Raw genomic sequence first — 57,671 nt, forward strand, 5'->3', positions numbered from 1 at the left:
CAGGGCGTCCTCTGCGGCGCATGATCCAAATTAATTACGTCACCCAGACGGTCAAACCATTTTTAGAAAAAATGTAAGAATTTATACGCGTTTTTGAATTTTTTAAACAGGGATTTCGGGCAAAAATTCTCGTTTTTAATCAACGGAACCGCAAATCCGAAAGGATATAGGGCCTCAATTCTTTCTTGAAAATAAAAAGAGAGGAAATAATTAAATGACAAACAATATATTATAAAAATGGAATACAGATAAAATCGTATTCCTTTCATCATTTCCTTTTTATGCGAAAATCGATTTTCGTTTTCACGCTCAAATAATATCCGCGACGAGAGCGAGTCCCTGAAAACGAATCATACGTTCCGATCAAAGTTTTTTTATTCGAACAAAATTCTACACTTAGGAAGCGAAGTCGCGATGATTCTTTTTTCCTCGTAGGAAATCGGATTGTGATACGAATTCAATTCTTTCAGATTCTACAAAGGCCTCAATTCGACCGAGAGCCTGGTCAATTTATTAAACGATAAATCTAATGTTTTTAAATTTTTCAAATCGCCGATGCTTTTTGGCAGCGTTTCCAGTGCGTTAAAACTCAAATCGATCTCCTCCAACTTTTCCAAGCGCGAGATTTCCGAAGGCAAAGAGACCAGATTCGTTTGTGTAATTCTCATCTTTTTAAGCTCTTTTAATCCGCTTATTTCTTTCGGGAGCGTTTGAAACGAATATCCTTCGATATCCAGGGTTCGTAAATTTTTCAATCCCCCGATCGTGTTCGGTATTTTTTCCGAGCTAAGATATGGAATTTCGATATGAGTACAAATTCCTAATATACATAAAATGGTCTCCGCGAATTCGAACGGATTGATCCGCGTATTTCGCAAACGTAACGATTCTAAATCTTGAAGCGGGCTTATTTGTTCGATCATATCCCCGACCTCTTCGGAACTTACATACAACTCCTTGAGATTTTTGAGTTGCCCGATTTCGCGCGGAAACGTTTTGAATCGTAGATTCCCTTCCAAACGTAGTTCCCTTAAATTCTGTAAACTCCCTATTTCTTTCGGAAGAGTGAGAAGTTTATTGTTTTCTAAATTTATTTTTTCCAAATTCCGCATCCGCTCGACTTCTTTCGGAAGAACCGCGATCCCTTGGGAACTTAAATCCAATCGAAACACATCCAGCGGATTTTTAAGCGCGCGATTTAAATCGGAATACACCGCCTGCGAGAACAAATCGGTAACGTAAAACAAAAGAATCGACAAAGTATACTTCCATCGAAATGAACACGCAACTTTCATTTTAGATTCTCCCGGTCAGCTTGTTAAGCCGAGAAGATTAGGGTAAAAAACTCATTCCCTTCCAAAATCGATTTCACAGTTGGGAAGAAGTTTGCGAATTTTCTCTCTTTCTTCGTATGAAAAGTTGTTATAATCCAAATTCAAATTTTGTAAATTCACGAGCCGTCCGATTTCTTCCGGAAGTTTTGTGAGTTTATTTCTGCGAGAATTCAACCATCTTAAATTATTGAGATGTCCGATTTCGATCGGAAACGCGGCTAATTGATTGGAATCCAACTCCAGTCGTTCCAACTTTTGAAGTTGTGCAATTTCCTCGGGAAGCGTTGTGAATCGATTCGAATTCAATTCCAGTTGTTCGAGATTCCGCAACTTTGCGATTCCTTGCGGAAAATCGGCAAACTGATTGTTGCTCAAGTTTAAAACTTTTAATTTCTTGAGCCGTTCGATCCCTTTAGGAAGAATAATAAGATCGTTCGCATTCAATTGAAGCGCTTGTAAATTCACGAGCTGTCCGATTTCCTCCGGAAGAACTTTTAATTCTTGCAAACTCAAATCCAAAACCCGAACCTCGGACGGCTTTTTCAAAGCCGACCTTAAACTTGTATATTCCGATTCTGTGTCTTCCGACCTTTCCATGAAACCACAATTGAAAATAAAAAAGAACGTTGCGATTTCTGTTAAACGAATCAAAGTTAAACGAAGTTTCATAAAAGCATGATAAACAAAAAAAACGTTATCTGCCTTTCACCCTATAATTTGAATTTTCAGGAATAGGAAAAATAACCTCGGCCGGATCAAAATCCAAAGAAAGGATTTTAGGCGAGAGAACCTAAATCTTGCGACGAGCTCCGGATTAAGATAATACCTCTTTCAAAAATTCACCGAAAGCCCCAAATACAAGCCGTGCAAACGATCGAAATTTCCGGAGCGTATCGGATGAGAAATTCGTAATATATTGTCGATTCGAGAAACTTCGTTCGTTTCTGTTTGAAACGGAGAATTCTGAGAATTCCCAAAACTCAGATCGGTTTGATTGAACCCGTAATAACTAAAATAGGAATCGATATAACTATAACCCAAGTAGAATTTAAGGGCTTCCGATATTTGATAAGCGACGGAAACGTCGATTTCACTTCCACGATAAATTCCCCGAACTCCCGAACTTCCGCTGGAGACCACGATCGAATCGAAGGTCGTCGTTGTCGGTTTGTAAAAACGGTTTCCTTGGGTGTAAAAAAGATCGAGTGCAAAACTCAAAAAAAACCGTTCCGAGATCCTATAATCGCCTCGAAACACCGCCTGCGGCCCGTAGGTGTAAAAATACTCCTGATAAGCGCCTTCTCGAAGAAAATATCCGTATTTGTATTTATTAATATTCCGAATTCCTAAACCGAAAAATAATTTCCAACTTTCCGTCGCCTCTACGATTCGAAACAGATTGAATTCCGCCTCGGAGCGGATCATAGGATTAAAATATTGCCTTCTCGTTTCGTAACCCGCAGTCCCCGATTGAGTTACGATCGTATTCGCGTTGGCTAATTCGATTTCATATGCGGAAATTTCGATCCTGAATTTTCTTTCAGGGTGATCGTATCGAAAGACGAACGGAACGATGACTTTTTGATTCTGTTTGACGGAATCCGTTTTCATCGAGGTCTCTGTCCAAGGACGTTCCGTATAAGAGGTGTAATCGTACGGAGTCCATTGATACGTCTGCCGCTTGAGAAGTAGCTCGAAGTTTCGCTTATTAAGACCGTTCTCCCGATTTTCCGATTCTTGTTCTGCCTGGATCGAATTTGATAGGAAGATAAGGGCAAGTCCTGTCAAAATCCCCCAGAATCGGATCCTGTTCTGTCGTTTCTCGTTTCCCATAAACACAAGTAGAAACGACTCTCTCCCGTCTTCCCTCTGAAAACCTTCCGCTCTAATTCTTCCCATTTTATAACCGACACTCCGAACTATCATTCTATCCGTACTGATTTCGTCGAATTCGCCATATTATAACTTTTTTCGGAAAGAAATCACATTCTATTTTTTTGATGAAAAGAAAATTCAAACGTTATTCGCGGTTGATGAATTCATAGTCGAAAAAAATCCTGAAACCATGAGCTCATATTTTACTCCCGGAAAACCGGGCGCTCCGGGTGAAAATCATCTCTTGCCGAAACCCGGTAAGAAATCCACCGCCTTAATCGTTGCGGGCGGGGGAATGAAAGGCTCGTTTGCGGGAGGAGTTCTCGCGGCACTACATCAATACATTCCGTCTACTCATTTCGATCTTATCGTGGGGGTTTCCTCCGGTTCTTGTTCGGCGGCGTATTACGCGACCGGTTACGAACAAAGTTACGAAGAGTCGATCCGAATCCTGGATATCTGGAAGAAAGAATTGATCGGGAATAAATTTATTTCCTTCCTTCATCCGTTCAAGGGTAAAACCGTCTTGGATCAGGAATATCTAATTGATTTTTTGTTCGGAGAAAAATACAGGCTTCCTTCGGAGAATTTTGATAGAAAAGAAAGCCCTCCTCTTTACGTAGCCGTCACCAATCTCGCCAAACTCCAAGCGGAATACATCAAGGCATCCGCTTCGAACGCATTACATCTTTTGAAAGCGGCGACATCACTTCCGATCGCTACGAGAGGCAAATGGAAATTAAACGACCAATTTTACGGCGACGGCGGAATCGCCGATCCGATCCCCGTAGAAAAAGTAATCGAAGCGGGATACAAGGACATCACCGTCGTATTAAATACGAATCATAACGAATTTTCTGATCCCGTTTCCAAATTTTCGGGATGGCTCGCTTATCCCACCGATAAAAAACTCGAACATATGATTACCAAAGTGCATCATACGATGTACAATCGCGCCGTTCAAATTCTGAAACATCCCCCGAAAGACGTAAGGATCAAGGTCATATCCCCGTCTCACCAGGAGCTTTCAATGGTGACAACGAGCGCCGAAAAATTGACTCGTTCCATCAATCGAGGAATCGAAGCCGGATTCAAGGCCGTCACCTCGATCAAGGACGAATTTTCTCATTTCAAAACCAAACTCAAGGACAAGGGTTGGAAAATACTCTGATTTCGTAAGTTTCGCCTTAGACATCTCCCCGGGTCGCAATGGAACCCGGCGGAATCAGCGACGAAGAAGTTAAAAGAAAACTAAATTAGATATTTCTAATTCAATGAGGCCGGAGCCGGTTCGATGCCGATCTGAGAAAAAGGAACGGGCTTCCGTTTATTGATATCCAAAAAAAACCAATGTGCAACGCAGACGGCGACGAGTTTTCCGTCGGAAAGGCGATACGCATATTGATCGTGAAAGGCTTTGATCTTTCCTTCGATCCGTATCGTAGAATCGATTCGTATCTTTTCGGGATATGTCAGCTCGCTCTTATAATCCAATTCGATTCTTGTGACGACTGGACTGACTCCGAACTCCTTAAGCAAACGGTTCATATCCACTCCGGATTGAACCATCGCCCGAAATCTCGCTTCGTCGAAATAACCCAAAAAAACGATATTATTGACGTGTTTGTTCTGGTCGATTTCCTGCCAGCGGACTTCGGTAAAGTATTCCTGGGTTTGATATAATTTTGATTCTACGTTCGAATTCGAATTCAAGTTCTGCATGAGATCGCTCCTTACTTAGGGATCTTCTTTTTTTTCCTTAACTACAACCAACATCGAAAGGCCGCCTTGCTCGCGATTCGGTCCTCCTTTCATATTACATTCCCCGAAAATAAATTTTCATTCCCTATATAATAATTTTCATTCCACAAAAATTCCGGCGCTGTTTTTTTCCGGAAACGAATTCGACCGCAATATATGACCGATTCTGACCGGGATTTTAAAAGGAGAGTATATTCGATTATTTTAAAATTCTATATCGACGAAATTCGATTTTACCGCGCAAACCCGAACGAAACCATAAATGAAAAAGGAGCTTTTATATGGGTATACGTCTAATTCGAATCAGGAACGCTGCGATCATAGGCTCGATTGTAGCCGCTCTGGAAGGAATTTTGATAGGGGTGGCCGATCCCGACGCGGGAGTGTTCGTTCTCATTCAGTCGATGTTGTTCTGGTTTTCTTGCGGAGCGATCGTTAGCATCGCCGAAATCGGAGTTCCAAAATTTTTCTCTTCGATCCTTCTGACGGAACTGATGAATCTTCCTTGGTATATTACGTTAGTCGTAATCCCGGAAAACTACCAACACTTATTGCCTTTGGTCGTTGCAAGTTTATTGTTCGGATCGATCATAGGAGGACTCAACGTCCTTTTCAAAACGCCTAACATGGAAATATGATAAACTCACCTGGGTCCGAAACTTTTTCTGGCCCAATAAAGGTGATTGGTGATCATTGCTCGCAACTGGGACAAAATCCTTTTTTTTTCTTTCTCATCCATCATCGAAGTCATACGAAGCGCGCTACCGATCGAGTCACAAAGTAAAACACACAAAGTAGCGAGTTTTGTTCTCTGCATCCTGGGAACGAAACATTCCAGAGCGTCCGCGACGATCTCCGCGTTTTTTCTGGTGTCATCCAAATCCAATTCCCTCAACGAAGGATAGGCCTGGGATCCGCTCCATACGGTTTGGAACGCCGGATCGGCTTCATAGAATTTTTCGAATAGATTCAGGATTTTGCGTACGATCCTGTAAAAACGAACCTCCTCCGAACCGCTTTTACCGAGATCCGTCAATTGAACTTTCAACTCGGATCGTAATAGATCCAGATGAATCTGAGCGATGGCGCGCAAAATCGCCGGTTTTCCCGAATAATAACGATAAATCGTACCGATCGGAGAATCGATGTCTTCCGCGATCTCCTGTAACGTGAATTTATCCGGGCCTTTTTTAAGAATGAGCTTCTTGGCCGAATTCAGAATGATCTCCCGTTTTTCCCGTGCCCGCTTTTGAATCGGATTGGTCCTCAGACCTAAAACTGTTTCCTCTTCCATAAAGTCATCGTTTTATCTTTTCCGAAACCTTCAACAAAATCATTCTTGACAAAAAATGAGGAATGCTCATTATTAAAACTTATAAAAATGAGTATTCCTCATTTTTAAAGAAGGTGAATTTGAAACGTATCCTTTTGTATTTTATAACATCCATTTTGGCCTTGGTGGGTTTGACTCTTTCTTTAACGTTTCGAACGCCGGCGCCCACTTCGAAGCCCGACACGGACTTTGTGTTGAAAGGTATTCTTGTTTTCGATCCTAAGACAAACAGATTCGACAGATTGGATCTTCGGTTTGAAAATTCTAAAATCGCGGAAGTATCGGATTCCAGTAGTTCGACGAATTCAGAATTTTCGAATATGACCGCAACGCCGGGGTTAGCGGATATGCACGCCCATTTACCTCCTAATAATCTACTCGATCTGATTCCTTATTTTTCCCTCCTCTATTTGAGCCACGGAGTCACAGTTCTGAGAGTGGCGGGCGATATAGACGGAACTTCCGTTCCTTACGCTAAGGACGGAATTTCTAAGAATCTTTTTTTCGGTCCGAAAATTTTTTCCTGTGATGCCTTCGTCACCGCCGGAATTCCGAGATGGAAAAATTCAATCGTCGTCGAATCCCCGGAACAAGCCGCTCAAGCCGTCCGAACCCTGGAAGCGAAAGGAGCTGATTGTATCAAATCCTACGAAAACCTGACCGTACCGATGATCCGGGCTTTGGTAAAATCCGCGCAGGAACGGAATCTAACGGTACTCGGGCACGTTCCTTTCGGACTCACCTACGAAGAAGCCTCGATTCCTGACGTTCAACATTTTTTCGGAGTTCCAAGACCCGACTCAATCGAAAAAAACACGGTGGTCCACAGAGGTTCCGATTGGGAGAACGTGGACGAAAAATTGTTAAACGACATCGTGATTTTTTCTAAACTCAATCGTATCGCAAACACTCCTACGTTAGTCGCTTCCGAACGATTACTTTCCTTTCTCGATTACGATTCCGCGCTCCTCCAACCTTCCGTTTTATTTATGCCTCGTTTTTTCCGCGAAATCGTATGGAATCCGATACACGGAATTCCCGCGTATCGAAATTTGGATCCGGCGTATTTGAGGGAAAACGTCGAAAAGGCTCTGCGGAAGAAGATGCGTTTGGTATATAAATTGTTTCAGGCGGGAGCGGAACTTCGTTTAGGTTCAGACACGCAACAGCCTTTCGTAGTTCCGGGAGATTCCCTACAACGCGAAATGAAACTCTTCCAGAAAGCTGGTATTCCTTCCGAAGAAGTATGGAATCTCGCCACGATCAAGGCACATGAGTCTTTGAAGAACTTCGATTCGTTTCGGATTCGACCGGGAACTTCCCCCGATCTTTTATTGTTCCGGAAAAATCCCGTGTCTAATTTGGAAAATCTTTCCTCATTGTACGCGGTCGTCGCCCAAGGCAGATTGTACCGCAAAAAGGATCTGGATCTTTTGCTAGAGGAACACAAAAGACGTTTCGAAAATCCGATCTATGAAACGATTTCGTTTTGGCTCGGAAAAATCGTTTTAGAAAAACAAACGAAGGAATTTCAAAACTAACCGTGAAAAAAATTATTTATAAGGCGATACTTCTTTTTTGCGTTCTAATCTGTATATTCGTATTCAACGTGATACGCAAACCTTCCCTACAAACGGAAGTCGAACCCGGAGAAAAAGAATCCGTTCCGATAGACGGCGCCGTTAATCGTCTTTCGAAAGCAGTGCGTTTTAAAACGGTCTCTTCGTTTTCCGATAAAGACTCGAATTCGGATCAGTTCCAAGGCATCAATCGGCACATAGAAACGAATTATCCGCTTTTAAACGCAAAACTGAAACGTACGAAAGCGGGCGCTTTTTCTTTTTTTTACGAATGGAAAGGTATCGACGAAACGTTGCGCCCGATCCTTCTCAGCGTACATTCCGACGTTGTGGACGCGGATTCTTCGACCGAAACGTCCTGGTCCGTTCCACCTTTTTCCGGAGAAGTCAAGGAAGGTTTCATCTGGGGAAGAGGGGTTTTGGACGACAAGGCGAGTCTTTTCGCAATATTAGAATCGGTTGAAATACTTCTCGCACGCGGATTCCGTCCGAAAAGGACCGTTTTTATCGCCGTCGGTGCGGACGAAGAACTCGTTTACGGAACGTCCGGCGCTAAAAGCATCTCCGAAATATTCAGAAAATTGAATATACATTTCGAATTCGTTCTCGACGAAGGACAACTTATAACCGAAGGAATGATTCCTGGAATCGAAAAACCGGTCGCGTTAGTCGGCATTGCTGGCAAGGGTTATCTCACTCTGCGTCTCGTAGTCAACTTACGGGAAGGCGGACACTCGTCCCTGCCGCCCGAAAACACCGCGATCGGCGTTCTTGTTTCGGCGTTGAACAAACTTGAAGGTTCCCCCTTCCCTTATTCCTTAACTCCGGTTTCGGAATCCATGTTTCGTTGGTTGGCGCCGGAATCGGATTTCGTATCGCGACTTCTTTTTTCCAACCTTTGGCTATTTAGGCCGTTTTTAGAAAGCAAACTGAGCGGTAAAAGTTCCACACGCGCGCAACTTCATACCACGACCGCGATCACACAAATTTCGGGCGGATTTAAGGACAACGTACTTCCTGCCCGTGCGGAGGCGGTGGTCAATATTCGGATTCTTCAAGGCGACACACATCGTTCCGTTTTGCGTAGAATCTCCGAAATCATCGACGACGACAGGGTGAGTCTAATCGTTCCGGAAACGATCATCGATCCTTCCCCCGTATCCGCTACGGATTCCAAAGGTTTCGAGACGATTCGGCGTTCGATCGTTCGGGTGATCCCGGACGCGATCGTCGCGCCCGCGTTAGTCGCCGCTTATACCGATTCCATGCATTATTTTCCCCTCGCGGACAATGTTTACCGGTTTTTTCCGATTCGCGCAACGACGGACGATCTAAAACGGTTTCACGGAATCGACGAACGGATAAAAATCTCCAATTACGAGGAGATGATACGTTTTTATGCGGAAATATTCAAAAATTTGAATATTCAATAATTCGGATCAGGTTTTGAAGAATTCGACTTCGGATTTGAGTTTGGCCGCCTGTCCGTTCAACCTCGCCGCCAGTTCGTCGATTTCGGATACGACCTGATTCAAAAATTCGGTGGTTTCGGAGATGGAGGAGATCGTCTTAGAAAATTCCCCGGAGGTCTCCGCCTGTTCTTTCGTATGATTTCGGATTTCCTCCGAAGAAGAGGACAATTCCTGAAACGCGGTTTTGACCTGTTCGCTTGCGGCCAACTGCGAATCCGACAAAGTCGCCACTTCTCCGACGCGATGCAAAGTGACCGCCGCAGTATCTCCGATCCGCTTGAATACTGTCTGAGTCGATTCGATCACATCCCTTCCGCTTTTGGTGGCGCCTAACGCTTCGGCGATCGCCGCAGTAATTCGTTTCGCGTTGTCTTGAGTCTGCTCCCCTAGTTTGGAAATCTCCTGGGCAACGACCGCGAATCCTTTTCCCGCCTCCCCCGCCCGAGCCGCTTCGATCGCGGCGTTCAAGGACAAAAGCCCGATCCGATCCGTGATTTCCTTGATCACGTTTACGGTTGCCCCCATTTTCGCGGTACTTTCTTCGATCGCTTCCATGGCCCTTTGTGTTCCGGCTAACGCGTCCTCTCCGTTTTTGGTTTCGCTTTTCATACGGTTCGCATCCGTCTTCGTATCCAAAAGAGCCGCGTGCACCTTGCGGATTCGCTCCTCCAGTTCCTCCAGGGATCGCCTCGCCTTATGCGCGGTCTCCGCCTGTCCGTCCGCTCTCGATGCGGTGGATTGGATCGAAGCGGCGATCTCTTCCACTCCGGAACTCATCTGTTCCGTGGAAGCCGCCTGATCCTGCATCTTCCGGGAAAGTTCTCTCGTATTTTCGGACAACGACTTGGAACTTTCGGAAAGTTTTTCCGCTTCGCGTATCACGCTTTTTACGATAATACGAAGTCGTTTAATAAATTCGTTCAAGGCGCGGCTGTTGGATCCCAACTCGTCGCTGGAAACCATCGGCAAAACCTGGGTAAGACTTCCTTCGGACATGTCCCCGAATATACGGATCATATTTTCGGAATTCCTCCGTATCGTGGACGACAACTGGCGAGACGCGATTGCCACCGCGATCAACATAAACACGAGCGTCAAAATGAGCGGAATCGTCACGTCCCCCAATTTGATCCAGCCGGAAGTCTCCTCGAACAACAGATATCCGAGGATCACGACGGGAAGGATCGCGATTGCGGTTATGGTGCTGAAAATTCGCAGACCGACTCCGATACGGATCACCTTAGAAGAATCGGTCGGTATCTCCTTCAACCGATCGGATTCGAGGACATCGACAAACGACGATTCGGCGAGAAAGAAATGCGAAACTCCTAATATAGGATAAATGATTCCCGGCAAAAACGCGAAAGGTAGCGACTCGAGCGTCGTCGGAATAAAAAAGAGGTGGATGAATCTCCAAGCGAAAAAAATTCCCCCGCTCCACTGAACGATGTAGAAGAAGGTGTTATAGACGGGGAAGTTGAGAATTCTCGTTTTGACGGCGGACTTTTCCTGCGAGTTGGCACCGAACCAGAGATCGTCCTCCAGCTCCCGCAGAATTTTACCTAAGTAATAAAATCGAAACGTAGGAACCACATACGACGAGAAAAGGGAAATACAAGCCGCCATGATCAGCGCGAGCGATTGATCGAAGTCGTAACCTCCCGCGGTAATGATGAATAACACCGCCAAAGGAACGGCAAGAACCGCGGTCAATAGTTCCAGACCGACGGTCAATTTCCATCTGAGTTTACGGGATTCCGATCGATTCATATACAACTCTTTCAAATAAGATTTTACTACCACGAAGCGGAGAAAATTGAAACGGACTTTCTCTCATTCGACGAGGACTTTTTTCCGGTTCCTTTCGTTTCCGTATCGGGAAACACGTTCCAAGGATCGGAAAAATCCGGGGCGGCTTTTGACAAAAAGTCCGATTCTGACACAGGAAAACAAAGATTCCCACAATTTGCGATTCGGATCAGGCGGCCTCTTTTTGTTCCGCTATCGTGTTCGAAGATTCGTTCTCCGACCAGACGTTTTTTACTCGTTTCCTCATTTGACGATACAATTTTTTGATCACCGAATCCTTCCAACCGAACCAAAACGAAATTTCCCGATACGTGTAGATCGAATCTGCTTTTAACAATTTCTTTCTCCAATTCCGTTTTATTTTGGAGGAAACAAGACGAGCATCCTTTTGTGGACCGAATAACAACTGGTGCGAACGTTCCAATTTCTCGCAAAGAGTCAATTCCCGGTTTCGAATCCGATAACGTTTTTGTTTTCTCTGTTCCAGGAAAGATTTCGGAGAATTTCCCGAAACCAGAAGAATACTTTTTAAAAGGAAAAGATCCCTTCGATTCAGATAAAGATTGTGTTTTAATTTAAAAATCAACGCGGCCCGAGGATCGGAATTCCGGAAAACCTCCTCCCAAAAACGCTCGGAGAAAGAACTTTCCTCGGTATGAATTTCCTCCGATTTCGGATCGAGAAACCGTTCCACGTTCAAAGATAAACAATCCTTTTTTAGAAAGCGGTTTTCCTTTTTCCATTGGTTGCGAATGAGATTGCCGACGAACGTATTCGCGAAGGCGGGAAGATTTTCGACGTTACGTTCCTTCTTCAGCTTGGAGAAGTTATCCAACTTTTGTAGGAACGCAAGAAGGACTTCGGCTCTTCCGTCCTCGTCCAATCGATATTTGTACGAGGATATTCTGCGGATACGAAGTTCGATCTGCACGAGCAAGGATTCGCAGTTTCCGGACCGCTCGTATTCTAAATAAGTTTTTTTGAATGTGATGTCGTTTTCTTCGTTTTCTTTCATAAGTCGGAAAGGAAAAATGAAAGGGCGAGTTGTCGATTTTTTTCGCGCTATCGAAAGTATCCGTTTGATTAAAATCAAGATTCTAAGACCTAAATTTCCGGTTTTTTTGATTGGAAATCGGTTCCGAAGGGATACACTTTTTGCAGAGAGAAACATCATGCAAAAATTCATCAAAAAAATACTGGTCCCTGTGGACGGTTCCGAAAGTTCCAAAAAGGCTTTAGAAATGGCGATCGCGATCGCAAAAGCGGCGAACGCGAGTCTTACGATTTTGGAGGTAATCGAAGAGTTCGGCCCTTTGCCCGGTTACTACGAGAAAGCCCCCGAAGGAAAGGATCGGGTAAAGTGGATCGCCGAACAACGATTCGAAAAGATCCATTCTCCTTTGGACGAATCGCCCGATACCATCAAATGGGATCGTCTCGTTTTGGAAGGATATCCCGCGGATACGATCGTGGAAACCGCGGCGAAAGGAAAGTATGATATGATCGTGATCGGTTCCAGGGGATTGTCCGCGGTCGGTCGTTTTTTGGTGGGTTCGGTTTCCGATCGGATCGTCCATCATTCCCCCTGTTCCGTGACGGTGGTTCGGTGAAGTCCCGTATTACGTTTCGCTCGTTTCCCGCGATTCGATTTGAAAGGATCGTTACGACCTAACTCGACAAACGGACGTTCGGTGAAGTCCCGCGCGGATCGTAAGACCGGAAAATCCCCTGCATTTCACCAAATCATTGTTAGGCGGGCTGGACTCCGGGTACGAACTCCCCGTTCGTCAACAAAGTTACCCCGGGTATGTTTTTCCAATCCGGATGATCTCCGATATGTCTGTATCGATGTTCCCAAACGATTCTGTCGCGGACCGTCAAAAATACTCCGGGCATTCTCAGAGAATTACTTCCCGGAATTCCGTAAAAATGTCCTTTGAGAACGGCCCGCGCAGTTCCGAAGAAAACCTCGGGACCGATCAATTGGGAAAACGTTCCGGTCGAAAGTTCCATGTCTTCGTAAAACGAAACCTCCGGATCGAAGACTACACACGCGTCGTCCCAGATTCCCGAAAACAAAGCGGCCGCTTCCGTTTCCGAGCCCGGGAAAAAAAACAGTACCGGAGGAAACGAAAGACAAGACTCCGAAATTTCCCGAAGATCGGAAACCGCTTCCCGACTGAAGATACAACCTCCGTGTCTTAGAAAAACGAGAAGACAAAGTCCGGAAGGTAGACAAGACAAGACCGTGTTCCCGCGCAACTTCGTGCCGGTTATTTTTCCGGTCTTAAATCTTTCGGGAAGAAATTCCATACCTTCTCAGTATGCCCCTCTTACTTCCCCTTGTAAATCGATTGATTTTTGGGTTTTCGAAAATTTAACTGCAAATCCATGGAACTTTTCACCTTCGATAAAATCGTCGCAGTTTTGACCCTCACTCTGATGGAAATAGTTCTCGGCATCGACAATATCGTTTTTCTTTCGATCGTCGCCGGAAAACTACCGAAAGACAAACAAACCGCCGCTAGAAATACGGGTTTGGTTCTGGCGTTGGGATTTAGAATCGGTCTTTTGTTTGCGGTGAGTTGGATCGCGTCCTTGACTTCTCCGTTGATCACACTCTTGGAATTCACGGTCACCGGTAGGGATCTGATCATGCTCGGGGGAGGTTTGTTTTTGATCGCCAAAAGTACGAGCGAGATTCACGGAAAAATCGAAGGCGGCGAGGACGGACATTCCGGCTCGTCCAAGAAAAAAATTTCTTTTTGGGGGGTAATCGTCCAACTCATTCTGTTGGACATCATCTTCTCCGTCGATTCGATCGTGACCGCGGTCGGTCTATCGGGCAACTTCCACGTTATGGTGACCGCCGTCGTGCTTTCTATGATCGTCATGTTGATCTTTTCGGGAACGGTAAGCGATTTCATCAACGAACATCCGACGATGAAAATCCTCGCACTTTCCTTTTTGATCATGATCGGCGCGATGTTGTTCGCCGACGGACTTCACTTCCACATCCCGAAAGGATACATCTACTTTTCTATGGCTTTTTCCTTGGGGGTGGAATTGATCAACATGAGGATCAGAAAATCGATTTCTAAGAAACGTTGACCTTTGCCCTTGAATTCCAAACGGACCATTGTAAACCGTAAAACGGCGCAAAGGTCCGTTTTGGATCCTTCCTTTTGAGTTCGTTTAACAAAGAAGCGTTCCAAAAACGGTATTCCTGAAGTGTTTTTTTCAGCGCGGTTTCGCTCAACGCGTCCAAGGTATTCGGATCGTTCCCTTTTTTTAGGATGTGATTCGATTCCTCAAACCACTCGTTCTCCAAATCGACGATCCTACGATGTACCGCGTTTTTTGCCTCCGGATAAAATCTCTGCACTTCTCTGTAGAATTTTTCGTGAGTCCACCAAAGTGAATCGTCGAGATGTGGTCCCGGAGTTTGGAAATTTTTTTCCAAAAAACTAGTTCCCGGAAACCCGGCCGGAATAAACAACGAAATCGAAGGGATGGAAGTCCCGGTAAACCAGAATCTATTTTTAGAAACTTCAGGACGCAACTCGGCGACGAAAGAAGCCGTGGTTCCGTTAGGAGTAATCGGTCCGGTCGCGTGAAGACAAACCGATGCCATATTCGATCCGGAAGGAAAAAACGGTTTTGAATCCCCCGGTTTTCCTTCCTGCCTGAGAATTTCCATCGCTTCTCGAGGTCCGAAATCTCCCCGTTGCTCCTCGCCTAAGTCGGAGGTGATTTTTCTTCGCACCTTACACCTGCTGAAAAACGTAAAGAAGGAATCCGAAAATGCGGATCGAAACGAGAACGATTTTCCTTTAGTAACCCATCCTTTTTGATAAGCGAAGTCGATCGCTTTCGGATGAATCGCGTCGTAATTATCTTCCAAAGTAAGTCCGTTTGAGATCGAATAAAAGCCCTCGATCCGTTTCCAAGCCCAAAATTTTCCCGCGGTCTCAAGGACATACGCGTTTTTTGCATCGGCGATCAGAAAACTGTTATGATAGTAAAAGGAGGAATTGGTATATCCTCCGCAGGCATCCGGGCCGAAACGCTCCAAAAATTCGAGAATGATTTCGCGGGCGGTTTCCGCGTTCGTGCCTCTTTCTAAAGCCAAACGTAGTAAATCCATTCCGGTCAATCCGGTGTTTTTTTTCTCGAAAGGAATTTTTGTAAACACGGCCTCGTTTCCGATGACGACCCCTGCCGCGTTCGCCCCCATTTCCGCACCCCACATCTCGAACGGTTTGGAAAGAAGTATTTCCTGCGTTCTCTCCGCACCGGGGACGCTGATATACGTACATTTCGTTTCGGTCTCTCTCGGTCGAGAAGGCACCCGAAGCAAGGCCTGTGCCTCGTTTGGTTCTCGATCCGAATTTTTGCCGAAAATCAAAGATCCGTTTCCGGTAAAAGAGGAAGTTGCTAAAAAAGTATCACACATTCACGGGAAACAAAACCCGTTCAGAACCTCTTAGCAAGTCGTTTTTCGGATTCGTTCTGGGATTGAGGATGGGAATTCGTGGGAACTCACACACACCGCGGTTCCACAGAGATTTCGTTGTGACTACAAACCGGTGTGGGAACTCACACACACCGCGGTTCCACAGAGATTTCGTTGTGACTACAAATCGGTGTGGGAACTCACACACACCGCGGTTCCACGGAGATTTCGTTGTGACTACAAACCGGTGTGGGAACTCACACACACCGCGGTTCCACGGAGATTTCGTTGTGACTACAAATCGGTGTGGGAACTCACACACACCGCAGATCCACGGAGAATCCGTTGTGACTACAAACCGGTGTGGGAACTCACACCGATCTCACGGACCAACCTCTCACAAAAACAAAAAACGCACCAACGTTTGCAAAAACCCCTTGACCAAATACTTCATATTTAAACCATTTAATAATAAAGCAAGAGACCCGAATGTCGATCTCGGGATCAAAAGGAGAAAAAATGTTTGAAACGCTATTTGCGAACACCGGAGACCTCAATTCCCTGATACTCAGGGTCGTTTTGGGATTAGTGATATTCCCTCATGGAGCACAAAAACTTTTCGGATGGTTCGGAGGTTATGGATTCAAGGGAACGATGGGATTTTTTACCGGGACCATGAAATTGCCCGCGGTAGTCGCATTTTTGGTGATTATCGGGGAATCGTTCGGTTCCTTAGCATTGATCTTAGGACTTTTCACACGATTTACGGCAGTCAGCATCGCAATCATCCTGTTAGGTGCAGCTTTACTTGTCCATAAAGAGAACGGATTTTTCATGAACTGGTACGGAGCACAAAAAGGAGAAGGTTACGAATTCCACATTTTAGCGATCGGAGCCGCGCTATTATTGACGATCACCGGAGCAGGATCGTATTCTCTGGATCAATTGATCTTTTCCCTCTGAAGAAAACGTTTCTTCGTTTTCCAAAATAGTAGGTTCGGGGGAAGAACGTCGAACCGAACTGACTTTCAAAGCGGCTACATTCCTTTCGGAATGTAGCCGCTTTATTCCCCGTTACAACCGACCATTGATCGAAAAGTTCTTATTGTTCGCGAATAAATTCCGAAACGACTCGGGAACCAGCATCGGTTTTTGAGTAGCAAAGTTAAACCAAATAAACTCCCCCGAAGCAGTGGAAACACATTCATCCGAATCGTTCCACATCGTACAGGAAATTTTGAAAGAGCGGGATGAAACGGAATCCACCTGCATCGTAATCGCCAGAGATTCCGGATAACGCACCTGCTTTCGATAACCAACCTCGATATGAGTGATCACCGGTCCGCCTTCGGAAGGTCGATCCGGACTTTCCCAAAGTTTGAGATCGGTAAAATAATCGGCTCTCGCATTTTCGAAATACTTCGCATAAACGACGTGATTCACATGTCCGAAAGCGTCCATATCTCCCCAAGAAACTTTTTGATTATAACTGTACGGATATCGGATCGGCTTTGCCATAACTTCAAACCTTAAGAATTAAATTATCATAATATACGACGCATTCCGCTATAATCGCGCAGCGATTCTACGCGGAACCTCACTGCTCAAACAAAATCAGGACAACGCATTCCGCCTATAAGCCGGATTCTGTCCTCTCCGAAGAGATGGATGACCATTTATCTTGCTCCGGAAGTTGCCGACCGGAGTCCTTGCTCCCTACCCGCAGCCCCGCGGAAACGACGAAAGACTGCCTACTTGAGATTGCACCCGGGAGGGTTTACCGTTCCCGAATCCTCTCGAATTCGGAGGTGGGCTCTTACCCCACCGTTTCACCCTTACCGACCGGAGAATCCTCCGAACGGCGGTATACTTTCTGTTGCACTTTCCATCTTCTTCACAAAGAAATTTCTTTCCCGAGAAGAATTCCGGGAATTACCCGGTCCCGTGTTTCCTGGTGTCCGGACTTTCCTCACCCTTTTCGTTTTCAAAAAGCGGCGCGGTCATCCGGCGGAATGCAATTTCGATCTTGCCAACCCCGCTCTACAAAACCAGAAAAAAAAGAACCGAATCTCGATCGAAACCAGAATTTTTGGCACGCCACTTGCATATATCTAAACAGAACAAAGGATTTGGGGTGATAATATGAACAAGTTTGCTGCAGTTGCTCTGTTTTTAAGCATTTCTACCGGACTTTACGCCATGCCAGAGGCTCAAAGAGTAGAGGAAGAGCTGAATAAGTTTACACCAGAGAACGAAATCCAGCTGGCCAACAAACTGAGCGCCTTAGGAAGCCTGAAACAAAAAGTCAGAGAGTACGATTCCGCGATCCAACTCTACAATCAATCCTTGACGGTTCGCGAAAAAATGGGAGAAAAAGTTTCCTCCGGATATGCTCTCGTGCTTTATTTAAAATCCATCTCCGAATTTCGCCAAGGCAAATCCTGCCAGGCCCTGGAGAATATAAAAAACGTAATTTCCATCTATCAAAAAATCGGCGACATCGATTCCGCTTTGAATGCCGAAGAAGAAGCCCTTAAGAAATATCAGGAAGCCTGCTCCATTCACATGGAGAACGTAGCTGCGCAATAAGAAACTCGATCGGAACCCATTCATTCATCCCATCTCTAGTTCTAACTGACTTGGCCCGCCCGCAAGGGCGGGATTTTTTTTGATTTGACTCTTCCCCTTTTCAGACTAACCTGAAATTCCCGAATCCTGACGGCCTACTTCATCCTCTTCGTCAATGTCGATTCGGCGAAAAAAAAATTCGGAGCAGCCTATGAAAATAAATTACAATTGGAAGAATGTAGATCATTCGAAAGCAGCCGAAGAATACGCAGACAACAAACTAGAACGCGTTTCCAAATACCTTCACTCGATTCAATCGTTCGAAATTTCCTTCGAAATGATTCACGGTGAGGTCACAGCGAATTTGAACCTGCACGGAGACGGAAATAAATTCAACGCGCAAAACTCCCATAAAGATATCTACGCTTGTATCGACGGATTGGAGGATAAAATCGTAAAACAAGTCAGCAAACATCACGACAAAAAAGCGACCCATTGAAAGGATCGTAATTCAAATTCGTCCGGCGGTTCTTCCGCCGGATATCGCGTCATCCAACATTCCCCATGTCCTTTTCCAGAAAACTCGAAGAAGCCAATCAATTCCTTTCGGACGGAGATTTCGAAAAAGCGAAGAAGTCCTTCGATTCCCTTTTGAGCGAATATCCGGAGGATCCGGAAGCGGTCGCCGGTTTTTTTACGGCGTCGTATTGGGACAATCGTTTGGATCGGATTCACAATTCCCGGGAAGGAAGGGAGAGAAGCCATCTTTTGGTACAGTCTTTTTCCGAATTCCAGAACGCGTTCGAACTTCGAAAATTCTCCGGAACGACCTCGTATCGTAGTATTTCCGAGGCGATTCTTTCCGAGGCGGTAGAACAACTCAAACTTTCGGTCCAGCGGGAAGGACTTCACTTTCAGGATCCTTCCGCTCTTTTGGGTCTGATCCGAGAACTCATTCGATTTCGGGATTATCGAAACGCTTTAGAAATTCTTAATTATTCATCTTCGGTGGAAAGAAATTCTCCCGAGTTTTTGTATCTTCGCGCGGAATCCTTGTTTCAAACCGGCGAAGAAAGAAGGGCTCTGATTCTGTTTCGGGAAGCCTTTCTCAAGGATCCGACTTCCGCCCCTCTTTCGGTGATCAAAGCCGATCCGATTTTTGTTTGGAGGGAACGTTTGTTTTCTTCGTATCCGGAAGAATCGGATCTGAAGGAAATTTTACCCGTGGTTTTGGCGGAGCGCGGCATTTTCGAGGAAACCCGCAATTATTCGGAAAAAGAAACGCAAGCCTTGTTTCAGAATTTGATTCGTCTGAAAGACACTCTGAATTCGAGAAAGGATTCGTTCGATTTTAAAATTCGGTGTAGGATTTTGCAACACGCTTGTCTTCTGTTGGATCTCTTTCGGGGTATGCAATACAGTGAAATGTATCAAGAATCCAGACGTATTTTGGACAGCGTCGATCCTGAGTTTTTTCAAAGAAGACAACAAAAGATTGGTAAGTAATCGAAGTCCTGCGCGCAAAGTTTACCGGCCAACACAAATCTGTGTGGGAACTCTCACAAAACCAAACTCAAACCACGCACAAAGTTTACCGGCCAACACAAATCTGTGTGGGAACTCTCACAAAACCACACTCAAACCACGCACAAAGTTTGCTCGGCAACACAAATCTGTGTGGGAACTCTCACAAAAAAGCCTGCAACCCCTTACGAGGCGGCAGGCTTTTCCAACTAAAAATTCCGTTTCGAAAAATTATTTGCCCGAAGAAATCCCTTGGGTCAGCTCGAAAATTTTTCCCAATTCTTCCGCAGTTCGCAAATCCCCTTTTTCCGAGAAATAACGTTGGAGAGAATCGATCGTTTTCTTCGCTTCGGGTCCGGAAGGAATTTCCCGTAAAAACACGTTGTCACCGTCCGAAACGAATTTTCCGGAAGAAGGAATATCCTGAAACGACCCCGTTTCGTTCTGACCGAAAACGGTTCCGGAACGCTCGGATTGAATGGGCAGATAAGAAGATTGAACACGATTATAAACCGCAAAAACGAGAGCAAGGGCCAATGCCGCCGATAAAGAAAGTTGCAAGCCGCGACTTCCAAAAACCAATTCCCGTATTTTGAACCAGCCGTCTTCCGGTTCGGGACGAATTTGAGTCAGTTGATTTTTCAATCGGACAGAAAAATCATCACTCATTCTAAGAGAACGAAGTTCTTGATTCCGCAATTCGGACATCGTCTTAATCAGAGAATGTTCTATTTTCAGAAGATCCCCGTCTTCCCGTTTGAGAAACAGAGGCACCTTAAATTTAGAGTCTAAACGTTTCATTTTTATTACCTGAAGTATCCTTCGCCCTTGCCGTCTTGTAATATCAAATGTTTCAGGAATTCTTTCGCCTTAAAGAGTCTGCTCTTTACGGTTCCTACGTTGGTTCCGAGAACTTCCGCAATCTCGGCGTAGGACATTTCCTCGAAATATCTGAGTTCGATCACCTCTTTGTAGAGATCTTCCAACTCGTTGATTTTGCTAATTAGATAGTTGGACTCGTCGCTAAGTTCAATTTTTTTTTCGAACCCGACCCGATCGTCCGTAACCTGATATTCCTTATCGTCCATGGAATTCTCTTTAGCTCGTTTCCGTTTCGCTAACAAGTCCTTGGATTTATTGACCACGATCCGATACAACCAGGTATAAACCCCCGATTCAGCACGAAAATTACGAATCGATCTATAACCGGAGATCAACGCATCCTGCACGATGTCTTCCGCGTCGTCTCCGTCTTTCACCATGGAAACGGCCTTACGATACAATCTTTCCCGGAACGGATTTACGAGTTGAATATACGCCTCGTCGTCCCCTTCCTTAATTCGTTTTAACAACGCGATTTCCAGTTCGCGCAGGGTCGGTTTTTTAGGGATGATTTGTTTTTGGTCCATGCTTGTAGAAGGTGAATTCCTAATTCAAGAATCCCCAACGAAGCGGAAATGGCAATCCGGAAATTGGAACCTTCGACCCGCTCAAAGATCCTGCAAAGAGAGATTGATTAAAACTAAGGTTTCCGTAAGAACCAAAGGGGCTCGAAATCTAAGTCCGTAAACGAATTTAAGTTTATGATCGATCGTTTCCGGACCGGCCCAAACGATATCTCCTTCGAATTCGAGACGTTTCTCCGATTGTTTCTCGATGACACAACCGCAAACCGGCTGCATCGGATCCAAATCCTCTCCGTTGAAGATGAGACAGATTCCTGTTTCCGAAATGTTTCCCAACTTTGCGTGAAGCGTTATCAAACCGAATTCGATTTGTATGATATAGTCCGCGAAGGAATTCGGATGATATCTTTGACTTCTCGGTTGTTGGTCGGGGTTTCCGGACATCAAAATCAGGGTTACAGCGGAATACGGGTTTGTCGAGAAGGTTTTTACCCGAAGAAAGTCGCCTAACAACGCTTCTCGTTTTCCGAAATACGTTTCATTCCCTAATAGGAAGCGGACCTACCGTTTATCCGTTGTTAGCCGAAAAAGAACCTTAAAACTGAAAGTAAATGAAAGGAAGTTCCAAATCGGGAGTCAAAAGGGCTAGTCCTACGGCGACGATCGGATAGAACGCGAACTCGAGCCAAACGGGAGGTTCCCAACTTTTTTTCTTCTCAAAGATAAGAAAACCGAGCCATTGCCCCAAAGCGATACATAATAAAACCGGAATACCGGTTTTCAGCATATACGGCCTCAAACCTCCTTCCGTATAAACGAACATACGTTTCAGCATGATCCATTCCTTGGTCAGGGATTCCGCACGAAAACTAGTCCCTACGGTAACCACCAAAAAGTTAGTGATCAAAATCTGGATCGGAGCGAGAATCTTATCGGGCAATAAACGGAATTCGGGAAAGTATTTGTCCTTTAGATTTCCGTAAATCGATTCGATCAAGAGAAGTGTTCCCTGACAAGCTCCCCAAAGGACGAAAGTCCAGTTGGCTCCGTGCCAAAAACCGGCCACGAACATCGTAAACCAAAGATTAAATCGATGCCTGAGAATACCTGCCCGATTTCCACCTAACGAGATATAGACGTAATCGCGCAACCACGTGGACAAGGTCATATGCCAGCGTCTCCAGTGTTCGGTGATACTTCTCGCCACGTAGGGCATACGGAAGTTTTCGGGAAGTTCATAACCGAGAAGAAGCGCGCTTCCATACGCCATATCCGTATAACCGCTGAAATCGCAGTACACCTGCACCGCAAATAACGTCGCCGCCAACCACAAAGCGGCGGTTCCGTAGTCTTGGGGATTGGCGTAGATCAACTGCGTGATCGGGGAAATATTATCCGACAAGACCACCTTCTTGAAATAGCCCATGATAAAATAGCGGATCGCTTTTCTGAACTGGATCTCGGTGAGATTTTTCACCGTATCCATCTGAGGAAGAAACGTCTTCGCCGTGACGATCGGTCCTGCGACGAGCTGCGGAAAAAAAGAAACGAACAACGCGAATCTTAAAAAACTTTTTTCCGGTTGAATCTGCCCTCGATACACGTCGATGGTATAACTCAAGGATTGAAACGTATAAAACGAAATCCCCACGGGTAGAATGATGTTGAGAATGGGAAGCGAGTTCTTGATACCGAACGTCCCGAGGAAAAGGTTAAGCGAGTCCGCAAAAAAATTATAATATTTGAAAAAACCCAAAATAAAAACGAGGTTGAGAACGAGACTGATCGTGATCAAAGCGAACTTGGCGTTTTTATTCGACGACGAATGGATTTTAGCCGCCAAGACGAAATCGATCACGGTGGAAAGAAGAATCAGCCCGCCGAATCTCCAATCCCAACTCATGTAAAAATAGTAACTGACGATCAGAAGAAAATAATGAGTGACGGAAAGAGCGCGCGCGTCTTTGCCGAAAAGGAATGGAATAACGTACCAATAGATCAGAAAGACGAAAACGAAAAATACGAAAAATTCTAAAGTTGGAAAAAGCAAATTCCGCTCCTTAGGTTCCTCTCATGTTTTTCGACATAGACCTCCGGTCAAGGAAATATGGTCTCTCTTCTCCGGTCGCAAAAGCCGAAATTCTCTCTTAAAAAAAGAAAAACCTTGCATATTTTCAGCCGAAGGTTTCAATTCTCAAAAATCTGATCCAAGGAGTTGATTTTCATGCAACAAAATAAGTTTCGTAAAGCCCTCGTAGCCTTACTCATTCCGATGATAACGTTGATATCCTTTTCCAATTGTTTCGGCAAGTTCGCTGTTCTGAGAAAATTTTACAACGCAAACGACGATTTGAATATCGGAAGCGGGATGCTTGCGAAAATCATCAAGACCGTTCTATTCTATATCCCATTCGGTTTTTTGATGTTGATCGGAGGACTTTTCGACTTCTTCCTTTTCAATCTGATCGAATTCTGGTCCGGGAGCAATCCGATCGGCTTGAACGAATACGATCAGGACGGAAAATTCGTCAAAACCCTGGAGGAGAACGGAGAAAAACTGACTCTGACCTACTCCAACTTCGGAAGTCGTTTGGATCTGGCACATGAAAAGGACGGTAAAACGCAGACCTTAACCGCGCTTCGTTCCGAGAAAGGAAAGTTTTATACCGAGAAAAACGGAAAACTCGAGGAGATCGTTGTGACTTCCGAAACCGTCGGTTCCAAAATGATCTTGAAGATGGCTGAACAGGGAAAACTTAAGTCCAGCAAAGTCATCGACGCTAAAACCGTCTCCGATCTGGAAGCTAAATTCGTTTCGGAATCCCTCTGATTTTCCGATTACGTTAGACGCCCTTGTCCGTCCGGCGACGTTCTTCTGTTCGTTACCGCGGCGGACCTTCGAAGCAATCGCGACTAACGCGCATTCTTGATTCGATCCGGCAGCTTTAACACTCCGTATTTTCCGATATTCCTCTTTGCAAACCAACCCTGATTCACTTCCAAAGCATAAAGTACCTTTTCGCTCGAATGATATAATTCCGAGGTCTGATTGGGCTTCATGTCGTGCAAATCGGTGATTCTGCGGTCCGCGTTAAAATACGCGATACTGAGCGGAATCCAAGTGTTTTTCATCCAGAAACTCAGGTAATCCGGTTCCGGAAAAACGAACAGCATACCCTCGTTTTCGGGGAGTCGTTTGCGATACATCAATCCTTTGGCGCGATCCGCGGGAGTATTGACGACTTCGACGAGCAACGGATGATCGTCCACGTAAACGGTGATTTTTTCCGGTTCTCCCGGTTGCACGTTATGCGAAATCGAAAGAAGAAAAAACAAAAACAAGAATTGGAAACGTTTCGAGAACATGTTGATTCGCCTTGTAGAAGGGGATTTTTTATTCGTAATCGTATCGGTTAAAAGGACCCAATGGAATTGGAATTTTTTTTCCGGGACATCTCGTAGCTCCGGTCGAATTTACCGTCGTAGTTCCTACCAACATCGAGGAAAAATTCCGATTGTATAAAGTCGAATTTCGTGATAGGGAAAATCCGCCGCAAAGGTTTTCCCGCCTCCACTCCTCCTCCACCCAATTCAGGGTGGGGCGGCGTTTAACGAAAAACGGCGGAACAACGACAAATCAAAAAAGAGAGCCGCTTCGATCGTCGCTCCGCAATCGGTTTCGCTTTTCCCTAAAATTGGGCGGGACGTTTTTCCAAAAACGCGCTCATTCCTTCCTTGGATTGACCTCCGTCGAAACAGGATCCGAACGCCTTTTCTTCGATCGAAATCCCGGCATGCAAAGATACGTCCAAACCTTCCTGAATCGTCTTTTTTACGAGTGCGATCGCTCGCGGACCTTTTTTGAGGATCGAGCCGGCAATCGTTTTACAAAATTCTAATAGATCGTCGCCTTCCTTCACCAACTTGTTCAGAATACCGATCCGATAACCTTCCTCTGCGCCGATCATTTCGCCGGTCGTTACGAGTTCGATCGCTCTTCCGTATCCGATCAAACGCGCCAATCTCTGCGTTCCACCGAAGCCGGGAACCAATCCCAGCGAAACCTCCGGCAAACCGAGTTTCGCTTTTTCGGAACCGACACGGATATCACACGCGAGCGCAAGTTCCATTCCTCCGCCCAACGAAAAACCGTTGATCGCGGCTATGGAAACGATTCTTGATGTATGCAATTTTTGGAATACGCGATTACCCAAAGCGGAGAATTCCTGCCCCTGCGCGACGTTTAAATCCTTCATCTCGGCGATGTCGGCTCCGGCAACGAAGGCTTTCCCTTCTCCGGTAACGATCAATACACGGACGTCCTTATCCGTTTCGAGCGAATCCACCGCGTTTCCGATCTGCGTCAAAACCTCGCGATTGAGAGCGTTGAGAGCGGACGGTCTTTGGATCGTAAGAATCCCAATTTGTCCTTCCTTGGTTACGTTAATCAACTTTTCACTCATTTTCTTTTTTACTCCACTTCCACGATAAGAAAGAGGGTGTCGTCCTCCAGTGTTACGTTTCCGAAAAATTTTTCCACGGCCCTTTGAACCTTCGCCTTAAAAACACCGAGGTCCGTTTCGGATCGATTTTCGTTTAATATTTCTAAAATCCCTTCCGTTCCAAGCTGTTTTCCATCCTCGTTTTCGTTTTCTATCAAACCGTCAGTGTATAAAAAGTATCGATCCTTGGATACGAGGGGAAGTTTGATCTGTTCCGCGATCGGTTTTTTGATTCCGAAACCGAGAATCGCGCCTACCGTTTCTATCTCGTTGAATTCTCGTGTGAACGATCCGTGAATCACATACGGATGTCCTGCGTTCGCAAACGTGATCTCCTTGGAAATAAAATCCAAAAACATATAAACCGCGGAAGCGTGATACGACTCGAACTGTTGTTGTAGGGAATCGTCGATGTAATCCATCAAACGCGAAGGATGAACCTTCAGGATATAAGGCATCGTTGAAACCATGATCTTCACCATAGACGCGACGAGCGCAGAGGCGATTCCGTGTCCGGCGACGTCCGTCAGAAAAATTCCCGTGTTGCCTTCCCGCAGTTGGACGAAGTCGAAGAAGTCGCCTCCGATATGATTCGGGGTAATCCGCATAACCTCGTATTTGATTCCCTTGATACTAAGACGTCCTGGAAAAAGATTTTCCTGAACCTGCTTAGCCACGATAAGATCCTGCTGGATGAACTTGTATTCCAGATCGAGTTCGGAGGAGATCGAAATCAGACGTTTTACGATGATAACGGAAGACGTTCCGAGGACGATACAAAGCGCATACACGACGTCAGGCACAAAAAGAAGACGCGGAAAATCGTCCAAACCGAGTTCGATCCGTTTTAAGGAAATGAAAAAAATATGCAGAAGAATCGCCAACGATCCCGTAAAAAAACAGGATCCTTTTTTAAGACGAAACATCTGAAAGATCACGATCAAGGAGATCAAAAGGAAGAAATTGTTATAAATCTGAAGGCTTTCCGGATCGCGGGAATTGAAAAAGGATTCGTGGAACAGATTCATCATCAGAAAGATGATCGCGAAGTTGGAGATATGAATGACCCAGGAAAGAAATTTCTCCTGAAAGGAAAGAACGAGGCCCATAACGTTTATGAGAAAGATGATTCCCAGATAAAACACGCCGCGTTCCGAGTTTCTCACTTCCGGAATTGCCAACGTAGGATACATCGTGAAATGAAGCAGAAAGGCGAGACGGATAAAGGATTGATCGATGCGTGTCTGATCCTTCCAGGCTTGGGCTTCCCTGTAATTGAATTCCCTGTCGAAAAAAGTGAAGGGATTCAGAAAACCGGATCGCAATCTATTGAATCGTTTTATCCAAGTCATACCGGGTGATTTCCGATCCGGAAAGATAAAGTTTCATGTTCCAGCCGGATTCCAAATAACGATCCAGTTTTTCCGAAACGTCCATCGCTTCTTTTTCGTTTCGTACGCGTATAAATAAGGAGGCCGCCGTCGATTTATAGTTATACGGAAACCGTTCGTTTAACAAAAGTGTTACTCGAAAATGATCGGTTCTGGATTCGATCACGATATGCGACACGTGTTTACGGTTCACGATCCTTTCCCCTAAAGGTAGACTCCAAGGGTTGGTTTCCGCAAAAACGGGCAAAACGGAAAAAAATACTACGGGAAGTAGGAGATAAAACATCGCGTTTCTTCGGTTTCCCGCCGGGGATTCGAATCCAAAGTTATAACTCTCCCGGAATAGCGCAAACCATTCCGATCCGCTTCCTTATTTTTTTAGGAGATTCCCGATTTACGAATGAGGTTTACTTTTTGGGCCGAATCTGGAAAAATATTTCCTATGAAATTATTGTCCCGGTATGTCCCGGAAAAACGTTTTCGTACGTTTTGGATCGTATCCGTCTTTTCCGTATTCTTAGTGTGTAAACCGTCCCCAATGGGAAATAATCCGTACGCGAATTTATTTTCGGAACACCGAATCACGAAGGCCGAACGATATTCCACAACGGGAACTTGGGATACTAGAATTTCCCAACTGGATTCCGTAGAACGGGATTTCATACGCGAGCTCAATCAAATCGACGGCTTCGAGGATTCTCCCGAACCGGAAACCGAACCGGAACTTTGGAAAGACCGCCTTCGCGCCGTTAGAAGTCGTCTCCCGGAATCGGTGAATTCCGTACTGGATCGATCCCTTTTGAAAGTGATTCTTTGCAGAAACTTAGGCGGCACAGGTGTGACCGGTTTCGTCTACGACAGGAACGAACCCGTGGGAGGGATCGTCTTTCTGGATTCCGGAATGTTGAATCGAAACGCAAACGACTGGATCACTCGTAAGGAAAATTCGGCCTTCCGTTCCCAAGAAATCGAACTCGCCGTGGAGATAGAAAAACGAACGGACAACGACGTAGAGGCCGCGCTCGAATACATCCTTCTCCACGAGTTGGGTCATATAATCTCCGTTCAACGAAAGATCGTTCCGGACTTTCGAAACAGGGACCGCGATTTTTCCGGGTTCGAATTTTCAGCGGGCATCTGGAACACCGAAACGGAAAGTCTACTCGATTCCGGATTTCCGCAACGCAAACGGATCAAATTTTATACGGACCGTCCTTTGGATCTCGCTTCGAATTGGGAATCGATCTACCCGGCCTTAACCTCGACTCCATTTCCCACATTGTATTCCGCGATGAACGGGGACGATTTTTTCGCGGAATCCTTCGTTTCCTACGTTCATACCGTTCTTCAAAAAAAAATCTGGCGTCTTACGATCCGTCAAAACGGTAAAACGAAATACGTCATGCAAAACGGGATCGTGGAACCTCGCTGCAAAAAACAAAGGGAATTTTTGGATAAGATCTTCAACCGTTAGACCGACCGAGGCGCGAAACTCTAAATTCCTGAAAGGCCAAAAAGGCAACCACGATCTTTTCGGAAACGAAATACGCCGCGCCGTAAAACGTGATCGTATCTCTGTAATAAAACAAAACGAACGCCGTCACCGCACAATACGACAAATTCGCGGTGGCGATCGTTTTCAAAAAAATCCGCCACGATTCCGGTTTGAGCAAATAACAGAACGACGAATATACGGAAAACGAAAAAGCCGCGACGGAAAGCGCGTACGCGACCCGGGACGGGATTCCGAAAAAGTTTTCGAACCCTGCCAACACCACGGCGCAAGCGAATCCGGAAAACGCGGCCCCCGATCCGTCGATCAGAAATAGATTCCTAGGATCCTCGTTTACGAATTTGGACAAAACCGACATACGTTTTTAAATCTAAAAATCTTCCTATAAGAATAAGAGTTTTATAATATTCTCATTTACAATCGTCTAAAACGAATCCCGCGTTTCTTCCAGGACTTTTCCGCCCGCTTTCGTTTTACGGACGATCGCATCATATCTTAAACTTATCGATCAGCCGTAACAAAGCCTGGGATTGGGTGTGCATGTTTCCGGAGAAAGCGGTGAGGTCGTCCGCGCCGCTCGCGATCTCTTGGGTTCCGTCCGAAATGCTTACGATCGTTTTCGTGATTTCGTCCGTGGCGCGTTTTTGTTCGCGCACCGCCTCCTCGATTTGAATGCTGAACGTCATCAGAGAACTCGCGCTTTGATGGATTTTTTCGGTGTTACGCTCCTGCGTGTTCACGGATTCCAAAACGGTCTTTGCGGAAACTCCGAACATATCCACGGAACTTCTGAGTCTGGCGAGAATGTCGGAAGCCTCTTTCACCTTGCTCGTACCGTTCATCACCGCGCGGTTCGTCGAATCCACGAGTTGACCGATTTCCTGCACGCTGTTCGACGTCTGGGAGGCGAGTTTCGAAATCTCCTCTGCCACCACCGCAAAACCTTTTCCCGCTTCCCCGGCCCGGGCCGCTTCGATGGCGGCGTTTAACGCGAGTAAGTTGGTCTTTTCGGAGATATCCGTTATGATCGAAAGGATCTCGTTGATCCGGGAGGCGCTGTCGCCGATCTCGTCCATCGCCTTCGTGGATTGGTTCATCGAACCTTCGCCCGTAGTGGCTTGTTTTTGGGATTCCCCCGCCAACGAGGAAAGCGATTTCATCTCGTCGTTGATCCGTTCTATCTGTTCCTTAAGAAGAACGACGTTGCCGTCGATGTCCTTCATATGGGAAATCGCCGTTTCCATAGACTTGCCCACGTTTTCCGCGGAAGCCGCCAACTCTTCGATCGCGGCGGAGGATTCCTCCGAAGCGGAAGCCTGTTCCTGCGCGACGTCGTAGAAATTTCGCGAGGCGTCCGCCATCTTATCCGACGTTGAATTGAGCGATTCCGAAGAACCTTTGATTTCCAGAATGATACTTTTGAGGTTGTTCTTCATCCGATCGAGGGAAGACAACAATTTTCCGATTTCATCCCCGCGCGCGTACGAATTGTTTACGATCAGATTTCCGGACGCGATCTCCTCGGAAAAGGAAATGGCGGCGTTGATGCCGTTCGTAATCAATTTTTGGAATATTAGATTTAATACGAGTACTATGATTACCATCGTCAACAAGGAGGAAATCATGGTTTCAAGAACGACCTTGGATAGGTTGATCCAAAAAATGGAATTGGGAACGCTCACTTCCAAGATCCATTTTTTATCGTAACTACCGAGGTAAAACGAATGAAAAAAGTGGGTCGCTCCGTTCCTGTGAAGCGTCAGCAGATCCGGATGGACGCTTCCTTCTAAAATATTTTTTTTCCATTCCGGATCTTGAATTTCTTTTCCGACCAGGGACGGATCCTGTCCGTTCGCCGCATAATATCCCCCCGGAGAAATGAGGCTGATATAACCCTCTCCTTGATACGGACGGATCGGGGCCAACATCTTCTGCATGTTTTCCATCGTGACGTCCATTCCCACGACTCCCGCGAATTGTCCCCCGCGTCGTACGGGTTTCACGACGGAAATCATCAGAATTTCCCGGCCCGAAACCGGATACGAAAACGGATCCGCGATATAATCAAGCCCCGACCGTTTCGGCACGTTGTAAAAATATCCGCTCGTATCCTGGTTTTCGTAGTAGATCACCTGCTCCAACACCAAAGGTTTGTCCGCACCCGCCGCCTTGTTGATGTAAGGGATGAATCTTCCGGTGGAATCGTATCCCAATTTGTTTACGTATTGTGCGTCCTTGGAATCGAATTTGCCGGGTTCGAAAACCGACCAAGCTCCGAAATAATTGGGATCGGATTGTGCGAGATCCTTCAGGGTTTCGATCGTCTCCTCACGAGTCGGCCTTGCATGCGTTAGTTGAAACTCCAGTCCTCTCAAACCACCGAGAGCCTTATCGAAAAAATCCTGGACTTCGAAACCGTATCGCGAAGCGACGAGCGAAGAGGAATCCCGTATATCCTTCGAAAGTTTAAAATAAGTCGCGATCGTGTTCACGGTTGTGATCACGATCGATCCGGCCAAAAGCGCGAGTGAGAGAAATAAGGAAATTCTAAACCGTATGCTCATTGATCTTCCTGATTGATCCTAACTTAAAAACTGTGCGAAAAACCTACGCTAAACCAGAACAAATGCGCGGGGATTTTCTGCAACAAATACGATTCCCGAATCATCTGTCGCAACGAACCGTCTCCAGCGTCCGGAATCAGGGAACTGTTGGAGATCTGATCCAGGATGTATTGATTCACCGGACCGTTCACTTTGGAAGGATCTACGATCAGACCGTCCTTGGTATTTCGGTTAACGTATCCCCCTGTCGCGCCGTAGTAGTTGTCCGTGTCGTACATGTATAAATTGGGTCGATAAACGTGGTTTCCTTTGATGAAAAATTTACCGAAATAAAACGTCAAGCTGCTCGTGATATCCTGAATTCCGTTCCGATTGTCCACGATGTTATTGGACATCGCATAACCGATGTTCACCGCGGGGGTGATCCGGAAAAACTTATCGCTGAAGTATTCGTGGCTGAGATAGAGGGAAAGGTAGTTTTTTCCCGCGGCCAAACTCGCGTTCTCCGCGCTGATCTGCGTATAAAAGGAGATCGTCGGAGTCAGATACGAAAGGAACGGAAGCTGCCAAAAGAAATAATATTCCTGCCAAGCGAGACGGATCACCTGATTGGAATAGTTGTTGGAACTCCCCACACCTTGGGCGGCGAGGGAATTGTAACCGCCGAGGGGAGCCGAAGCGTAAGCCGGGTTTTTGTTGAAGGTATTGTAGAACCAGGTTCCCACCGTAAACTTACCCCAACTCGTTTTTTCGAACGTATAATAGAACGCATAAAATAGACCGTCCGCCCGTCTCATACCGTTTTGTTCCTTATACGGTTTGGGCGTCAAGCCGCCGCAGGTAGGTCCGAGACCCGGAGTACCGTTCAACACGTTATCCTGTGATTGGAACACACAATTGTTGTTCTGAAGATCCGGATCGGCCGGAGTATAAGGACTTCCTTGACCGGGATACGCGGGGCCAGGTCCGCCCGGATACAACTGAAAGCGACCGTCGCTGTCACGGTCGTTGCGTTCGGTCATTTGGAAATTCCCCCAGAACTGAATCATAAATCCCTTTAAGGGAGTGTTGATGTTGATCGTAGGTTGGTAGGAAGGAACGAAAGTGGTCGAAGGATAACTTTCGTTTCGTCTTCGGTTTGCCATCTCACCGGAAAAACTCAAACCGCGCCAGATAAAGTCCGAAACGATCTCGTGTGTGACGTCCACGGTGGTATCGTTGCCGGGAGAGGAAGAATGAGGCGGTTCTCGTTCGATAGGCGTCGCGATTCCGGAATATGGACCGGAATGTCCGTCGGACTTGGAGTTGGCACCGGAAGATTTATCGTTCGCAAAAACGTTCTTCGATTTATCCGAAGGTTTTTCGAGGATCACGCTCACGACGTTTTCTTTGGCGATATATCGGATGAAGTCTTCGTTCTCCGCGAGAAGGACTTTTTCGTCGTCCTCCAAAAGAACCTTCCCCCGATAGATGAGTCCGTTTTTTAAACGGACTATGTCCGCAGCCGCAAGGGAGAAAACTGAAAAAAACGAAACACAGAAAACGAAAGTCACCGCTCTTAACTTCATGATACTCAACCTTATCTTTTTATAGTTTACTTTTTTCGCATACCGGTTCGGAAATAAATTTCCAAAATCGGGAAAGTCCGCCGGTTGTAACCGAGAAGAGAATTACAAAGACAAAAACTAAGAGTAAGAATCAACTCGGAAAAAACTTTTTCTTTCGACGAAATGGAACTCCGTCGTCTATCAAAACGAAGTCACGGAAGATTTTCATACAAAACGAATTGAGACAAATTTGCGTCTTTTTTTGGACAAAACATCCGAAACCGGAAACGGAATACGGGAATATGGAATCGGACTACGGTTTTACCGACCGCAAGGGAGGGATTTACGTAAAACGGAAAGGATGGAAAAACGAAATCCGAAAACGGAATTCCCGAATCATATAGTAAAATCTAATTTTATAATTCATGATTTACGAAACCGAAACCAAGGAAGTAAAAAACGAAAATTCCGAACTCAGGTGTTACCGATTGTGGAAGACATAAAACGGAGAAAGAATAGGATCGGACACCGTAGTTTCGGAATATCGTATCAAGTTATAAACCAAAATCTTTGAACTTCTTCGAAGACCGTTGTAGGAAATATGGATCAGGAACAGAAAAACAGAGAACGATCGACTTCGGTCGATGACGTTTCCGAAATACGAAATCGGATTCTGGAACGTATCCGTCGGGATCGAACGTCCGCGCAGGATTTCGAAACCTCCGTATTTAAAAATAAAACCGTCGCGTCCTCGCACTCCGACGAATGGATCGGTCGTTTTTGCGTCGATCTGGAAACTCTCTGTCTTCGATCCGTCTCCCGAGAAATCCAAACCCGATTGGAATACGACTCCGAAACCCTGAACCGTATGCGACCGACGGATCTTTCGTTTCGTTTTGATTCCAATCGTAACGAAGAATTTTGGGCCGAAACGCTGGCCCGGGTTTCACAGGGCGAATCGGCGGTTTTTCCTTGGATCTTACTTTCGAAATCCGGAAAAATATTTCCCTTACGAATCGAATTGGACCCCGATCCGAATTTCCCCGAACTCGTCCAAGCCCGATGTTACGAAACGAAAGGATACGAAAAAGGATCGGAGGAAAAACGAAAGTTCGAACTCGAACTTACCGAAAAAAAGGCGACTCTTTCCCGTTTTCAAAAATTGTCCGGACTCGGTTCCTGGGAATACGACCTCTCCGATTCCACGATGAACGTCTCCGAACAACTCGCCGAAATCTACGAAAGAAAGGAACTAACCTCCCGGGGCATTTACGCCTTCGACAGAATACACCCGGAAGACCGGGAAAGGGTGATATCCTATTTCGAAGAAGCATTAATAAACGATTATATTCGTGAAATAGAATATAGAATCTCTACTGAAAGCGGAAAAACGAAAGTCCTACTCAATCAGAGCGAACTGATACGAGGCGAAAACGGAAAAATCGTAAAGATCATCGGTTCGGTCATGGACGTGAGCGAAAAAAGGAAGAACGAAAGACTTCTTCAGTTCCGACTCGGATTCGAAACGATCGCGACGGAAGTTTCCAGAAACATCATCAATCTTCCCTCCTCCGAAATAGAAAATACGATCCGCAACGGCATCGAAAAATCGGGCCGTTTTTTGTCTATGAACCGGGCCGTCATCGCCTTCTACAACGAAGACTGTACGGAACGAGTGATCGCGTATGAATGGATTCATCCCGATTCGGAGATCAAAACGAGTTATCTGGGCCGCAGGGAACCGATCGATCCTATGAGTTTTTTCACGTCCGTGATGAAAACGGGACGTATCGCCAAGATAAACTCGATCGACGATCTTCCGCGAAACGCCAAATCCGATCGGGAACATCTGTTGCGGAACGGAACCCAAACCTACATCGCGGTTCCCTTGTTGATCGGAGGCAAACTGAAGGGAAGATTGGGATTCGGCGGAAGCGAAAAAACCTCTTCCAAAGAAAAGGATCTGGACCGTCTGGAAAATCAGCTCCTCGAAAATTTCGCCGAAATCATCATCAACGCGCTCGAACGGAAACGGGTGGAAGAGGAACTAAAACAGGAACGCGATTTATTCTCGTCCATCATGGAGAACACTCCAACCGCGGTCGTGGTGTTGAATCCCGAAGGAAAAATCCTCTACGCCAATCCGAGTTCGGAAACGATCCTAGGAATCCGACCGGAGGAGATCGTATCCAGAAATTACGATTCTCCCGAATGGAAATCCGCTTCCATCGACGGAGAAGAATGGAAGGAAGAGGACCAACCGTTTACGCAGGTGCTCAAAACCGGAAAACCGGTCTACGACATACGTCATTCGATCACCGCGGAGAACGGAGAGAAACGGTTTCTTTCCGTAAACGGCGCGCCCGTCAAAAATCAAAACGGCGAAATCCAATCGCTTGCGTTTATGATCACGGACATCACCAACCAAGTCCTCAAAGAAAGGGATCTGCGGGAAAGCGAAGAACGATACAGAACGGTCGCGGAACAGACGGGAAGTATCGTCTACGACTACGATCTCGCGAGCGGTCGAATCAAATGGGCCGGCGCCATCCGCTCCATCACCGGTTACGATCCGGAGGAATTCCAAAACTTTACCGTGGATACCTGTCAAGGTTCGATTCATCCCGAGGACCTACCCTTCGTATTGTCCTCGTTGCAAACCGCGATGAGCCGGGGAGAACGTTTCCGTTCCACGTATAGATTCAGAACCAAGTCCGGCGAATACACGTTCGTCGAGGACAGAGGAGCGTTTCTTTTCGACTCGAACGGAAAACCGAATCGTATTTTAGGGGCGATGATAGACGTCGCGGAAAAGAAAAAAGCGGAAGAGATGCTCAAAGCATCCGAAACGCGGTTCCAGACGTTTTATCAATTTTCCAACGAAGCCATTCTACTTTTGGAAAAGGGAAAGAACCGAATCTCCGACAGCAACCAAGCCTTCCAAAAACTTTTCGGTTACACCTCCGAAGAGGCGGCCGATCTCAGCATTCTCCGGCTTCTGTCCCGCGATTCCTTGCGGGACCTGCTTCGAAAAAAATTCGTGTTCGGAGGCAAAACCTCGGTCGAGGTAGTCGCAAAAAAGAAAAACGGGAATCTGTTTCCTTCGGTCGTAAGTCATGCGGTGTTCTTCGATAAAGGAAGGGAGTTTTTTTCGATCAATATCATCGACACGACTCCGTTTAAGGAGGCGGAAAAATTGAGGATCGTAAACAACGAAATCCTGGTCCGAAATCGATTGATCGAAATCCAAAAATCCGAACTGGAAACAACACTAGAAAATCTCAAAAAAACCCAATCCCAACTCATACAATCCGAAAAGATGGCCGCGTTGGGCCAGTTGATGGCGGGAATCGCGCACGAAATCAACAATCCGATCGGAGCCGTACAGGCTTCCAGTCAGAACATTCAGGAATGTTTATTTAGATTCCGGAGCCTGCTCCCCGAGGTTCAAACTCTGATGACTTCTTTGGGCCCGGAAAAACGCACGTTATGCGCCGATCTCATAGAAACCGCGATAGCCAGCGGAGAAAATTTCACCGGAATGGAGCAGAGAAACCGCAAAAAAACGATCGCAAGTATATTAGAAAATTTGCGAATACCATTGAAAACCGCGGTCTCTTACGCGGATACTCTCGTGGACATGGGAATCGGCGAACTTCCAGAACGATTCATTCCGCTCTTAGTACTCGAACAGACCCCGTTGATCCTGGAATATACGTCCTTGGAATCCTTCTTTTTCAGAAACACTAAAACGATCCGAATCGCCATCGACCGCATCTCTAAGATTTTATACGCACTCAAAAACTTCTCCCACTTCGACATCGGCGGAGAAAGGACGCTCGCGTCGGTGAAAGAAACCATAGAAACCGTACTGACTATCTATCAAAACCAATTGAAAAAAGGCGTGGACTTGCAGAAGGAATTCGAGGATGTTCCCGCGGTTCTTTGTTTTCCCGACGACCTACTTCATATCTGGACCAATCTCATCTACAATTCCCTACAGGCGATGCAGTTCAAAGGTTCGATTCTGATCCGTTTAAAAAAATTGGAAAAAGAACTGATGGTGGAAGTCCGGGACAACGGACCTGGAATTCCTAAGGAAATCCAGGAGAGGATTTTCGAACCGTTTTTCACCACCAAGGCACCGGGAGAAGGAAGCGGACTAGGATTGGACATCGTGAAGAAGATCGTACAAAAACACGAAGGAAAAATAGAATTGGAAAGCGAACCGGGAAGAACCTCGTTTAAGATCTACATTCCGATCGTATTAGAAACACGACGTTCAACTTTGTAAGGCCGTGGTGATCGTGGAAACGAGCTCGCGTTCGTCCCAAGGTTTTTTGAGATAGGAGCGTAGATTGATCTCTTTTTTCAACGCTTCAATAGAGGAATCGTCCGCGTGACCGGTCACGATCACTTTCTGAATGTCCGGATATTTACTGTGGACCTGTCTGAGAAATTCGTCGCCTTTGACGTTCGGCATCAACCAGTCCGAAATGATGACCAGAATCCGCACGTCTTCGTGCACCAACTCCTCGATGATCTGCCAAGCCTCTCCTGCGTCCAGGGCGGTTTCATAACGATATCCGTCCCCCAAATGCCGTTTGACCTGGGATTTCATACTCATGAGGATCAATGCCTCGTCGTCTACGAAAAGAATCGCCTTATCCAACTTAAATCACTCACCTATTTATTCGACTTGTCGAATTAACAAAAAACGCAAGGCGTTACAGTATTTGGAAAAAAAATAATGGCAAGTCAATTTTGAAAAAAACCATCCGACTCAAACTATAATTTCCGGGATCGGAAGAATTTCCGCGGAAGGTTGCATGATGTAATAACCCTGTGAATATTCGATCCCCAAAGATCGAACGGTGTCGAATTCGTCCTTTTCGGACACGAATTCCGCGATCACCTTTGCGCCGATCCTATGCGACATTTCCGTCATAGCGGAAGTCAATAGATAAGGCGTTTTGTTGAGATGGATTCCCTGGATGAACTTTCCGTCGATTTTGATGAAGTCCGGATCGATCTTCATGAGTCTTTCGAAGTTGGATTGATCGACTCCGAAGTCGTCGATCGCGATCTTACAACCGCATTCCTTCAAATCGCGCAACGTTTCCAAACCTCGTTCCGCTCCGTGAAGACGATCCGTTTCCAAAATCTCCAAAGTCAGGCGTTCGGGTGCGATTCCGTAGTGTTGTAGCCGACTGACTACCCACACTGCGAATCCCTTTTTTTCCAGATCGGATTCCGAGATGTTGACCGAAAGGGAAAAATCCGGATAACGGGAGAAATAGCGGAGCGACTTTTCGATCATGATCGGAGTCAGAAGACGAATGATACCCGTGGACCTGGCGATCGCGATAAAACTCGCGGGGGAATAGATTCGATCCCCTTCCTGAATCCTCGCAAGACATTCAAATTTCGTAATCTTATCGAGTTGGTTGTCGTAGATTCCCTGGAAAAAAGGAATCACGTTGCCCGCATTGATCGCTTCGTTCAATTTTCGTCCCAGAATCAGGTTGATACGATACTGATTTTCCTCTTCCATAGAGTTGGAATAACGTATCGGTTCCGATTCGGAATTCTGAGACGCGTGTATCATCGCGATCCGAGCCTTGTAGTATAGGGAGAAAACGTCCGTGGCGATTCCGACGGACACGTTCATCCGGAAGGAAATTCCCTCCGCCTCCACGTATTCGGATCGAAGCAGGATTCGAAACGCGAGTAAAAGAGAATAAAATTCCTCCTCGTTCACGTTGGACAAAACCGCGACCTCGTCCTGATACAGATGGAAAACCGCGCCCGAAGTTCCCAAAAAAACGGAAAGAGAACCGAGAAACCGATGCAGAACCTTCTGATACACGCCGACTCCGAAATGATGGGTCGTCGCGGTGGACGATTCGATTCGAATGACGGCTAACGTGGAAGGGGTTCCTACGCTTTCCAGTTCTTCCAAAATCTTCCGTAGACTTTCCAGATTGGGAAGCCCCGTTTCCCGATCGAAAAACAAAGTGTTCTCCAATCTACGATTGAGCTCCGAAAGCGAAACGTCCCGAAAATACGACTTGATCGCTTCCCGGATCGTCAAAATCAAATCGTTGGAATCCCAGGGTTTCGAAAGATAACGATACAAGTCGGCGTGATTGAGCGCGTTTCCGACCGCGTCCGCGGAGGCTTGACCGGTAAGCATGATCTTGCGGATTTCCGGACGTTTTTTATGGATCCGAATCAGAAGTTCGTCGCCTTTAACCCCGGGCATCACTTGATCGCAAACCACTACCGGGACATCGATCCCTTCGGAAATGTATTCCTCGAGAATTTCCCAGGCCGACTCCGCGTCCTCCGCGGTCTCGATATCGAATTCGTTGCCGAAGGCGAGTTTGAGTTGCTCCTTCAAGCCGCGGAGAATGATCTGTTCGTCGTCCACGAGCAGTATCACCGGATTCGATTCTCGGTTTTTGTCGGATGGTTTTTCCCATTCATTCATTCGCATCGTACCAAACTTATTTCGAGGATCTTCGAAATTCGACCGCCGTTCTCGTTCACGCGCCCGCGTCGTTTCGATTTCGGAGATCCGGTGCGGAACGTTTTTCCGCATGCCCGCAAAACCGTGTTAGTCCTTCGTTACGAACTTCGTCCCGTGCGGGAACAAGATCGTAGTTCTTCAATTGACAGCGGGGTTTGTAATTGTATTCTTCCTTCTCAGACGCCAATTATTTTTTTGATATCTCCGATTCTTCCGGAAGGTTTTATGATTTTAGTAAATTTTGAAAACGAAAAAGAAATTAGTTTACCTGAAAGTTCCGCTCCCAAGAGCCTGCTGCAAATCAGTTTAGAAAACTCGATTCCTCATACACACGCCTGCGGAGGAAACGCGCGTTGTTCCACTTGCCGCGTGTTGGTTTTGGAAAATCCGTCCCATCTTTCCGCTCCGGAACAAAAGGAAAAGGAACTATCGCAAAAGAAAGGATTTCCGGAGTCGGTGCGACTCGCATGCCAAGCGAAGGTTCAAGGCGATGTGAGAGTCCGCAGAATCGTGTTGGACGACGAAGATTACAACCTCACCATCGCCGGCTCCGCGGAAGTCTCCGGTGAAGAGAAGGACATAGCGATCCTTTTCAGCGACATACGCGACTTCACCTCCTTCTCGGAATCGCACCTTCCCTACGACGTGATCCACATACTCAACCGTTACTTTTATAAGATGGGCGATATCGTCTTAAAACACGGAGGGACGATAGACAAATACATCGGAGACGGGCTAATGGCTCTGTTCGGAACGGAAGGAGGTTCCGCGGAGGAAGTTTGTATCTCCGCTTTACGCGCCGCGAAGGAAATGGAACTGGAGTTGTATTCCCTGAACGAATATCTGAAATCCCACTTTCACATAACGTTCCGGATCGGCGTGGGAGTACATTACGGAACCTGCATATTAGGACAACTGGGACATCCGGCTAACATGTCTTATACGGCGATCGGAGATTCTGTGAACATGGCCAGCAGGATCGAATCGAAAACGAAGAAGGCCGGAGCGACCGTACTCGTTTCAGAATCCTTATACACACCGATCCGCGACCGGGTAACAAAGGGCAGGGTTTTTTCCGCGAAACTCAAGGGAAAAACGGGAGAATACAAACTCTACGAGATCAAGGAAATCCTAAACAAGGCCAGCGTCAACGTATGGGAAGAGGCTCGAAATCAACTCAGAAAAACCGTCCTCGTCCGTGAAACAGGAAGCTGGCTCAAACTCGTGTATCACTCGGCTTGTCTTTTCGATTCGCAACGGAACTGGCTGGGACTCAAGGCCGCGGCGTCCTTTGACGCGTTTCGTTCTTTACCCGAGAACGAGGATTTGAAGTCGAACCTCGATCGACTGCTTCGGTCCAGATTCGACTTCAACGAAAAAAACGGAACCGAATTTTCCTTGGCCGATTTTTTGGCTCTCGCGGGAGCGGTCGCGTTGGAAAAATCGGGCGGCCCTAGGATTCCGATCCTACCGGGAAGAAAGGACGAAACATACGCGGAAATCGAACAGATTCTACCCTTGGGAATGCAAAGCCAAAAGGATCAACTTCCCTGTTTGGACCGAATGAAACTGAATGTCCGCGACTTGGTCGCGATCTCCGGAGCGCGCACCATAGGATGGTTAGGCGGAGAATCCTTTACGGCAAATCCGTATTATTTCGACAACAGTTACTTTCACGTGTTGTTAAAGGCAGGTTTGGAAGGACCTTTGTTGATACCGAACGATCGGGAACTCCTCAAAAACGACGAATCCAGGGCTCTCGTATTGGAATACGCGCTCAATCAGAATCGGTTTTTCGAGGACTTTACGAAGACGTATCTAAAACTCGTTTCTTAGAAATCTTCGGAAATTTTTTTCTTGAACGAATTCGAACAGACTCTACCGTGCTGCTTCTATCCCCTTCGACCCAATGAAACTGAAATAACGAGGAAAACAAATGCAAACCGAAAATCGTTTTGCCGTCGATGCAAAAGGAGAGGAACTCTTTCTCATCTATTTGAAGAACATATTTTTTACGATCATCACGATCGGAATCTACTATTTCTGGGCCAAGGTGAACACGCAGAAATATCTTTTCCGTCACGTGTCGTTCCAAGGACAACGTTTCGACTATCACGGAACGGGTAAGGAGAATTTTATCGGTTTTGTCAAAGGAATCGGAATCGTACTCGCCGTCGCCGCGCTCCTCGCCGGAATCTATTGGCTGGCTTTCCAAATCGGAACCGCAGCGGTGGTCGTAGTGACCCTCTCGGTTTACGCTGGATTTTTATGTGTGATCCCGTATCTTTCGATCGGATCCAGAAGATATTTTCTCAGCAGGACTTCGTTTAACAACGTGCGTTTCCGGTTTACGGGAAGCGTAACCGAGTTGTTGAAAATTTTCATTCCCGGAGCGTTCCTGTCCGCGATCACGTTCGGAATTTATTCCGCTTGGTTTTCCAACAAGTTGGATCGATTTTTTACGGCACACACGCACTTGGGCAACGCGGATTTCAGTTACGAAGGACAGGGAAAGGAACTGTTCAAAATTTATCTCAAAGGGATTCTTCTTTTGATTCCCACAGCGGGAATTTATAGTTTTTGGTTGGGAGCCAACCTGCACAACTACTACTGGAACCGCGTCAAATTTCAGGGAATATCCTTCCGCTCCGATCTCAAAGGAGGGACCTTACTTTGGAACGCGTTCGTATCGACCGCGTTGATACTGTTCACGTTGGGAATCGGAATTCCCTGGGCGTATCTGCGTTCTCTCCGAATGATCGTACAATCCCTCTCTTTGGAAAACTCGCCCGACCTTGCTTCGATCCGCAGCGTCAAGGACCCCGGAGCCAGCGCACTCGCCGACGGAATCCAAGAAGCGGGAGAAGCCTTCAACTCAGTCTTCGGCGGCTAAACATGACCGACCGTCTCTACGACGGAAAAACGGCGTCTCCTTACGAGGGGACGCTTTTTCCGGAAGCCGGGAACCTACGTTTCGTCACACAAGGAACCGACCCGCAAACATTCCATTTTTCTTATAAACATCTCCGCTCCTTGGAAAAATTGGGAGAGGCGTACAGACTTCAATTCGACGATCCAAAAGAAACTAACAACGATTATATACTAACGTTCGAATCCGAGGAAACCGCGGAGAAAATCCGGACATTCCGAAAAAAAACCTTCGGACAAGGAGCCTCGGGTTGGTTCAAACGGTTTTTGTTGTTGCCCGTACTCGTACAGATTCTGTTAGCCGCAATCCCCGCTCTGGGAATCGGATATCTTCTCGTGGTCAAATTGGACAGAACCTACGTATTCGTACCGGAGACCGTGGACCGGTCGCTCGGAGAACTGTTGTCCAAACGGTTTGAAACGGAATATCCGGAATGTAAAAATCCAAAATTAAAACGGGGACTACGTCCCATTACGGAAGCGGTCTTACGTCCCAAAGATCGGGAACGATATACGATCTCGGTTCTAAAAAGTTCCGAGGTCAACGCCTTCGCCCTGCCGGGAGGAACGATTTATCTATTTTCAGGACTATTGGAGGAATCCGAAAGCCCGGACGAAATCGCGGCCGTTCTCGCCCACGAAATAGCCCACGTGGAAAAAAGGCATGGGATCCGGCAACTCATCCGCATCTTGGGAATTTCAATCGTCATCAAACTTTCGGTGGGAATCGGGTTCACCGACATAGACACACTGGAAACGTTATCCGAAATCGCGAACACTCTCGCGATCCTAAGATATTCGAGGGAGTTCGAAGAGGAAGCGGACCTTTACGCGTTTGAGCGGCTCAAAAAATCCGGATTGGGAATCGGAGGATTCGTGGACTTTTTCCAAAGAGAGGAAGACAAACTCGGCAAAAGGGAAACTCCATCCGACGAGCACAAAAAGGAAAACGAATCAAAATGGAACGCCGCCAAAATACTCGATTGGTTCAGCACACACCCGGACAATAAAAAAAGGATAGAAACCGCCAAGGAATATTCCAAAAAAACGAAAATGGGAACGAAACGGATTCGCATCGATCGCTGGAAAACGATCCGCGAAATTTGTAATTAAATTATTTCTGATCCGAAGGTAAATATTCGGAAATCAGCTCCCCCAACTCCCGGTCGAATCGTTCGAAGGATCTTAGGATTTCTTCGAGCAAGACCTCGCCGGTTTTGCCGTCTTCCGAAAAATCCGTATCATTTTCTTCGGCCGCTTCCGCCAGATCGAAAAACTTCATCTCTTTCCCCTTTCCTTCGAATTCTTCGGATCGAAACATTGGAGATTGGAGGAAAAAAAACGTTCCGATCCAACGGAGCTCCGCACTTTTCCGAAACGCGACGGAAGTTTTATTCTTAAATCGGTTCCCAAAAAATTTCCTGAAAAAACCATGGGAGAAGATGATTCAGTTTCACCCTGTATTGGGCTCACTAAAAAGTTACGAAGCGGGAAAACCGATCGAACTCGTAGTACGTGAATTCGGAATCCGTCCCGAAGACGTGATCAAACTCGGTTCGAACGAAAATCCGTTCGGATGTTCGGAACACGTCGCAGAACGGGTGCGCGCAGCCGCGTCGCAGATGTATCTTTATCCGGACGATTCGTATCTGGAACTAAAAAACGAACTCGCGCGGAAATTCGAAGTGACCCCCGAACGGATCCTACCGGGAAACGGAAGCGATCAGGTTTTGGATTTTGCGTGTCGTTCCGTGCTACTTCCGGGCGATCCGGTTCTCATCAATCGGGTCACCTTTGCGATGTATAAGATCTACTCGTTACAATGCGGCGCCAAAATCCATTCCACCGAAACGCTTCCCCACGATTTGAACGCGTTTTTAGAACTCTCGAAACTTCACAAACCTAAGATAATTTTTTTGTGCACTCCTTCCAACCCCGCCGGAGACGCCCTATCGAAAACGGACGTCTACGGATTTTTGGAGCAACTCTCCCCGAACACGTTAGTCGTCATCGACGGCGCTTACATGGAATTCGCCGCAAAAAAGGATCCGGAAAAATTGCTTTCTCCCCGCCAACTTACCGACCGTTTTCCAAACGTCTTGTACGTAGGTACATTTTCCAAAGTCTACGGATTGGGGGGAATGAGGATCGGATACGGAATCGGAAACGCGGAATTGATTCGTAACTTATACAAGATGCGCCCTCCTTTTAGCGTCGCCAATCTATCAGCGTTGGCAGCTACCGAGGCTTTGTGTCGTCCGGAGCACGTGGAATTTTATCTCGAAAACAATCTCGCACAAATGAACCGCTACGAAACGTTCGCACGGGAACAAGATTTGACTTGGATCGATTCGTATGCGAATTTTATAACATTGTTCGCGAGAAAAAACGGAAAAACCTCAGAGGAGATCTGCCGTTCCTTGTTGCGTCAAGGAATCATCTTGCGGGATCTGAAAAGTTACGACCTCAACGCGATCCGTATCACGATCGGAAGACCGGAACAAAACGATCGTGTTTTGGAAGCTCTCACGAAGGAATTCGCGTAAACGGAAAAAGTTTTTTCTTCGCGAAAAATCCGTTTCCGCAACTTCCATAAATTCCTCCGAAGCGGTTTCAAAATCGCAAAACGTTTCGGATCCGAAATTCTTTTGTAGCGAGCCGACAGGAAAAAGGATTTAGAATTTTCCGTATGTGCACGAAACTTAAGAAGAATACAAACGGTCCCATTCGAAAAGGAGGAAAGATGTTCCGTTCCGAATACAAACAAAAACGCGACGCGCTCGACATCAAATCGAATTTCTTTTCCGACAAATCCGTTGCTCGATCCCGCGCCGATGAACCCCAGACCGAGTCGCAGAAATCCGCCGGCTCCTCGCACAAACGAATCCGGGTTCTCCCCGAACTTCACGATAAGTGATCAACGTCCTCGTTTTCGCGGGGAATTCTTCCACATCGTATCCAGATATTCCTTAAGTTTTAACTCCATTCCGTTTCCGGTCGGAACATAGAATCGGGGAGGATTTTCGGCGAACTCGTCCGGGAAATAATTTTGTTCCGTAAATCCCCCGTGGTCGTGCGGATACGCGTATCCTTCCGAGGCTCCTTCTTTTTTATGAAGAAAGGTGGGCGCGTTTCTGAGACGGTTCGGTATTTTGATCCCGGTCCCGTGCTCCCTTACGAAGGACAACGCCGAGCCCAATCCCTTATAACTCGCGTTCGATTTGGGACAGGAGGCGAGAAACGTGGTAACGTGTGCGAGGATCAATCTTCCCTCCGGCATGCCGATTGCCTCTAACGCGTGTAAGCCGGAAACGGCGAGAGGTAATCCGTTTACGGAAGCGTTCCCGACGTCCTCGCTGGCGAGTATGATCAGACGACGCATGATAAAAAGCGGATCTTCCCCTCCCTCCAAAAGTACCGCGAGATAATACAAGGCCGCATCCGGGTCGCTGCCACGCACGGACTTGATGAAGGCGGAGATGACGTCGTAGTGGGATTCCCCGCTTTTGTCGTATTCTATGACGCGACTTTCCAGATATTCCTCTATATCCGATCTGGATATAGAAGAATCCGGAGGAAAACTAAAAGCCAACCCTTCCAAATTGGAAAGAAGTTTCCTTCCGTCCCCTCCCGAAAAACGGATCAAAGTTTCCTTCGCTTCCTCGTTCAAACGCAGAGCTACCTCGAGGTGCGAAATTCCTCGTTCCAGAAGCGCCGCCTGTTCCCCGAGACTGAGGGGTTCTATCTTAAGAATCTGACAACGGGACAACAAAGGCCTCGTGATTCGAAACGCAGGATTTTCCGTCGTAGCTCCGATCAGGACGAGACGCCCCGTTTCCACCCCGCGCAAAAGACTGTCCTGCTGCGAAGCGCTGAAACGATGGATCTCGTCCAAAAAAAGAAGGACGGTTCCTTCCCGTTCCGCTCTTTCCAGCAACTTTTTGATTTCAGCGACGCCCGTGGAAACGGCGTTGTATTCCACGAAGGGAAGATTCCAGTTTCTACAAAGAATTCCGGCTAACGTGGATTTGCCGGTGCCCGGAGGTCCGTAAAGTATGATCGAAACCGGAGAACGATAATTGACCAGTTGTTTTCTCGCCCTTGTTTGACCGATCACCTCTTCGAAAGTGGAGGGACGGATTTTATGCGCCAAAGGAGGAATCGGTTTTTTTGCGAAAAGATCGCTCACGAAAGTTCCAATTCGTTTTTGATCTTACGAAGACAGGTTCGTATCGTCGCGTTGCATACGTCGCAAGCGCTGTGACAACAGACCAGAGATTGTTCCCGTATATTTCCCCGGAGAATATTTTCGATCAGACCTTGAATTCGGATCGGAAGATCGAACAGATCCAGGTTTTCGCGGATGATTTGCTCCTGAGTTTTCGGAAATAGTTCGGGTTGATTGGTTTCCAAACGTTCGACCTAATTTTATAAAGTTCTTCTCTCGATTGGACAGTCCGAATGCCCGAAAAGATTCTACATTCCGCCGCCGATCCAACCGAATTGAATGAGATAATAGAATACTATAAAACGGGGAATCCGGAAAAGACAACCCTGAAAAAAAAGAAGATATCTCATTTTCATCGTACCCGCGGCCAACGAAACCCAGGAATACGGAAGCGGAGTCAACGCCGCCAAAACGACCGCCCAAAAACCGTATCGATGAAGGTAGTGTTCCAACTTCTGTTCGTGTCGTTTTACGAAGGTAGCGACACGTTCAATCTTCGGCAAAAGGATACGGCCGGTAAGATAGGAAACCGTCCCACCGATCAGACTTCCCACCGAAGCCGAAACGATCACGAGGACCGAATTGAGTTTTCCCGCGACCGCCATCATCAAAAAGACGTCGGGAGGAACGAATACGTGTAACGAATCGGCCAACAGAATTCCGATCCCTACTCCGAACACCCCCGTGATTTCGATGAACTTCTCGGAAACCGCAAGCACCGGTTCGGGAAAAACGCGGGCCATAAAAACGACGCCGAACAATAGGATTACGATTCCGACTAACGTTTGCCGGAATAATTTACGGACGACGCGGTCCGGTTCCTTTTGGGGAACTTCATTTTCTGTGGAACATTCTTTCGAGGTCATCTCTGCTCAACTTCACCAAGGTGGGTCTCCCGTGCGGACAACGGGAAGGATTTTCGCAATAACTCAGACGGTTCAGAATTTCCGCGAGAATGGGATCGGAAAGTTGATCCCCTTTTTTGATCGCGGAACGGCAAGCTACACACTTAGCCATTAGATCGTATAACTCCGGTTCGGTGGCGCTCGCACCTTCGGTTCGGTTTAAAAAATCGAGTATGGTTTCCTTTTCCATCCCGGGTTCAAGATACGCGGGAATTTCCCGCAACACGACGCTGTCTTCACCGAGCGCGTCGAGATGGATTCCTACCTCTTCGTATTCCTTTTTGCGGTTTAGGATGTCTTCCTGTTCCTGTTTGGAAACGTCGATACGCATCGGCGTCAACAAAGGTTGGATTCCGTAGTTTTTCTTTTCGAGTTTACGCAGAACTTCCTCGTAACGGATCCGTTCGTGCGCGGTATGTTGGTCTATGATATAAAAGCCGTCTTCCGCTTCCGCGAGAATGAAGGTCTCGAACAGAACGCCGAAGTGTTTTTTGGGAACGAAGGCTGAATGTTTGACTGCCTGATCCGTAAGCGCCGTTAAGGAAGCGCCCGGTCCCATACGGTTCAGTTCGAATCCTTCCTGACGCGGAACGTCCAAAAACAGATCACGACTGAGCAAAGGGCTTTGTCCTTCCGCGGACGAGGAACGATTTTGATACAAAGACGAAGAAGTAAAAGAATCTGGAGACGGTTTGAGGAGCCGTTTTTTGAGTTCCAAAAAACTCACGGGTGTACTGGACCTCAGTTCGTTTTGAATCAAGGAAAGGAAAAAACCGTTGAAACCTTCTTCGTCCAAAAAGCGGATTTCCTTCTTAGCGGGATGAACGTTCACGTCCACGCGGGACGGATCGATTTCGAAGAATAAAAAACAATACGGATGACCGTTCGGAGGAAGAAGTTCGTCGTAGGCCTTTTTCAAAAGGGCTGATCCGTATTTAATTTCGATCGGTCTTCCGTTTACGAAGATAAACTGACCGGTACGATTGGATTTATAAAAATCAGGATCGCTGATAAAACCGGAGGCGGAAATTCCTCCCCGTTCCAAACTCACCGGTAAAAGATGATCCCGAAAATTCTCCCCGAACAAATCAACGATCCTTTCCTTTTTATCGTTTCGGGCAGGAAGGACGAACGTCTCCTTTCCGTCTTGAAACAATCGGAAGCGGACGTCCTCCCGGGCCAGTGCCTGCGTCGTAACGCGGTCCCGGATTTTTTTGTCTTCGGAGCGGACGGATTTTAAAAATTTTCTGCGGACCGGCGTGTTGAAAAAAAGTTCTTCCACGAGAAGTTTGGTTCCGACAAACCCGGGAATTTCTTCGCGATCGGAAATCGTTCCTCCTTCGGAACGGATTCTCCAAGCGGTTTTCTGATCCTTGGTCCCGCTTTCCAAGGTCAGGCGAGATACGGAGGCGATGGAAGCCAAGGCTTCTCCCCGAAAACCGTAACTCAGAACCGATTCCAAATCCCCGTATTCGCGGATTTTACTCGTGGCGTGACGACGAAGCGCTGACTCCAAATCTTCTGGATCGATTCCGGAACCGTTGTCGGTAATCCGAAGGAGCGAAAGTCCCCCGTCCTTGGATTCTATGTCGATTTGGGTGGCGCCCGCATCCAGGGAATTTTCCACCAATTCCTTTACGACGGAATGGGCCGATTCGATGACTTCGCCGGCGGCGATCTGATTGATTAATTCCGGACTGAGCTCGCGAATTTTTCCCATGAATAGGTTCAATGTGGGAACTCCAAGGAAGACTGTCAAGGACGGGATTCGGCGGGATCCGCAAAATTCCGACAAGAAATCTCGAATTCCCCGGAATCAACCGAAACGATCCGAATTCTTTTCTCTCATCGGGTTCGAAAACTAAATTCACATCATCTGATAATCCGAAATCAATTCTCTTCAAAAATCGGAGAGAATGGACGACTATGAACTACGACTTTGAAAAATTTTTTCGACATTCCTTGGATTTACTTTCGATACAAACCTTGGACGGAGTCGTTTTGCAGGTAAACGGGGCCTTCGAAAAGATCCTCGGTTTTACACCGGACGAATTGATCGGAACGATTCCCTTCGACAGACTGCATCCGGAGGATCGGGAAACTTCGTTGAAAGAATTCAGAAAGTTAAAGGATGGGATTTCCAATTCTTCGATTCAAAACCGATATCTCTGCGCCGACGGAACCTACAGGAACTTTCAGTGGACCGGATATCCCGATCTGGAAACCGGCTTGGTTTACATCACGGGCCGGGACATCACGGAACTCGTGGAATCCAACCGTAAAATCAGTCAACTGGCCCAGGAACTAAAAAAAGCCAACGATACTCTGTTCGAACAGGCCTGTACCGACTCTCTGACCGGAGTGAAAAACAGAAGATTTTTCGACGAAGAATTAAAATTCATACTTCAAAAAACGAAACAACAAAACGCGTTTTTTTCCGTGCTCATGATCGACGTGGATCATTTTAAAAATTTCAACGATTCCTTCGGTCACGCCGCGGGGGATCGGGTGTTGATCACCGTGGCTTCTCTTTTGGAAGGAACACTGCGTGATTCCGATCTTCTCGCTCGTTACGGAGGAGAGGAATTTATCGCCGCATTGCCCGACACTTCCGAAAAGGAATCGATAGAAATCGGAGAACGTCTGGCAGAATCGGTTCGCGCCCATTCCTGGAAACTCAGACCGATTACGATCAGCGTAGGGATCGCAACACAACCGTACGGAGCCGATCATCCTTTGCTCGGTTCGGATATGATTTCCAACGTAATCGACCGAGCCGACGTCGCGCTCTATCGTTCCAAACAAGAAGGGAGAGACCGAGTCAGTCATTCTTCTCGAATCGAAAAAGAATTTTCCAAATATAAAATTTAAACTTCGGTTTTTCTATACTTTTTTCCTTCTTTACCCCTTCCCTGCCTCGGGAATTATAAATCCTTTCTTCGACGAAAAAGGGCATTCGCCCGCTTCAAATCCACCGTTCCGAATCAACAAAGTAGAGCCCTTGCGTCCGTATTTTCCACGGAATTCGGATCCGAACAAAACAAGGATTCGATATAAAAAAACGATTATGGAATATACTATTTTTTTAATATATAAGAAAACTCATTCAGAAGAAACGGATGTTTCATTTCAAATGATAAACGGATAAAAAAATAAAATCCTACTGATTGTTCGATTTATAATGCGAAATTAATTTGGACGCAGAATTCTTCTCCTTTTGAATCACTTTTGAAAAAATAAAAAACGTATCTGTTGATTTCGAGTAAGGATCGATTCGGAGTCCTACGTTCGCCGTATGTGAATAAAAGTGTGAGTTCCCACTCGGATCACAACCAAGTGGAGTAATTCCTACTTCATCGTAACGAACGGTAAATCGTAGAATTCGAAAAACATCGATCCACAATGACAAACAAGGAAATTTAGAATGTTACAGAAACGTCTCTTCCTACTCTTCGTAGGAATTTCTTTTATCTCCCTCGTATCCTGCGAGGAATCCAAGGAGGACAATACCGGATTGTTCGCCTTATTGTTACTGTCCGGCGGAAACACGGCCGCCGCCGTGATCACCTCCTGTGAAGATTCCGCATTTTGTAGAACATTTATCGCAAACAACGGCGGCCAAGGATTCGATGGAAACCTGGGTGGAGTGACCGGAGCCGATGCAAAGTGTGCCGCCGAAAAACCGGCCGCATTCACGGGGACCTACAAAGCGTTGATCGTCGCGGGCGCGGGAACCGTTCGTTCCGCAGTTCCTACCGGCGCGGTTACGACCGCGACCGATTGGGTTTTGTATCCGAATAAGGAATACAGAAGACAAGACGGAACTACCGTAACGTTTACGACCAACGCACAAGCGATCGTAACCGCCAACCTACAAAACGGAATCAACGGAGGAGCACAAACCTACTTTTGGTCCGGTTTGAGCAGCCCCGCCAACGGAACCGATCTGTGGGAAGAAGGCGGCAATTGTTTGGAATGGACTTCCGCAGGCGCAGCCGAGATAGGACAAGCCGGCAATACCTCCGCGGTAACGGCCGATGCCACTCCGGAAGGAGCCTTTACCATCGATACCCACGCTTGTAATTCCAGATTGAATCTTCTCTGCGTAGAACAGTAGTCGAAGTTATAGAACGTCCGCGCCGTAGGCGCGGACGTCGTTCGGTGAATCCGAAAACGCACGTCTCGGAAATACGTTAGACGAAATTTCTTCTAATTCTATTTTCCCTGCGTGGAAATCAAAGGTTCCTTGGGCGAAAGGAAATATCCGCTTAAACTGGCGATTAGAACGGGAGTAAAACTGTACAAACCGGTAAGTTCCGCCAAAAGGATCGTAGTGGAAATCGGCGTCTTCGTTACCGAAGAATTGACCGCTGCCATAAGACAGATCATAAAAAAAGACTCGTTTTCCGAGGGGAAAAACCCGGACAGCAACTTGCCCGCACAAGCCCCCAAAAAAAACAAAGGGATGATAATTCCGCCTCTCCATCCGCTGGAAACGGTTGTTGTGATCGCGACGGTTTTCCAAAAAATCAAAGCGGCGAGAAACAAAAGAGTAAAACGCCCCTCCACGATTTGATTCAACTGATCATGGCCGAAAAAACGCGTAAGCGGAATCTGCCACGCTATCAATCCCAGGACCAAACCCCCGAGAGCCGTCTTCCAATAAATCGGACCCGGCACACGAGCGTAAATCCAACGATTGGTTACGAACAATCCGTGAAACAACCAACCCAAAGCCGCTCCGATCGCCCCCAAACCCAAAGCATATAAGAAATCTTGAATATCACCGGGAACATACTGCGGGAATTGCCAAGTGGGTTGTAATCCGGCGTGTGTCATCCAAAGAAATACGAAAAAGGCGGAGGCACTCGATAAAAACGCCGGAAGCAAAGCCTTGTAGTATTCTACGACGTGACGGTGTTGCAGGATTTCAAGCGCGAATAACGCACCTCCCAAGGGAGAACCGAAAAGCGAAGTGAAACCGGCGGCCATCCCCGCAATCGTCATGGACCTATATTCCTCGCCGGTGAGTCCTAATTTGTCGGCGAACCAATTTCCGAAAGAACCGGTGATCTGTACCAAAGGAGCTTCCGGCCCCGCGCTTCCTCCGGTGGAAATGCTCAAAATGGAGGAGAACGCCATGGAAGGATTTTGACCCGGCTCCAGCTTTCCGCCTCGAAAACGTATATTATCGATTACTAATGAAATTTCTCCTGGTTCCCCCAAAAAATGGATCACGATCCCGATCAACAAACCGGAAACGGTCATCACCGGAACCGTATAAACGCCGGACAAGGAGGCGAAAAAATTGGTAAGATATTCCAGCAACATCCAAAAAGTAGCGGAGAACAATCCTCCGATCACACCTAAAATCACGTAAAAAAACGTGAGCCTGGAAAGCATAAACGGATTTTTTCTGGATAATACGAGCGCGGGAGAACGCAGAAGATCTCGGAGCGGGAGCATAGTATTCCCGTTAGACGAAAAGGACTTCTTCTTTATTACCGGAGACGATCTCTCCGATGAGATGAACGGATTCCCCGGTGGATTCGAGAAATTCTTTCGCCAAATCGACGTTATCCGGAGAAACGACGAGCATATAACCGATTCCCATATTGAACGTGGCAAACATCTCCGTCTCTTCGAGACGATGATCCTTTTTGAGTTTTTCGAAAAAGTATCCCGAAGGAATACGATCCTTAAAAAACCGCGCAGCCGCGTTTTTGGGGAGAACCCGAGGAACGTTTTCCTGATAACCGCCGCCCGTGATATGGATCATTCCTTTTACTGGAACCTTTTGCAGAAGTTTTAATATACTTTGCACGTAGATTCTCGTTGGTTTCAGCGCGTATTCCCTCAAAAAATCCACTTCCGCAGAATCGGATGGAAGATACTTTCCTTCCTTCAAAAGAAGTTTCCGAATCAGGGAGAATCCGTTACTGTGAGGTCCGCTGGATTCCAAACCGAGGATCCGGTCCCCCGGCACGATCGAGGAACCGTCGATCATACGATCCTTTTCCACGGCGCCCACTACGAAACCGGCGAGGTCGAATTCGTCCTCTTTCATGGTTCCCGGATGTTCCGCGGTTTCTCCTCCGATCAGCGCGGCGTTGGAAAGTTTACAACCTTGTACGATTCCGGAAACGATACGGTCCATTTTCTCCGGATCCAGTTTGCCGCACGCGATGTAATCCAGGAAAAAAAGAGGTTCACCTCCGCAAACGAGAATGTCGTTTACGCACATAGCGACGAGGTCGATCCCGATCGTATCAAATTTTTGTAATATACGTGCGAGTTCGATTTTGGTACCGACCCCGTCCGTCCCGGAAAGAAGAACCGGCTGATCGAATTTTTTCAGAAAACCCGCGTCGAAAGCACCCGCAAAACCGCCCAAACCTCCGAGCACTCTCGGACCGTGTGTGGACTCTACGTTCCGTTTGATCCTCTGAACGAACTCTCTTCCTTTTTCCGTATCCACACCGGCGCTTTTGTACGTGATCTTATCTTCCATTCTTCGGCCCGAACTCTTTTTTAGAATAGCTTGGAGAAGATGAAATCCCTGCACACAAAAAAAAAACCGGATCCACGCGGGAAATCCGGTTCTAAGGACGAAGATTCGGGAATTCGGGAAATTATTTCATCTGGTCTATCTGTTCCATAGCGGCCAATTCTTCTTTGGCGGCGGTTCTGAGTTTCCACTCCGCTTCGCCGGGTTTCAGGTCCAAGGCTTGCCCCGCTTCGATGAGAATCTTGCGTTTGTCGGATTTTCTCGTGATCTCCACGGCGCCTTCCCGCACGGCGAAGGTTCCGGATTGGTCCTTGCCGTTCACCCTTCCCCAAAACTGGGTTCCTCGAACGGAAGCGACCACCGTCGGAGTGTTAACCGTAAGAGTTTGTCCTTTGGAAAGTTTGGAAGACTTCACAAGAACGTTTCCTAGCGAAACTTGAAACTCGACCGCATCCGCATTCAACGCGGCTACCTCGGCCGTACTTCCTCCGAGAAGACGAAAACTTCCGAGAGAGGAGGTCAAATCGACGACCGCATCTTCTTCCGTTTTCACGGATTGTTTTTCGAAAACATTCGCAAAAGGAACCAGAACCTTTCCGGTTTCGAAAACGACCGCCTTCCCTTTGAGGAAAGTGACCACAACATCCGAACCCTCCCGCGCGTTCGGTTTACAGACCACAAAACAGGATAAAACCGCGATCGCGGTAAAAACACGAATCATAGACGCTCCGGAATCAACCCCTTCTTTCAGGAATTTTCGTATTATACTATGGATTACAACAATCACATCGTTTTTTATTCCGGAAATAATAAATTTCATAAAAAACGAAACGGATCGAGGATTGGAAATTTATTATTTCCAATCGGAGCGTTTCCCGGAATCGGAAGAAAAAAAGGAAATTTTTTTCTATCGGCGAAAAATGCCTAACTCGCGCATACACGGTTGTAAAAAGAAAGTTCGCCCCTTCGGAAAGAAAGTCTTTCACGCGGCGAACGGACCGTGTTCGAAAGTTCCGATGGATCGGATTGCGAGCGATTTCAAACTTCCGCTATGGAAGACTATTCGAACACGAACTCAAAAACCTTCCCGATCGTTCAAAAGACGTTCCGCAAAACGAATCCGGTCCTCGTCGTCTGTGTTCAATTCTATTTGGTAGTGGATCGAGTTTTTTTTCCTTCCGTCGAAACCTTGGTCCGAATCCGGAGGAAGGACCTTTACGGAAAGGGAACGGAAAAGATGCCGGACCGTTCCCGCGTTCCCGTCGAATAATTCCGCCTGTGGATAAAGTTTTAAAACGATGTGCTTAAGAAAAACGTAATGTGTACATCCGAGTACGATCGCCTTGACGTTCCGACGTTTTAATTCCTCGAGAATCGGAAACAGATACGCTTCCGCTTTTTCAAAGTCGCCCTGATCCACAAGACCCGCGAGTCCGGGACAGGAAATCGGGAGAATGGAATTTTCCGCGTTCAATTCCTTTTTGAGCCGTTGTAATTTTTCCTCTTTCTGCGTGACTGGAGTCGCAAGCAACGCGATCTCCGCACCCGGATTTTTGAGAACGGCCGGTTTGATCGCCGGCTCCATTCCGAAAATCGGAATCGCAAATTCCTTACGAAGCGTCTCCGCGGCGGCGGAAGTGGCGGTATTACACGCAAGAAGAATGGCGCGCGCACCTAGTTCGACTAAACGAAGACAAACATTTCTCGTAAGATCCAAAACGACCGAAGCGTCCTTTTCCCCGTACGGACTGTTGTAAAGGTCCCCGTAATACAGAACCTCCAACTCCGCGTCGTATTTTAGAATTTCCTTAAGAACGGAAAGACCTCCCGTTCCGGAATCCATCAGACCGATTTTAAACCGAGGCGATATACTCACCGATTTTTTCTCGGAGTGTTTTGTAGATCCAATGGAATTTATCTTCGTCTTCTTCCAGCAACGTTACGCGAAATCCGTCCTTCTTCGTGCAGAAAGCAGAAAGCGGAACCACACAAATTCCGGTCGAAGCCAGAAGATAATACACGAACCTTCTGTCGTTCGCCGCCTGATCCAGAAGCGGTCGGATAAAACCCGCGGCGGCTGAATTTTCAACGTCCAGCTTCATCGACGAATTGAGAACGCCGTCTTCGAAAGCCACAGTAAGATAAAAGGCCCCCTTGGGAGCGATGACTTTGACCCCTTTGAGCCCGGCGAACATATCCGTCGCAATCCTGGCCTTCCGTTTGAATTTTTCGTTCCTCCGTTTGAGGTGCGGTAAAAATTCAGGATGCGAATAAACTTCCGGAATGGCCATCTGCGGCAGCGTTGTGGAACATACTTCCAGCATTTTAGCGTCTAACAACGATTTCACGTAACGGCTAAAAACCGGATCCTTGTCCTTGTTGAAAATCTCCAACCAACCGCAACGTCCGCCCGGCCATGGAAATTCCTTGGAAATGGAACGCAAAGCCATTCCGGGAACCTTATCTCCGATGACCTCGGAAAGATGTAAAGGACCGTGGTCGGAATAATTTACGTGCGCATAGGTCTCGTCGCAGATGAGCATCAGATCGTATTTTTCGCAGATCGACACGATCTCTTTCATTAGAGTTTTATCATATACTGCTCCGGTCGGATTGTCCGGATTGATCAACAGGATTCCAGCAATGGAATCGTTATAACGGACCTTGTTCTCCATGTCCTTTAAATCCGGCATCCAATTGTTTTCCGGAAGAAGGTCGTAGGTCAGGTGTTCGTAACCGCTATGAGCCGCTTCGGCCGAGGAAATCGTGGAATACGCCGGACTCGGACCGAGCACTCGCGCTTCCCTTCTCATAAAGCCGAAAATTTTCGCGACCGCGTCGCCGAGTCCGTTGAAAAAAAGAAGATCGTCCGCGGTGATCTGCGCTCCTCCCCGTTCGTTCACTTTTTCGGCGAGAAACTTGCGCGTCGGTTCGTATCCCTGAGTCGCCGTGTACGCCCAGGATTTATCTTTGAGAACCAGGTTGGAGACGATCTCTTTCATCCAATCGGGAATGGATTCTCCCTTTTGAATCGGATCTCCTATGTTTTCGTAGGTGATCTGAAGGCCCATGGCTTCCAGCTTTTTTGCGATTGCGACGATCTGTCTGATTTCGTAGATCAGCGCGTCCGCTCCGCTATGAACGATATTTCTTCTCATCCCGTTCGAATTCCTGTCGCGAAAATTTTTGTATTATTTCTGAATCAGCTTCACCGAAAGTTCGAGCATCGTCTTCTCCCGGTAGATACGGAGCTTGATCTTGCCCCCCAGTCCCACTATTCCAACCTGTTCGCGCAGATCATTAATATTTTTGATCGGAGTTCCGTTGGCTTCGAGAATAAAATCGTAACGTTTGATTCCGCCGAGTTCCGCGGAAGACTGAGGATCCATATCGTAGACGAGAACTCCGGTCCACGAATCCGGAATTCCCAGAGCGGTCCGGTGATCGGGAAGCGGAACGGTGGCCATCACGCCTAAGATCGCGGGGCGGATATGACGACCTTGATTGGCCTCGATCATACGTATGATCTTGCGGGCATAGTTACTAGGAATGGCGAAGCCGATCCCGGAATTTCGTCCGGTTTCACTGCGGATCAGTCGATTGATTCCGATCACTTCTCCGTAAATATTGAGAAGCGGCCCGCCGCTGCTTCCCGGATTGATCATACTATCGGTCTGAATATGAGTCTGCCCCGTTTCATCCAAGTCCTCTCTGTATTTTGCGGAAACGACTCCGACGCTGAAGGAGCGTTCCAATCCGAACGGGGAACCGATCGCAATCGCCCAATCCCCCACTTCGATCCGATCCGAATCTCCGAACGTCACCGCTCTCAAACCGGAGCCTTCCCGGATTTTCAACAAAGCGATATCGGCGCGTTCGTGACTACCTATGTAACGAGCGGGATGAATTCCTCCGTTGGAGGTGATCACCTCGAT

Annotated in this window: 54 protein-coding genes and 1 other RNA gene (1 of these 55 running past the window's edge); 20 read left to right on the plus strand and 35 right to left on the minus strand. The window is 46.8% G+C overall.

Annotated elements, in window-relative coordinates:
- Positions 1-473: 473 nt before the first annotated feature.
- The 3 genes from EHQ17_RS08090 to EHQ17_RS08100 all read right to left on the minus strand — a co-directional run bounded on the left by EHQ17_RS08090 (position 474) and on the right by EHQ17_RS08100 (position 3,167).
- A complete protein-coding gene (locus EHQ17_RS08090) occupies positions 474-1,295 on the minus strand; it encodes a leucine-rich repeat domain-containing protein (RefSeq protein WP_135594976.1) in 822 nt (273 codons plus the stop codon).
- Between the two features lie 51 nt (positions 1,296-1,346).
- Positions 1,347-2,003 carry a leucine-rich repeat domain-containing protein gene (locus EHQ17_RS08095; protein WP_135736171.1) on the minus strand — a complete coding sequence of 219 codons (657 nt, stop codon included), beginning with the start codon at positions 2,001-2,003 and terminating at the stop codon, positions 1,347-1,349.
- 162 nt (positions 2,004-2,165) lie between these two features.
- Positions 2,166-3,167 (minus strand): LA_2444/LA_4059 family outer membrane protein, encoded by a 1,002-nt coding sequence (locus EHQ17_RS08100; protein WP_135594982.1) that lies wholly within the window; start codon positions 3,165-3,167, stop codon positions 2,166-2,168.
- A gap of 232 nt (positions 3,168-3,399) precedes the next feature.
- Here EHQ17_RS08100 and EHQ17_RS08105 point away from each other — a divergent pair, with 232 nt between their 5' ends.
- Positions 3,400-4,380: a patatin-like phospholipase family protein gene (locus tag EHQ17_RS08105; protein WP_135594972.1), complete on the plus strand. Its 981-nt coding sequence runs from the start codon at positions 3,400-3,402 to the stop codon at positions 4,378-4,380.
- Between the two features lie 95 nt (positions 4,381-4,475).
- Here EHQ17_RS08105 and EHQ17_RS08110 read toward each other — a convergent pair whose 3' ends face one another.
- Positions 4,476-4,931 carry an acyl-CoA thioesterase gene (locus tag EHQ17_RS08110; RefSeq protein ID WP_135594970.1) on the minus strand — a complete coding sequence of 152 codons (456 nt, stop codon included), beginning with the start codon at positions 4,929-4,931 and terminating at the stop codon, positions 4,476-4,478.
- A gap of 320 nt (positions 4,932-5,251) precedes the next feature.
- Between EHQ17_RS08110 and EHQ17_RS08115 the strand changes: the two genes are divergently transcribed.
- Positions 5,252-5,608: a hypothetical protein gene (locus tag EHQ17_RS08115; protein ID WP_135594968.1), complete on the plus strand. Its 357-nt coding sequence runs from the start codon at positions 5,252-5,254 to the stop codon at positions 5,606-5,608.
- Positions 5,609-5,613: 5 nt separating this feature from the next.
- On the opposite strand, the gene EHQ17_RS08120 is transcribed toward EHQ17_RS08115, so the two are convergent.
- The gene (locus EHQ17_RS08120; protein ID WP_135594966.1) at positions 5,614-6,264 is read right to left on the minus strand and encodes a TetR/AcrR family transcriptional regulator; all 651 of its coding nucleotides are present in this window, start codon (positions 6,262-6,264) and stop codon (positions 5,614-5,616) included.
- 119 nt (positions 6,265-6,383) lie between these two features.
- Between EHQ17_RS08120 and EHQ17_RS08125 the strand changes: the two genes are divergently transcribed.
- Together EHQ17_RS08125 and EHQ17_RS08130 are read left to right on the plus strand one after the other, a co-directional pair.
- Positions 6,384-7,844 (plus strand): amidohydrolase family protein, encoded by a 1,461-nt coding sequence (locus EHQ17_RS08125; RefSeq protein WP_167881135.1) that lies wholly within the window; start codon positions 6,384-6,386, stop codon positions 7,842-7,844.
- 2 nt (positions 7,845-7,846) lie between these two features.
- Positions 7,847-9,316 carry a M20 family peptidase gene (locus EHQ17_RS08130; RefSeq protein ID WP_167881136.1) on the plus strand — a complete coding sequence of 490 codons (1,470 nt, stop codon included), beginning with the start codon at positions 7,847-7,849 and terminating at the stop codon, positions 9,314-9,316.
- Between the two features lie 6 nt (positions 9,317-9,322).
- On the opposite strand, the gene EHQ17_RS08135 is transcribed toward EHQ17_RS08130, so the two are convergent.
- Positions 9,323-11,125 (minus strand): methyl-accepting chemotaxis protein, encoded by a 1,803-nt coding sequence (locus EHQ17_RS08135; RefSeq protein ID WP_135594960.1) that lies wholly within the window; start codon positions 11,123-11,125, stop codon positions 9,323-9,325.
- Positions 11,126-11,333: 208 nt separating this feature from the next.
- Positions 11,334-12,179, minus strand: a complete 846-nt coding sequence (locus tag EHQ17_RS08140; RefSeq protein WP_210412873.1) for a sigma-70 family RNA polymerase sigma factor — start codon at positions 12,177-12,179, stop codon at positions 11,334-11,336.
- A 157-nt stretch (positions 12,180-12,336) separates the two neighbouring features.
- Between EHQ17_RS08140 and EHQ17_RS08145 the strand changes: the two genes are divergently transcribed.
- On the plus strand, positions 12,337-12,774 hold the full coding sequence (locus EHQ17_RS08145; RefSeq protein WP_135594958.1) for a universal stress protein: 438 nt from the start codon (positions 12,337-12,339) through the stop codon (positions 12,772-12,774).
- A gap of 139 nt (positions 12,775-12,913) precedes the next feature.
- Here the strand turns inward: EHQ17_RS08145 and EHQ17_RS08150 are convergent, their stop codons facing one another.
- Positions 12,914-13,477, minus strand: a complete 564-nt coding sequence (locus tag EHQ17_RS08150; protein ID WP_135594956.1) for a SelL-related redox protein — start codon at positions 13,475-13,477, stop codon at positions 12,914-12,916.
- Positions 13,478-13,555: 78 nt separating this feature from the next.
- Here EHQ17_RS08150 and EHQ17_RS08155 point away from each other — a divergent pair, with 78 nt between their 5' ends.
- Complete coding sequence (locus tag EHQ17_RS08155; protein ID WP_135594953.1) at positions 13,556-14,275, plus strand: TerC family protein; 720 nt, start codon at positions 13,556-13,558, stop codon at positions 14,273-14,275.
- On the opposite strand, the gene EHQ17_RS08160 is transcribed toward EHQ17_RS08155, so the two are convergent.
- Complete coding sequence (locus tag EHQ17_RS08160) at positions 14,262-15,620, minus strand: peptidase C69 family protein (RefSeq protein WP_135594951.1); 1,359 nt, start codon at positions 15,618-15,620, stop codon at positions 14,262-14,264. The two genes, EHQ17_RS08155 and EHQ17_RS08160, sit on opposite strands and share 14 nt — an antisense overlap.
- Positions 15,621-16,139: 519 nt before the next feature.
- Between EHQ17_RS08160 and EHQ17_RS08170 the strand changes: the two genes are divergently transcribed.
- The gene (locus tag EHQ17_RS08170) at positions 16,140-16,583 is read left to right on the plus strand and encodes a DoxX family protein (protein ID WP_135594949.1); all 444 of its coding nucleotides are present in this window, start codon (positions 16,140-16,142) and stop codon (positions 16,581-16,583) included.
- A gap of 111 nt (positions 16,584-16,694) precedes the next feature.
- Here the strand turns inward: EHQ17_RS08170 and EHQ17_RS08175 are convergent, their stop codons facing one another.
- Positions 16,695-17,138 carry an acyl-CoA thioesterase gene (locus EHQ17_RS08175; protein WP_135594947.1) on the minus strand — a complete coding sequence of 148 codons (444 nt, stop codon included), beginning with the start codon at positions 17,136-17,138 and terminating at the stop codon, positions 16,695-16,697.
- A 102-nt stretch (positions 17,139-17,240) separates the two neighbouring features.
- Positions 17,241-17,636, minus strand: an RNA gene (rnpB, locus tag EHQ17_RS08180) — RNase P RNA component class A.
- Positions 17,637-17,762: 126 nt separating this feature from the next.
- Between rnpB and EHQ17_RS08185 the strand changes: the two genes are divergently transcribed.
- The 3 genes from EHQ17_RS08185 to EHQ17_RS08200 all read left to right on the plus strand — a co-directional run bounded on the left by EHQ17_RS08185 (position 17,763) and on the right by EHQ17_RS08200 (position 19,694).
- Positions 17,763-18,209, plus strand: coding sequence for a tetratricopeptide repeat protein (locus EHQ17_RS08185; protein ID WP_135594945.1), 447 nt, complete (start codon positions 17,763-17,765; stop codon positions 18,207-18,209).
- Positions 18,210-18,399: 190 nt separating this feature from the next.
- A complete protein-coding gene (gene hpf / locus EHQ17_RS08195; RefSeq protein ID WP_135594944.1) occupies positions 18,400-18,687 on the plus strand; it encodes a ribosome hibernation-promoting factor, HPF/YfiA family in 288 nt (95 codons plus the stop codon).
- Positions 18,688-18,752: 65 nt separating this feature from the next.
- Positions 18,753-19,694, plus strand: coding sequence for a tetratricopeptide repeat protein (locus tag EHQ17_RS08200; RefSeq protein WP_135594942.1), 942 nt, complete (start codon positions 18,753-18,755; stop codon positions 19,692-19,694).
- A 249-nt stretch (positions 19,695-19,943) separates the two neighbouring features.
- Here EHQ17_RS08200 and EHQ17_RS08205 read toward each other — a convergent pair whose 3' ends face one another.
- The 4 genes from EHQ17_RS08205 to EHQ17_RS08220 form a co-directional block, all read right to left on the minus strand.
- Positions 19,944-20,513, minus strand: a complete 570-nt coding sequence (locus EHQ17_RS08205; protein WP_135594939.1) for an LIMLP_12425 family protein — start codon at positions 20,511-20,513, stop codon at positions 19,944-19,946.
- Between the two features lie 5 nt (positions 20,514-20,518).
- Positions 20,519-21,121 carry an RNA polymerase sigma factor gene (locus EHQ17_RS08210; RefSeq protein ID WP_135594937.1) on the minus strand — a complete coding sequence of 201 codons (603 nt, stop codon included), beginning with the start codon at positions 21,119-21,121 and terminating at the stop codon, positions 20,519-20,521.
- A gap of 81 nt (positions 21,122-21,202) precedes the next feature.
- Positions 21,203-21,562 (minus strand): PilZ domain-containing protein, encoded by a 360-nt coding sequence (locus EHQ17_RS08215; protein ID WP_135594935.1) that lies wholly within the window; start codon positions 21,560-21,562, stop codon positions 21,203-21,205.
- A gap of 151 nt (positions 21,563-21,713) precedes the next feature.
- Positions 21,714-23,168: an MBOAT family O-acyltransferase gene (locus EHQ17_RS08220; RefSeq protein WP_135594933.1), complete on the minus strand. Its 1,455-nt coding sequence runs from the start codon at positions 23,166-23,168 to the stop codon at positions 21,714-21,716.
- Between the two features lie 174 nt (positions 23,169-23,342).
- Here EHQ17_RS08220 and EHQ17_RS08225 point away from each other — a divergent pair, with 174 nt between their 5' ends.
- Positions 23,343-23,948, plus strand: coding sequence for a DUF3332 family protein (locus tag EHQ17_RS08225; protein ID WP_135594931.1), 606 nt, complete (start codon positions 23,343-23,345; stop codon positions 23,946-23,948).
- Between the two features lie 83 nt (positions 23,949-24,031).
- Here EHQ17_RS08225 and EHQ17_RS08230 read toward each other — a convergent pair whose 3' ends face one another.
- The 4 genes from EHQ17_RS08230 to EHQ17_RS08245 form a co-directional block, all read right to left on the minus strand.
- On the minus strand, positions 24,032-24,484 hold the full coding sequence (locus tag EHQ17_RS08230; RefSeq protein ID WP_135594929.1) for a DUF192 domain-containing protein: 453 nt from the start codon (positions 24,482-24,484) through the stop codon (positions 24,032-24,034).
- Positions 24,485-24,807: 323 nt separating this feature from the next.
- Positions 24,808-25,581 (minus strand): enoyl-CoA hydratase-related protein, encoded by a 774-nt coding sequence (locus tag EHQ17_RS08235; RefSeq protein ID WP_135594927.1) that lies wholly within the window; start codon positions 25,579-25,581, stop codon positions 24,808-24,810.
- Between the two features lie 8 nt (positions 25,582-25,589).
- On the minus strand, positions 25,590-26,972 hold the full coding sequence (locus EHQ17_RS08240) for a PP2C family protein-serine/threonine phosphatase (protein ID WP_135594925.1): 1,383 nt from the start codon (positions 26,970-26,972) through the stop codon (positions 25,590-25,592).
- Positions 26,947-27,297, minus strand: a complete 351-nt coding sequence (locus EHQ17_RS08245; protein ID WP_135594923.1) for a hypothetical protein — start codon at positions 27,295-27,297, stop codon at positions 26,947-26,949. Before EHQ17_RS08245 ends, EHQ17_RS08240 begins: the two co-directional genes overlap by 26 nt.
- 156 nt (positions 27,298-27,453) lie before the next feature.
- On the opposite strand from EHQ17_RS08245, the gene EHQ17_RS08250 reads away from it, so the two are divergent.
- Entirely contained in the window at positions 27,454-28,485 is a 1,032-nt protein-coding gene (locus EHQ17_RS08250; RefSeq protein ID WP_135594921.1) for a hypothetical protein, read from the plus strand.
- On the opposite strand, the gene EHQ17_RS08255 is transcribed toward EHQ17_RS08250, so the two are convergent.
- From EHQ17_RS08255 to EHQ17_RS08265, 3 genes are all read right to left on the minus strand, one after another.
- Complete coding sequence (locus tag EHQ17_RS08255; RefSeq protein ID WP_135594919.1) at positions 28,475-28,882, minus strand: hypothetical protein; 408 nt, start codon at positions 28,880-28,882, stop codon at positions 28,475-28,477. The two genes, EHQ17_RS08250 and EHQ17_RS08255, sit on opposite strands and share 11 nt — an antisense overlap.
- Before the next feature lie 130 nt (positions 28,883-29,012).
- Positions 29,013-31,088, minus strand: a complete 2,076-nt coding sequence (locus EHQ17_RS08260; RefSeq protein ID WP_135594917.1) for a methyl-accepting chemotaxis protein — start codon at positions 31,086-31,088, stop codon at positions 29,013-29,015.
- Positions 31,089-31,111: 23 nt separating this feature from the next.
- The gene (locus EHQ17_RS08265; protein ID WP_135594915.1) at positions 31,112-32,656 is read right to left on the minus strand and encodes an LA_0442/LA_0875 N-terminal domain-containing protein; all 1,545 of its coding nucleotides are present in this window, start codon (positions 32,654-32,656) and stop codon (positions 31,112-31,114) included.
- 580 nt (positions 32,657-33,236) lie between these two features.
- On the opposite strand from EHQ17_RS08265, the gene EHQ17_RS08270 reads away from it, so the two are divergent.
- Positions 33,237-36,929, plus strand: coding sequence for a PAS domain S-box protein (locus EHQ17_RS08270; RefSeq protein WP_135594913.1), 3,693 nt, complete (start codon positions 33,237-33,239; stop codon positions 36,927-36,929).
- On the opposite strand, the gene EHQ17_RS08275 is transcribed toward EHQ17_RS08270, so the two are convergent.
- Positions 36,918-37,307, minus strand: a complete 390-nt coding sequence (locus tag EHQ17_RS08275) for a response regulator (RefSeq protein WP_100746788.1) — start codon at positions 37,305-37,307, stop codon at positions 36,918-36,920. The genes EHQ17_RS08270 and EHQ17_RS08275 overlap by 12 nt on opposite strands.
- A gap of 111 nt (positions 37,308-37,418) precedes the next feature.
- Entirely contained in the window at positions 37,419-39,128 is a 1,710-nt protein-coding gene (locus tag EHQ17_RS08280; protein ID WP_135594911.1) for an EAL domain-containing protein, read from the minus strand.
- Positions 39,129-39,392: 264 nt separating this feature from the next.
- Here EHQ17_RS08280 and EHQ17_RS08285 point away from each other — a divergent pair, with 264 nt between their 5' ends.
- The 3 genes from EHQ17_RS08285 (at position 39,393) to EHQ17_RS08295 (ending at position 43,208) form a co-directional block, all read left to right on the plus strand.
- The gene (locus EHQ17_RS08285) at positions 39,393-41,003 is read left to right on the plus strand and encodes a peroxidase family protein (protein ID WP_135594909.1); all 1,611 of its coding nucleotides are present in this window, start codon (positions 39,393-39,395) and stop codon (positions 41,001-41,003) included.
- A 100-nt stretch (positions 41,004-41,103) separates the two neighbouring features.
- Positions 41,104-42,060 (plus strand): YjgN family protein, encoded by a 957-nt coding sequence (locus tag EHQ17_RS08290; protein ID WP_135594907.1) that lies wholly within the window; start codon positions 41,104-41,106, stop codon positions 42,058-42,060.
- 2 nt (positions 42,061-42,062) lie between these two features.
- Positions 42,063-43,208: a M48 family metallopeptidase gene (locus EHQ17_RS08295; RefSeq protein ID WP_135594905.1), complete on the plus strand. Its 1,146-nt coding sequence runs from the start codon at positions 42,063-42,065 to the stop codon at positions 43,206-43,208.
- Position 43,209: 1 nt separating this feature from the next.
- Here EHQ17_RS08295 and EHQ17_RS19765 read toward each other — a convergent pair whose 3' ends face one another.
- Positions 43,210-43,416: a hypothetical protein gene (locus EHQ17_RS19765; protein ID WP_135594903.1), complete on the minus strand. Its 207-nt coding sequence runs from the start codon at positions 43,414-43,416 to the stop codon at positions 43,210-43,212.
- Between the two features lie 121 nt (positions 43,417-43,537).
- On the opposite strand from EHQ17_RS19765, the gene hisC reads away from it, so the two are divergent.
- Together hisC and EHQ17_RS19770 are read left to right on the plus strand one after the other, a co-directional pair.
- The gene (hisC, locus tag EHQ17_RS08300) at positions 43,538-44,641 is read left to right on the plus strand and encodes a histidinol-phosphate transaminase (RefSeq protein ID WP_135594901.1); all 1,104 of its coding nucleotides are present in this window, start codon (positions 43,538-43,540) and stop codon (positions 44,639-44,641) included.
- Positions 44,642-44,838: 197 nt separating this feature from the next.
- A complete protein-coding gene (locus tag EHQ17_RS19770) occupies positions 44,839-45,012 on the plus strand; it encodes a hypothetical protein (protein WP_167881137.1) in 174 nt (57 codons plus the stop codon).
- On the opposite strand, the gene EHQ17_RS08305 is transcribed toward EHQ17_RS19770, so the two are convergent.
- The 4 genes from EHQ17_RS08305 to mutL all read right to left on the minus strand — a co-directional run bounded on the left by EHQ17_RS08305 (position 45,013) and on the right by mutL (position 48,948).
- The gene (locus tag EHQ17_RS08305) at positions 45,013-46,284 is read right to left on the minus strand and encodes a replication-associated recombination protein A (RefSeq protein WP_135594897.1); all 1,272 of its coding nucleotides are present in this window, start codon (positions 46,282-46,284) and stop codon (positions 45,013-45,015) included.
- Entirely contained in the window at positions 46,281-46,508 is a 228-nt protein-coding gene (locus tag EHQ17_RS08310) for a hypothetical protein (protein ID WP_135594895.1), read from the minus strand. Before EHQ17_RS08310 ends, EHQ17_RS08305 begins: the two co-directional genes overlap by 4 nt.
- Positions 46,509-46,571: 63 nt before the next feature.
- Positions 46,572-47,189, minus strand: a complete 618-nt coding sequence (locus EHQ17_RS08315) for a YqaA family protein (protein ID WP_135594892.1) — start codon at positions 47,187-47,189, stop codon at positions 46,572-46,574.
- Positions 47,158-48,948, minus strand: coding sequence for a DNA mismatch repair endonuclease MutL (mutL, locus tag EHQ17_RS08320; protein WP_135594980.1), 1,791 nt, complete (start codon positions 48,946-48,948; stop codon positions 47,158-47,160). Before mutL ends, EHQ17_RS08315 begins: the two co-directional genes overlap by 32 nt.
- A 206-nt stretch (positions 48,949-49,154) precedes the next feature.
- Here mutL and EHQ17_RS08325 point away from each other — a divergent pair, with 206 nt between their 5' ends.
- The gene (locus tag EHQ17_RS08325) at positions 49,155-50,099 is read left to right on the plus strand and encodes a sensor domain-containing diguanylate cyclase (protein WP_135594890.1); all 945 of its coding nucleotides are present in this window, start codon (positions 49,155-49,157) and stop codon (positions 50,097-50,099) included.
- Positions 50,100-50,652: 553 nt separating this feature from the next.
- Complete coding sequence (locus EHQ17_RS08330; protein ID WP_135594888.1) at positions 50,653-51,345, plus strand: DUF1554 domain-containing protein; 693 nt, start codon at positions 50,653-50,655, stop codon at positions 51,343-51,345.
- A gap of 98 nt (positions 51,346-51,443) precedes the next feature.
- Here the strand turns inward: EHQ17_RS08330 and EHQ17_RS08335 are convergent, their stop codons facing one another.
- From EHQ17_RS08335 to EHQ17_RS08360, 6 genes are all read right to left on the minus strand, one after another.
- Positions 51,444-52,631: a chloride channel protein gene (locus EHQ17_RS08335; protein ID WP_425460688.1), complete on the minus strand. Its 1,188-nt coding sequence runs from the start codon at positions 52,629-52,631 to the stop codon at positions 51,444-51,446.
- Between the two features lie 73 nt (positions 52,632-52,704).
- Entirely contained in the window at positions 52,705-53,793 is a 1,089-nt protein-coding gene (purM, locus tag EHQ17_RS08340; RefSeq protein ID WP_425460687.1) for a phosphoribosylformylglycinamidine cyclo-ligase, read from the minus strand.
- 67 nt (positions 53,794-53,860) lie between these two features.
- Entirely contained in the window at positions 53,861-54,457 is a 597-nt protein-coding gene (gene lsa19, locus EHQ17_RS08345) for an adhesin Lsa19 (protein ID WP_135594882.1), read from the minus strand.
- Positions 54,458-54,811: 354 nt separating this feature from the next.
- Positions 54,812-55,606 carry a glutamate racemase gene (gene murI, locus EHQ17_RS08350; protein WP_425460689.1) on the minus strand — a complete coding sequence of 265 codons (795 nt, stop codon included), beginning with the start codon at positions 55,604-55,606 and terminating at the stop codon, positions 54,812-54,814.
- The gene (locus tag EHQ17_RS08355) at positions 55,590-56,894 is read right to left on the minus strand and encodes a pyridoxal phosphate-dependent aminotransferase (protein ID WP_135594880.1); all 1,305 of its coding nucleotides are present in this window, start codon (positions 56,892-56,894) and stop codon (positions 55,590-55,592) included. Before EHQ17_RS08355 ends, murI begins: the two co-directional genes overlap by 17 nt.
- A gap of 33 nt (positions 56,895-56,927) precedes the next feature.
- A protein-coding gene (locus EHQ17_RS08360; RefSeq protein WP_135594878.1) for a S1C family serine protease crosses the window boundary here: on the minus strand, positions 56,928-57,671 show its 3' portion. It continues 363 nt past the right edge of the window; the window shows 744 of its 1,107 coding nt (coding positions 364-1,107); its start codon lies beyond the right edge, outside the window; the stop codon is at positions 56,928-56,930.

Origin of the sequence: Leptospira gomenensis (genome assembly GCF_004770155.1) — a bacterium.
GTDB lineage: Bacteria > Spirochaetota > Leptospiria > Leptospirales > Leptospiraceae > Leptospira > Leptospira gomenensis.

What these genes read in the sequence shown, in the direction of transcription:
- EHQ17_RS08090 (WP_135594976.1), bottom strand. Translation starts at nt 1,295, where the DNA reads ATGAAAGTTGCGTGTTCATTTCGATGGAAGTATACTTTGTCGATTCTT.
- EHQ17_RS08095 (WP_135736171.1), bottom strand. Translation starts at nt 2,003, where the DNA reads ATGAAACTTCGTTTAACTTTGATTCGTTTAACAGAAATCGCAACGTTC.
- EHQ17_RS08100 (WP_135594982.1), bottom strand. Translation starts at nt 3,167, where the DNA reads ATGGGAAACGAGAAACGACAGAACAGGATCCGATTCTGGGGGATTTTG.
- EHQ17_RS08105 (WP_135594972.1), top strand. Translation starts at nt 3,400, where the DNA reads ATGAGCTCATATTTTACTCCCGGAAAACCGGGCGCTCCGGGTGAAAAT.
- EHQ17_RS08110 (WP_135594970.1), bottom strand. Translation starts at nt 4,931, where the DNA reads ATGCAGAACTTGAATTCGAATTCGAACGTAGAATCAAAATTATATCAA.
- EHQ17_RS08115 (WP_135594968.1), top strand. Translation starts at nt 5,252, where the DNA reads ATGGGTATACGTCTAATTCGAATCAGGAACGCTGCGATCATAGGCTCG.
- EHQ17_RS08120 (WP_135594966.1), bottom strand. Translation starts at nt 6,264, where the DNA reads ATGGAAGAGGAAACAGTTTTAGGTCTGAGGACCAATCCGATTCAAAAG.
- EHQ17_RS08135 (WP_135594960.1), bottom strand. Translation starts at nt 11,125, where the DNA reads ATGAATCGATCGGAATCCCGTAAACTCAGATGGAAATTGACCGTCGGT.
- EHQ17_RS08140 (WP_210412873.1), bottom strand. Translation starts at nt 12,179, where the DNA reads ATGAAAGAAAACGAAGAAAACGACATCACATTCAAAAAAACTTATTTA.
- EHQ17_RS08145 (WP_135594958.1), top strand. Translation starts at nt 12,337, where the DNA reads ATGCAAAAATTCATCAAAAAAATACTGGTCCCTGTGGACGGTTCCGAA.
- EHQ17_RS08150 (WP_135594956.1), bottom strand. Translation starts at nt 13,477, where the DNA reads ATGGAATTTCTTCCCGAAAGATTTAAGACCGGAAAAATAACCGGCACG.
- EHQ17_RS08155 (WP_135594953.1), top strand. Translation starts at nt 13,556, where the DNA reads ATGGAACTTTTCACCTTCGATAAAATCGTCGCAGTTTTGACCCTCACT.
- EHQ17_RS08160 (WP_135594951.1), bottom strand. Translation starts at nt 15,620, where the DNA reads ATGTGTGATACTTTTTTAGCAACTTCCTCTTTTACCGGAAACGGATCT.
- EHQ17_RS08170 (WP_135594949.1), top strand. Translation starts at nt 16,140, where the DNA reads ATGTTTGAAACGCTATTTGCGAACACCGGAGACCTCAATTCCCTGATA.
- EHQ17_RS08175 (WP_135594947.1), bottom strand. Translation starts at nt 17,138, where the DNA reads ATGGCAAAGCCGATCCGATATCCGTACAGTTATAATCAAAAAGTTTCT.
- EHQ17_RS08185 (WP_135594945.1), top strand. Translation starts at nt 17,763, where the DNA reads ATGAACAAGTTTGCTGCAGTTGCTCTGTTTTTAAGCATTTCTACCGGA.
- hpf (WP_135594944.1), top strand. Translation starts at nt 18,400, where the DNA reads ATGAAAATAAATTACAATTGGAAGAATGTAGATCATTCGAAAGCAGCC.
- EHQ17_RS08200 (WP_135594942.1), top strand. Translation starts at nt 18,753, where the DNA reads ATGTCCTTTTCCAGAAAACTCGAAGAAGCCAATCAATTCCTTTCGGAC.
- EHQ17_RS08205 (WP_135594939.1), bottom strand. Translation starts at nt 20,513, where the DNA reads ATGAAACGTTTAGACTCTAAATTTAAGGTGCCTCTGTTTCTCAAACGG.
- EHQ17_RS08210 (WP_135594937.1), bottom strand. Translation starts at nt 21,121, where the DNA reads ATGGACCAAAAACAAATCATCCCTAAAAAACCGACCCTGCGCGAACTG.
- EHQ17_RS08215 (WP_135594935.1), bottom strand. Translation starts at nt 21,562, where the DNA reads ATGTCCGGAAACCCCGACCAACAACCGAGAAGTCAAAGATATCATCCG.
- EHQ17_RS08225 (WP_135594931.1), top strand. Translation starts at nt 23,343, where the DNA reads ATGCAACAAAATAAGTTTCGTAAAGCCCTCGTAGCCTTACTCATTCCG.
- EHQ17_RS08230 (WP_135594929.1), bottom strand. Translation starts at nt 24,484, where the DNA reads ATGTTCTCGAAACGTTTCCAATTCTTGTTTTTGTTTTTTCTTCTTTCG.
- EHQ17_RS08235 (WP_135594927.1), bottom strand. Translation starts at nt 25,581, where the DNA reads ATGAGTGAAAAGTTGATTAACGTAACCAAGGAAGGACAAATTGGGATT.
- EHQ17_RS08240 (WP_135594925.1), bottom strand. Translation starts at nt 26,972, where the DNA reads ATGACTTGGATAAAACGATTCAATAGATTGCGATCCGGTTTTCTGAAT.
- EHQ17_RS08245 (WP_135594923.1), bottom strand. Translation starts at nt 27,297, where the DNA reads ATGTTTTATCTCCTACTTCCCGTAGTATTTTTTTCCGTTTTGCCCGTT.
- EHQ17_RS08250 (WP_135594921.1), top strand. Translation starts at nt 27,454, where the DNA reads ATGAAATTATTGTCCCGGTATGTCCCGGAAAAACGTTTTCGTACGTTT.
- EHQ17_RS08255 (WP_135594919.1), bottom strand. Translation starts at nt 28,882, where the DNA reads ATGTCGGTTTTGTCCAAATTCGTAAACGAGGATCCTAGGAATCTATTT.
- EHQ17_RS08260 (WP_135594917.1), bottom strand. Translation starts at nt 31,088, where the DNA reads ATGAGCATACGGTTTAGAATTTCCTTATTTCTCTCACTCGCGCTTTTG.
- EHQ17_RS08265 (WP_135594915.1), bottom strand. Translation starts at nt 32,656, where the DNA reads ATGAAGTTAAGAGCGGTGACTTTCGTTTTCTGTGTTTCGTTTTTTTCA.
- EHQ17_RS08270 (WP_135594913.1), top strand. Translation starts at nt 33,237, where the DNA reads ATGGATCAGGAACAGAAAAACAGAGAACGATCGACTTCGGTCGATGAC.
- EHQ17_RS08280 (WP_135594911.1), bottom strand. Translation starts at nt 39,128, where the DNA reads ATGAATGAATGGGAAAAACCATCCGACAAAAACCGAGAATCGAATCCG.
- EHQ17_RS08285 (WP_135594909.1), top strand. Translation starts at nt 39,393, where the DNA reads ATGATTTTAGTAAATTTTGAAAACGAAAAAGAAATTAGTTTACCTGAA.
- EHQ17_RS08290 (WP_135594907.1), top strand. Translation starts at nt 41,104, where the DNA reads ATGCAAACCGAAAATCGTTTTGCCGTCGATGCAAAAGGAGAGGAACTC.
- EHQ17_RS08295 (WP_135594905.1), top strand. Translation starts at nt 42,063, where the DNA reads ATGACCGACCGTCTCTACGACGGAAAAACGGCGTCTCCTTACGAGGGG.
- EHQ17_RS19765 (WP_135594903.1), bottom strand. Translation starts at nt 43,416, where the DNA reads ATGTTTCGATCCGAAGAATTCGAAGGAAAGGGGAAAGAGATGAAGTTT.
- hisC (WP_135594901.1), top strand. Translation starts at nt 43,538, where the DNA reads ATGATTCAGTTTCACCCTGTATTGGGCTCACTAAAAAGTTACGAAGCG.
- EHQ17_RS19770 (WP_167881137.1), top strand. Translation starts at nt 44,839, where the DNA reads ATGTTCCGTTCCGAATACAAACAAAAACGCGACGCGCTCGACATCAAA.
- EHQ17_RS08315 (WP_135594892.1), bottom strand. Translation starts at nt 47,189, where the DNA reads ATGACCTCGAAAGAATGTTCCACAGAAAATGAAGTTCCCCAAAAGGAA.
- mutL (WP_135594980.1), bottom strand. Translation starts at nt 48,948, where the DNA reads ATGGGAAAAATTCGCGAGCTCAGTCCGGAATTAATCAATCAGATCGCC.
- EHQ17_RS08325 (WP_135594890.1), top strand. Translation starts at nt 49,155, where the DNA reads ATGAACTACGACTTTGAAAAATTTTTTCGACATTCCTTGGATTTACTT.
- EHQ17_RS08330 (WP_135594888.1), top strand. Translation starts at nt 50,653, where the DNA reads ATGTTACAGAAACGTCTCTTCCTACTCTTCGTAGGAATTTCTTTTATC.
- EHQ17_RS08335 (WP_425460688.1), bottom strand. Translation starts at nt 52,631, where the DNA reads ATGCTTTCCAGGCTCACGTTTTTTTACGTGATTTTAGGTGTGATCGGA.
- lsa19 (WP_135594882.1), bottom strand. Translation starts at nt 54,457, where the DNA reads ATGATTCGTGTTTTTACCGCGATCGCGGTTTTATCCTGTTTTGTGGTC.
- EHQ17_RS08355 (WP_135594880.1), bottom strand. Translation starts at nt 56,894, where the DNA reads ATGAGAAGAAATATCGTTCATAGCGGAGCGGACGCGCTGATCTACGAA.